We start from the raw sequence: 41,659 nt of genomic DNA, 5'->3' as shown, positions 1-41,659 counted from the left end.
GGGCCGCCGGGATGGACAGCGTGGGCGCGATCATGCTCTCTTAGGCGCCCCGGTGCATGCGGGCGGTAGCCCCGGACGGACCTCTCCGGTCCGGGGCTCCGGCGTATCCCGGTCCCACCGGGGCACGGCTGTCGGTGGTGCGTGCAAGGATGCTCGCGCGCACAGGGGCGAGGCGAAGGGGGCCAAGGCATGGAGACCAGCCGGTTCACGGGCGAGGACCCGCACGGGCACCAGCACGCGGTGAAGGTCGTCTCGGGGCGGAACAACACCCGGCGCGTGGTCTGCGAGAGCTGCGGCTACCGCAGGTCGGCGACGTTCGGCACGCAGGCGAAGGCCTCCCAGCACCTGTCGCAGACGCACGACGCCGGGTACGTCCGGCAGGAGTTCGCGCCGGGCCCGTGGATCGCCGCGGCCGTCGGGCTGGTCGCCCTCATCGTCTTCCTCTGCCTGTACGGGATATAGCGCCGCACACGACACCGCCCCGCCCGGCGGGGTGCCGGACGGGGCGGGGCGGTTCGCCGAACGAAGGGGTCAGGCGGCCGGCTTGGCGGCGACGGGCTTCGCCTTGCCGCTGAACAGGCCGAAGAACACGGCGAGGGTCGGCACCAGGTAGAGCAGCCAGACCACGAGCTGCAGCACCGTCGGGTCCGGCTGGAAGTTGAACACGCCCTTGAGCAGGGTGCCGTACCAGCTGTCCTTGGGGATGGTGCTGCTGATGTCGAAGGCCACGCTGTGCAGGCCGGGCAGCCAGCCGGCCTCCTGGAGGTCGTGCACGCCGTAGGCGAGCACGCCGGCCGCGACGACCACCAGCATCGCGCCGGTCCAGGTGAAGAACTTGGCCAGGTTGATCTTCAGCGCGCCGCGGTAGAACAGCCAGCCGAGCACCACCGAGGTGAGCAGGCCGAGCGCGGCGCCGATCAGCGGGTTGTAGCCGTCGTTGGTGGCCTGCACCGCCGACCAGATGAACAGCGCGGTCTCCAGGCCCTCGCGGCCGACCGCCAGGAAGCAGGTGACCACCAGGGCCGTGGTGCCCATGGCGATGGCCGCGTCCAGCTTGCCGTGCAGTTCGGTCTTCAGGTGCCGGGCGGTGCGGCGCATCCAGAACACCATCCAGGTGACCAGCCCGACCGAGATGATCGACAGCGAGCCGCCCAGCGCCTCCTGGGCCTCGAAGGTGAGCTGCGACGAGCCGAACTGCAGCACGGCGCCGAAGACCATGCTGAGCACCACGGCGGAGGCGACGCCGATCCACACCGGCGGCAGCTTGTCCCTGCGGCCGGTCTTGACCAGGTAGGCGATCAGGATGCAGACGACCAGGCTGGCTTCGAGGCCTTCGCGCAGGCCGATCAGGTAGTTGCCGAACACGGCACTCTCCTCGGGGGGTTGAACGGGGCGGGGGATCAGCCGAAGAGCGCTTGGCCCCACCACTCCCCGGGCTTGCGGACGCCCGCCGGGCAGGCGAAGTGGGCGGAGCCGACGTGCTGGATGTACTCGTTGAGCTTGTCGCCGGCCGCGAGCCGCTGCTGGAGCGGCACGAAGGCCTTGCGGGTGTCGCGCTGGTAGGCGAGGAAGAACAGGCCGGCGTCCAGGCGGCCGAGGCCGTCGGTGCCGTCGGTGAAGGAGAAGCCGCGGCGCAGGATCATCAGGCCGTTGTTGGCGTCCGGGTGGGCCAGCGCGACGTGCGAGCCGGCGGGCATCGCCTTGAGGTCCGGCGCGTCGTGCTCCTTGACCTTGCCGTAGGGGGCGCCCTCGCCCTTGGTGCGGCCGAAGGTGTCCTCCTGGTCCTTGAGCGAGGCGCGGTCCCAGGTCTCGATGTGCATCCGGATCCGCCGGGCGACCAGGTAGGAGCCGCCGGTCATCCACTCGGGGCCGTCGCCGGGGGCGGCCCAGACGTGCTCGGCCAGCCCGGCGCCGTCGGTGCCCGCGATGTTGTGGGTGCCGTCCTTGAAGCCGAGCAGGTTGCGCGGGGTCTGGGCGTCCGGGGTGGTGGAGGAGGTCTTGCCGAAGCCGAGCTGGGACCAGCGGATGTTGACGGTGCCCATGCCGATCCGGGCCAGGTTGCGGATCGCGTGCACGGCGACCTGCGGGTCGTCGGCGCAGGCCTGGACGCAGAGGTCGCCGCCGCTGCGCAGCGGGTCGAGCTTGTCGCCCTTGAAGTTCGGCAGGTCGATCAGGGCCTCGGGGCGCTTGGCGCGGAGGCCGAAGCGGTCGACGCCGTCCTGGTCGAACAGGGTGGGGCCGAAGCCGATGGTGAGGGTGAGCCGGGAGGCGGGCAGGCCGAGGGCCTCGCCGGTGTCGTCCGGCGGTGCCTCGGGCAGGCCGCCGGCGGCGCCGGTGCCGACCTCGCGGCCGCCGGTCATCGCGGCGGCGGCCTTGGTCCACTCCTTGAGCATCTTGACCAGCGACTCGCGGGTCGCCTTCTCGGAGACGTCGAAGGCGGCGAAGTGCAGGCGGTCCTGGACCGGGGTGGCGATGCCGGACTGGTTCTCGCCGTAGAAGGGCACCTCGGCGCCGGTCTGGGCGGCCGGGGCCGGGGCCTGGTCGTCCTGCCGGGTGGCGGCGGCGACCGAGCCGACGGCGGCGGCGCCGAGCGCGACGCCCGCGCCGGCCCAGCCGATCACGGCCCGTCGGCTGACGGCGCCCCCGGCGGCAGCGGCCGGGGCGTTCGCGGTGCCCTCGGGGTTCTCGGGGTTCTTGGTGCCCTTGGCGTTCTCGGCGTCCATCGGCGGGCGGATCCTTCTCTGTGCTGACTCGCCGATGCCGTGGCGGCCGCGTCGGGCCGCCACGGCGTCGGTGGGGTGGGGACGGTGCTCGGGTGGGACCGCGGTCGTTACTTGACGACCACGGCGGCGGCCAGCTTCGACAGCGGCTCGCCCAGCGAGTTGACCGCGTCGGAGAAGGTCTTGCGCTCGGCCTCGGTGACCTTGTCGTAGGAGGTGAAGGTGCCGTCGGCCTGCTTGTACTTGGCGAGCAGGGCCTGGATCGCGGTGAACTCGGAGTCCAGGGTCTTGGACAGCTCCGGGTCCTTCTCGGCGGCGACCGGCTTCAGCAGCTCGTAGGCCTTCTGCGCGCCCTCGACGTTGGCCTGGAAGTCGGCCAGGTCGGTGTGGCTGTAGCGGTCCTCCTCGCCGGTGATCTTGTTGGTGGCGACCTCGTCCAGCAGCTCCTTGGCGCCGTTGGCCATGCTGGTCGCGGTGATCTCGGCCTCGGGGATCTTCTTCTGCCAGTCCTTGAGGTCGTTGACCAGCTGGTCGGCGAGCTTCTTCTCGTCGTCGCCGATCTTGGCGTCGGCCCAGAGCGACTTCTCCAGCTTGTGCCAGCCGGTCCACTCCTGGCCGGCCTCCAGCTTGTCCTCGCGGGTGTCGGTCTTGGGGTCGACGTCGCCGAAGCTCTCGGCGACCGGCTCGGTGCGCTCCCAGCCGGTGCGCGACGGCGCGTACAGCGACTTGGCCTTCTCCACGTCGCCGGCCTTGATCGCGGCGGCGAAGGCCTCGACGGCCGGGATCGTGGCGTCGGCCTGCTGCTGGGCGTACGTGCGGTACGCGTCGACGGCGGCGGTCAGGCGCGGGTCGGCGGCGGCGGTGCTGGCGCCCTCGCCGGTCACGGTGATCTTCTGGCGGATGCCGTCGCCGACCATGCCGGGCTTGCAGGCGATCTCGTAGGAGCCGGCCTTGATCTCGGCGTTGATGGTGGCCTTGGTGCCGGGGCCGATGTTCTCGCGCTCGGTGATGATCTTGTCGCCGGCGCCGTAGACGTAGACCTCGGTGGTCTTGGCGCCCTTGTTGCTGATGTCCAGGACGACGTGGCCGGCCGGGAAGCTGGTCTTGGAGACCTCGCAGGCGGTGTCGGTCGCGTTGATCTTGACCGCGTCCGCGCCGCCCGCCTTGTCGTCCTTCTTCGTCGCACAGCCCGCCAGGGTGGCGGTCGCCACGGCGAGGGTGAGCAGCGCGGCTGCGGTGGAACGGCGACGGGCGGACATGCGGGCTCCAACGGAAAAGGGCATGGGTGTGCCAGGGCGGGGCAGGGTTGAGCACCGGTGGGGCGCCGGACCAGCGACAACCCCGCCTTAGCTAAGGCATACCTTACGTAAAAACTTTTTTACGTCTACACCCGCCCCCGTCGGAAGCGGGCCGACCGCCCCCGCCCCGACCGGGCCCGCCCCGCCCCGGACCCGTCAGCGCCCCGGCGTACGGCGCGCGGCCGCCCGGGCCGTCCACCGGCCCTCGTGCCGGCTGATCCGGATCGGGTGGCCGAAGGTCACGCTGATCAGCTCGGTGGTCATCACCTCGTCCACCGGCCCGGCCGCCACGCACTCCCCGTCCCGCAGCAGCAGGGCGTGGGTGGTGCTCTCCGGCAGCTCCTCCAGGTGGTGGGTGACCAGCACGCTGGCCAGCTCCGGGTGCTGGTGGCGCAGCAGGTCCAGGCTGTCCAGCAGCAGCTCGCGGGCGGTCAGGTCCAGCCCGGTGGCGGGCTCGTCGAGCAGCAGCAGGCGGGGGCTCGGCATCAGCGCGCGGGCGATCAGGGCCCGGCCGCGCTCGCCCTGGGACAGGGTGGTCCACGCCGACTCGGCGATCGCGCCCATGCCGAGCGTCTCGATCAGCTGCTCGGCCCGCTCCAGCACCTCGGGGCCGGGCTTGCGGTGCCACTCCGGCTCGATGGTGTTGGTGTGCCCGGTGAGCACCACCTCGCGCACGCTCAGCGGCGAGCGCAGCGGGTGCCGGGGGTTGACGTGCCCGAGGTGGGCGCGCAGCTCGCGGATGTCCACCCGGCCGAGCCGGCGGCCGAGCACGTCCACCTCGCCCCGGGTGGGGTGGGAGACCGCGCCGAGCAGGGCGAGCAGGGTCGACTTCCCGGCGCCGTTGGGGCCGAGCAGCGCCCAGTGCTCGCCCGGCTCGATGGCGAGGGTGATCCCGCGCAGCAGGTGGCGGCCGTCGCGTACGACGTCCACGTCCTGGGTGCGCAGCAGCGGGCCGTCGAAGGACGGGACGGACGAGCTCATGGGGGCGGACCTCCGAGGTGCGGCGCCGGACAGGGTGCGGGCGGGGCGCCGTACCGGACGGGCCGGCGCCGACCGTCTGCGTGCAGAGTACAACCGTCGCCGCGTGCGGAGCCGGGCCGTCCGAGGAGTGGACGCTCCAGAACCCTGTCGCGCAGCGGGAGTTGGGAGGATGATCGGGGGATTCGGAGGGGATGAGGGGAGCGCCGATGCCGACCGACGGGGAAGCGGCCGAGGACCGGGCGGCCGACACGCTGCACGGACTGGTCGAACTGCGGGCCGGGCAGGCACCGCAGGCGGTGGCCGTCCGCTGCGGCGATGCCGAGCTGACGTACGGGGAACTGGACGAGCGGGCCGACGCCCTGGCCCGCCACCTGGCGGCGCGCGGCCTGGCCCCGGGCGGCCGGGCGGCGGTGGCGCTGGGCCGCGGCACGCAGGTGTACGTCGCGCTGCTCGCGGTGCTGAAGGCGGGCGCCGCGTACGTGCCACTGGAGCCGAGCGCGCCGGACGCGCTGCTGCGGCACGTCCTGGCCGACGCCGCCCCGGACCTGGTGGTGACCGAGGAGAGCCACCGGGTGCGGCTCGCCGACGCGGGCCCGGCGCAGATCGTCTGCCTGGACACGGCCGACCTCACCGAAGAGCCGTCCGACCCACCGGGGGCGCCCACCGGCCCGACGGACCTCGCCTGCGTCCTCTACACCTCGGGCTCCACCGGCCTGCCCACCGGGGCCCTGGTCGAGCACCGCAACCTGCTGTCCGCGTACCGGGGTTGGCGCGAGGTGTACGGCCTGTCCCCGGCGGACCGGATCCTGCAGACGTCGAGCCTGGAGTTCGACGTCTTCACCGCCGACTGGGTCCGCGCGCTGGGCACCGGAGCCACCCTGGTGGTCGCCCCGCGCAACCTCACCCTGGACCGCACCGCCGACCTCGCCGGCCTGCCCGCCCTGGTGGCCGCCGAAGGGATCACCGTCCTGGAGCTGAACGCCCGCCTCGCGCGCCGACTGGCCGCCCACCTCGCCCGGAGCGACGCGTCACAGACAGGCGAACCCCTGACCGGTACGCCGCTGCCCGGCGTGCGGCTGCTCACCGTCGGCGCCGAGAAGTGGTACCTGGACGAGCAGTTGGGCCTCCAACGGCTGCTCGGCGACGGGACCAGAGTGCTCAACGTGTACGGCCTCGCCGAGGCCGGCGTGGACAGCACCTACTTCGACGCGCAGGGCACGGCGGCCACCGAGGATGGCGAGCGGGTCTCCCTGATCGGCCGGCCGTTCCCCGGAACCCGGGTGTACGTGGTCGGCCCGGACGGCACCCCGGTGCCGCCGGGGCAGGCCGGCGAGATCGCGATCGCGGGCGGCGGCCTCGGCCGGGGCTACCTCAACCGGGCCGACGACACCCGCCACCGGTTCGTCCGGGCGGACTTCGACCCGGACGGCCGGCTACTGCTGACCGGGGACATCGGCCGGCTCCGGGACGACGGCGTCCTGGAGTTCCTCGGCCGGGCCGCGCACGTGGTCGGGCCGGTCCCCTTCGCCCGCAAGGCCGCGGTGGTCTCCCGGGTCGCGGCGGCGGCCCGGGCCGAGGGCCGGCTGCGCGCCCACCCGGCGGTCCGGGAGGCGGCCGTGGTGGAGCTGGAGCTGCGGCCGGGCCGGCGCAGCCTGGTCGGGTACGCGGTGACCGCGCCGGACGTGGACGGGGCGGACGGGGCGGACGGCTGGTCGCTCTCCCAGTACCTGGCGGCCCAACTGCCCGTCGGCGACGCGCCCGAGGCCGTCGTCCCGGTGCCGGAGCTGCCGCGCACCCGGGCCGGCAAGCTGGACCGCGCCGCACTGCCGCTGCCGGCCCCGCCGAAGCACGCCGCCGCCGGATCGGCGAAGGCGGGGTCGCGCGCGGGGAAGGGCGGCGGCGGCAAGGCCGGGGGCGGGCGCAGCGGCACGTCGGACCTGCCGGGCTGCCTGGTGCTCGGCTGCGTGGTGTTCTTCTCGCTCATGGCCTGGGTCAGCACCAACGTCTTCTTCCCCGGCGCGACGCAGCTCGGGGCGGTGCCCGACGCGTACCACTTCTGGTTCGAGCTGCTCTACCTGTGCGAGAACCTCGCCTTCGGCGCCGGGGTGGCCTTCCTCTTCTTCGGCTTCCCGGCGGTGCTGCGGCAGGGGCGGTCGTACAGGCTGTCCCTGCTCACCTACCTGTCGGTGGTGTGGCTGCTGGCCTCCTGGTGGCCACAGGACAACCTGTACCGGCTCACCGACGCCACCGACTGGCCGCGCGAGACGGCGATGGTGTTCACCTTCAACGTGCCGCTGATGGCGGCCGCGCTGGTGGTGCTGATCTTCCTGATCCGGCGGCCGGCCGCCCGGCGGTGACGGCTGCCCGGTCATGACGGCCTGCGCTGACGGCCTGCGCTGATGATCGGTCAGCGCAGCGCCTCGAACATCCCGGCCAGCCCGTGGTGCGCGGCCGCGAGCAGCGCCTGCGCGGCGTCCAGCGCCTCGGCGCTCGGCCCGGCGAGGGCGAGGCCGACGGCGGGCTCCGGGTCGTGGCCCGCCGTCGGGATCAACGGCAGGAGGGTGACGTCGAGCCGGGCGCAGCGCGGCCGCAGCCGGTCGAGGTGGTCGTACAGCGCGCCCGGGGCGAGCCGGGCGCCGAGCGGCATCGCGTCCAGGGTGCGGACGAGGTGGCCCGGGCCCCGCACCTGGTCGAGGCGGGCCCGCAGCATGAAGGCCACGGCCGGGCCGGTGAGCCGCAGGTTGATCTCGGTGGGGGCGAGCCGGCGCTGCCGGTCGGTGACGAAGTCCACGTCGTACCAGCCGCGGTAGCCCTCGGCGGCCAGCCGCTCCCCCACCGCGAGGGCGAACCGGCGGGCCGTCCCGGCGGCGCCCCGGGGCACCGCGTCGGGGCCGACGGTGACGCCCTGGTAGCGGGTGCCGGCGACGTGCATGTCACCGGCGCCCACCGGGTGGACGGCTCCGTCGGGGCCGACCAGCGCGTCGTAGGTGAGGTCGCGCAGCCGGGCGGCCGGGCCCGGGTCGACGTGCTCCTCCAGCAGCAAGCCGCCCTGGGCGGGCAGGAGTTCGGAGCGGACCAGGCGCCGCAGCAGGGCCCGGCCGCCGCCGGCGGCGAAGAGGTCGGCCGGATCCACCACGACGGTGCCGTAGCCGCCGACGCCGTGCGGGCTCTTCAGCACGGTGGTCAGCCCCCGGGCGGCGCGGGCGGTCAGCCGGCGGGCCGCGCGGCCCCGGCCGGCCGGGCGTTCCTGCCGGGGGACGACGATGCCCGGGTGGTCGGGGGCGAGTTCGGCGAACAGGTCGTGGGCCGCCGCCTTGGACTCGTAGCGGTGCACCGCGGCCAGTTCGGGGCCCTCGCCTTGGGCGGCGGTGCGGCCCCAGGCGACCACCGGCCGGCCGAGGGCGGCGATCCGCGCGGCCAGGGCCGGCCGTTCGGCGAGCGCCCGGGCGACCGTCCGCCCGGGCGCGACGCCGCCGTGCACCTCGACCGGGCCCCACTCCAGCTCCCGGGCCAGCCAGTCGGTCCACTCCGGGCCGACCTCGGCGGGCAGTACCAGCAGCGCGGGTTCGGGGCTGTAGCAGGTGGCCAGGCAGGCGTAGTGGTGCGCCTGCCGCAGCCGTCGGGCGCGCTGGGCGGCGTCCATGTCCGGGGCGAAGAACTGCTCGTTGAAGTCCGCGACGTTGCCCACGTGGACCGCCGCCCGCCCGCCGGTCCAGGCCCCCACCCATCCGTCCATGGGGCGAGCCTAGGGCCTCGTCAGGTCATGCGTCATGCGTCGGAACACGATCGGCCATATGCGGCACGGGTGTTGATTTCTGCTCACTTTTGATTTGAACAGGACACAACTTGGCAAAGATATGACCATTCCTCTAGCTCTACCTGACTGATCGCCGTCAATGTCGGTCGCAGCTCTTTTCCCTGCAGCTACCCCGACTGGAGTCAGAGTGAGCCCCACCTCCTCCTCCCGCCGCCGCCCCCTCGCGGCCGGAGCCATCGCGGTCGTCGCCGCCCTCGTCGCCGTCGCCGTCCCCACCGGCACGGCCTCCGCCGCCACCGGCACGAGGGACGCCGCGATATCCCAGGCCCGCGCCAACGTCACCCACAACGCGGGGGTGTTCGGCTTCGGCGCCGGCCAGGACCTCGTCGTCAAGGACGTCGTCCTCGACGCCGACGGCACCCAGCACGTCCGCTTCGACCGCACCTACCAGGGCCTGCCGGTGGTCGGCGGTGACCTGGTCGTCCACCAGGACGCCCGCGGCCGGCTCAAGGACTCCTCCCGCGCGGCCGCCCACGACGCCGCCGTCAGGTCCACTGTCCCGAAGGTGCCCGCGCAGGCCGGCGCCGCCAACGCGCTCGCGGCCGCACCCGGCGTCCAGGACGCCACCAGCACGCCCGAACTGGTCGTCTGGGCCGCCGACGGCACGCCCCGGCTCGCCTGGCGCACCACCGTCGAGGGCACCGGCGAGCACGGCCAGCCGGCCGGCAAGGTGGTCGTCACCGACGCCACCACCGGCGAGCAGATCGAGACCTACGACGCCGAGCACCAGGCCTCCGGCACCGGCCACTCCGAGTACACCGGCGACATCACGATCGACACCACCGCCCAGAGCGGCGGCGGCTACACCCTCAAGGACGCGGTCCGCGGCCACGTCACCAAGGACGCCAACAACGTCGCGGCGAGCGCGCTCAAGGCCGGCTCCGGCACCGCGTTCACCAGCACCACCAACGTCTGGGGCGACGGGAAGAAGTTCTCCACCGACCGCTCCACCGCCGCCGTCGACGCCCACGCCAACACCGCCTGGACGTACGACTACTACAAGAACACCTTCGGCCGGAACGGCATCAAGAACGACGGCAAGGGCGCCACCGTCTTCGTCCACGTCGGCACCAACTGGGACAACGCCCAGTGGTCCGACAGCTGCTTCTGCATGATGACCGGCGACGGCGACGGCAGCACCGACCCCGAGCAGGTCGACCTCGACACCATGGGCCACGAGATGACCCACGGCGTCACCAGCGCCACCGCCAACCTGCGCTACAGCGGCGAGTCCGGCGGCCTCAACGAGTCCACCAGCGACATCTTCGGCACCATGGTGGAGTGGTACGCCAACAACAAGGTCGACACCCCCGACTACCTGTTCAGCGACCAGTCCACCCCGCCGTGGCTGCGCCGCTTCGACAAGCCCTCGCTCGACGGCCGCTCGGCGGACTGCTGGAGCAGCTCGGTCGGCAAGCTCGACGTGCACAACTCCTCGGGCGTCGGCAACCACTGGTTCTACCTGGCCAGCGAGGGCAGCGGCAGCAAGACCATCAACGGCTACACCTACAACAGCCCCACCTGCAACAACTCCACGGTGGCCGGCATCGGCAACCAGAAGATCGCCAAGATCTGGTACCGCGCGCTGACCGTCTACATGACCTCCACCACCACCTACAAGGGTGCCCGCACCGCCTCCCTGAGCGCGGCCAAGGACCTGTACGGCCTCAACAGCACCGAGTACAAGGCCGTCGCGGCGGCCTGGAGCGGCGTCAACGTCAACTGACGTAACCGTCCCCGGGCGGTGGAGGTCAGGCCGTCAGACGGTCAGGCGGTCAGACGGTCAGACGGTCAGGCGGTCAGGCGGTCAGGCCGTCAGGCGGTCAGGCGGTCAGGCGGTCAGGCGGAGAACCCCACGTGGACGTGGTCGTGGTGGGTGTCGTCGGTGAAGAACTGGTTGCCCACGCCCGGGATCGCCACCGGACCGCCCACGTTGTACGAGCCGGCGGCGGCCGCGTCCCGCATGAAGGACTCGATCAGCTGCCGGGGCGTCGACGGGTCCACCACCGCCTGACCGTCGATCCGCCAGACGTCGAAGGCCCGGCCCAGCGGATGGTCGCTGGGCCGGGTCGTACCGAAGACGTCCAACGGGTGGCCGGTCCGCACCACGCTCACCGACAGCGTGTACGGGCCGGCCAGCCGGAGCATCGCCGCCAGCACGCTGTCGTGCACGGTGCCGCTGCGCAGGTCGGCGGCCGCCTCGGGCGGCAGCTCGATCCTCGACCCGGCCAGCACCTGCGCCACCGCCGGGGCGGGCGAGGCGGCGGCCGGGCCCGGCTCCCCCGGGTTCAGGCCGGTGACGGTCCAGCGCGGCGCGGCCCGGCTCAGCCGGACGTCCACCGTGGTGCCGCCCTCGGCGACCGAGCCGTCGGCCCGGCGGGTCCACTGCCGGCAGACCACCAGCACGCTCGCCGAGTCCGCGAGGAGCCCGCCGTACTGGGCGTCGACCACCTCCAGGCTCGCCTCGGCGGCCGCCGGGGCCAGCGGCCCGGCCCGGTCCGCCAGTTCGGGCGGCAGGCCGAGCGCCGCCACCCGGGCCCGGGCCGCCTCCACGCCCTGCCCGCCCGGCGGCCAGGCGCCGAGCGCGGCGACCAGCTCGACGGCGCGGCGCTTGACGTCGGGCTGCACCTCGGACGGGCCGGGCTGCCAGAGCGCGGGGTTCGGCAGGGCGGAGACCGTCGGTGTCCCCGTCGGCGTCGGGGCCACCGTCCACGTCGACGTCTCCGTCGGCGTACCGGCCGGACCCGTCGTCACCGCGGGCCGCCCGGCCCCGCTCCCGCACCCCGCCGCGCCCAGCAGCAGCGCCGCCGCACCCGCCCTCAGCACACCGCGCCGGCCCGCACCCCGGGCACCGTCTCCGCTCGTCACGCGGCCAGTATGCGGCCGGGCGGCGCCCGGCGGGCGGACGCCGCCACGAGGGCCGGCCCGGGCCCGGCCCATGGGTCAGCCCAGGCGGCGGATCGGCTCGCCGGCCAGGTAGGCCGCGATGTCCTCGACCGCCTCGCCGTAGTAGCGGCGGTAGTTGTCGCGCGACACGTACCCCAGGTGCGGGGTTGCCAGCAGCCGGGGCGCGGTGCGCAGCGGGTGGTCGGCGGGCAGCGGCTCGACGTCGAAGACGTCCACGGCGGCGCCCGCGATCCGGCCCCCGGTGAGCGCGGCCAGCAGCGCGTCCTGGTCGACGATCGCCGCCCGGGAGGTGTTCACCAGGTACGCCTCGGGCTTCATCAGGGCGAGTTCGGCCTCGCCCAGCAGTCCCCGGGTGCGCTCGCCCAGGGCGAGGTGGATCGAGACGAAGTCGGCGCCGCTCAACAGCTCCTCCTTGCCGGCGGCCCTGCGCACGCCGACCTCGGCGGCCCGCTCGTCCGTGAGGTTCTGGCTCCAGGCCAGCACGTCCATGCCGAAGGCCAGTCCGACCCGGGCGACCAGGCCGCCGATCTTCCCCAGGCCCAGCAGCCCGAGCACCCGCCCGTGCAGGTCGGCGCCGACGGTACTCTGCCAGGGACCGCCCTCGCGCAGCGCCGTGCTCTCCGGCACGATGCCGCGGGCCAGGCCGAGCAGCAGCGCCCAGGTCAGCTCGACCGGCGGGGTGGAGGAGCTGGCCGTCCCGCAGACCGTCACGCCGTGCGCCTCGGCGGCCGCGTAGTCGATCACCGAGTTCCGCATGCCCGAGGCGACCAGCAGCCTGAGCCTCGGCAGCCGGGCGAACAGCGAGGCCGGGAACGGCACCCGCTCGCGCAGGGTCACGACGAAGTCGAAGTCGGCCAGGGCGGCGGCGAGTTCGTCCTCCGATCCGAAGTGCTCGGAGAAGGCGGTCACCGCCACCCGGTCGGAGACCGGGGACCAGTCGACGATGCTGGTGGCGACGCCTTGGAAGTCGTCGAGGACGGCGCAGCGAAGGGTCCGAAGTGTCATGCCCGCACTCTCCCAGACGCCGGTCGGCGCCCGGCGTGCCAGGCCCCGGTCCGAGCTGCGGGTCTGCGGGTCTGCGGGTCTGCGGGATCGGCCCCCGGGGGTGGACCGGCCCCCGGTCACGCCGCGGCGGGCTGCCCGGTCGGCCTGGTCCTCGTCCCGGTGGCGAGCACCAGACCGAGCAGGCAGCCCGCCACCAGGCCGGCGCCGTGGTTGTTCCGCAGCGCGCACAGGAACAGGCCGGCCGCGGGGATGAGCAGCAGGTACCAGGTGCCCTTGAACGTGAGGCCCAGGGCGCTCCCGCGCAGCAGGCAGGTGACGGCCAGGGCGCCGAGCAGGCCGCAGACGGCCACGGAGTCGCCGCCGCCGCGCGGCGACCAGCCGGCCAGGCTCACCACGTGGGCGAGGACGCCGCTGGCGAGGAAGACGGCCAGGGTCCGCCACCATCCGAGGACCGACTCGGCGACGGCGCCGACCACGAGCAGGGCCGGCAGGTTCATCGCGATCTGCGCGATCCCGGAGGACTGCACCAGCAGGGCCGTCCCGGCCCGCCACCACTGCCCGTCGGACAACGCACCCGGCTGCCGCATCAGATCGTCGACCAGGGTGGGCACGGCGTACTGGAGCACGGCCATCACCGCCATCAGCGCGAACAGTGTGAGGGTGACCCGGGGCCGCCGCGCCAGGGCGGCCCGGACCACGGCGAGCACCTCGCCCGGCCCGGCGCCCGCCGGAGCGCCCGCCGGAGCGCCGGCTCCCGGGCCGGCGGCGGAGCCGGCCAGCGCCAGCGCCTGAAGTCCCACGCTGACCACCACGGCAGCGCTCGCGTACAACCCGATCTCGTGCGGCGACATCGCCGACCCCCCGTTCACCCGACCCCCGGCGCTCCCGCCCGTCGACGAGCCCCATCATCCCGGCCGGGCGGGGCCCCGGACCAGGGCGGGTGATCATGGAAACGGCATGACGGTTGTCACAGTCCCGACAGGTCCGCCGTCACGGCGCCCTCCCCCGTGGACAGCAGCCCGCCGTCACCTACGCCCCCGTGGATTCCGCGGGGATTCGTACATTCCCGAATCGCTGGCGGTCAGGGCAGGGCAGTGGCGATCATGACGGCATGACTTCTGGCACCACCCCCGCCCCCGCCGCCGTCACCGCCGCCGCCGCCGCCTCCGGCAGTTGGACGCTCGGCGACCGCACCGTCCACCGGATCGGCTTCGGCACCATGCGCCTGCCGCAGACCGGCCGGGCGCTCGTCCCCGACGCCGTACCGCGCGACCGCGAGCAGGCCGTCCGGGTGCTGCGGCGCGCCGTCGAACTGGGCGTCAACCACCTCGACACCGCCGCCTTCTACTTCTCCCCGCTGCGCTCCGCCAACGAGCTGATCAACCGGGCGCTCGCGCCGTACGCCGACGACCTGGTGATCGCCACCAAGGTCGGCCCGGGCCGCGGACTCGACGGCGAGTGGGTGGAGCACGCCCGCACCCCGGAGCGGCTGCGCGGCCAGGTCGAGCAGAACCTGCGCCAACTCGGCCGCGACCACCTCGACCTGGTGAACCTGCGGATCGTCGGCACCGACTCGATCGCCGAACGCTTCGGCGCCCTCGCCGAGTTGCGCCAGGCCGGGCTGATCCGCCACCTCGGCCTCTCCAACATCCACCCGCACCAGCTCGCCGAGGCGCAGGCCGTCGCGCCCGTCGTGTGCGTGCAGAACCCGTACGGCATCGGCGCCTCGCCCGAACAGGACGCCGTGCTGCGGCTCTGCGGCGAGCAGGGCATCGCCTTCGTCCCGTTCTACGCGATCGCCGGAGCCGGGCGGGAGTCCGGCACGGGCGGCGCCGAACCGGCCCAGGTCCGGGCGGTGGCGCAGGCGCGCGGGGTCGGCCCGGCCCAGGTCCGCCTCGCCTGGACGCTCCACCAGGGCCCGCACGTCCTGGCCATCCCCGGCACCGGCGACCTGGCGCACCTGGAGGACAACATCGCCGCCGGGGCCCTGCGCCTCTCCCCGGAAGAGTTGGCGCTGCTTCAGGAGGCGCACACGGGCTGACCCGGAACCGGGCAGGGCCGCGACGGCACCGCTCCGGGACGAGCTCAGGATCACCGGCGAGCACGAGAGCACGCACGCCGACACGAACGAGGGAGTCCCGGAGCGCTGCTCCACAACGACCTGCTTCCCGCCCGCGGCCCAGCGCTGAGGCCCGTCGACAGGAATATGCAGACCGGTCTATTGTTTTCCGCATGGGAGTCAAAGGTGAGGAGACCCGGGCCCGGCTGATCGCCGGTACCCGGACGCTGATCGAGGCACAGGGCTACTTCGGGACCGGCCTCAACCAGATCGTGGCCGCGACGGGCGCACCGCGCGGCTCGCTCTACTTCCACTTCCCCGAGGGCAAGGACCAACTGGTCGCCGCCTCCCTCGCCCAGGCCGGGCAGGAGGTCGAGGACCTGCTCGCCGCGCTGGCCGCCGAGGGCGCCGACAGCGGAGCGCTCACCGAGCGGCTCACCGAGGTCTTCGCCGAGCGACTGGCACGCTCCGACTACACCAAGGGCTGCCCGATCGCGATCGTCGCCCTGGAGGTCGCCGGCACCAACGAGCCGCTGCGCGCCGTCTGCGCGGAGGTGTACGAGAGCTGGCAGCGCGTGCTGGCCGGCCGGCTGGAGGCCGAGGGCTTCCAGCCGGCCGAGGCCGCGACGGCGGCCGGGCAGGCACTCGCGCTGATGGAGGGCGCGGTCCTGCTGGCGTCGGTCCGGCGCAGCCGCGAGCCGCTGGACCACGCGCTGCACGCCGTCCGCCACCTGCTCGGCGCCAAGCCGGCCGCCCGCACCCCGTAGGGCTTCGCGGAAGCGGAGCCGCCGCCGACCGGTGCGCGGCTCCGCCCCTCCTTCCGATTCCTTGTGCCCGAATTCTCCTGTGCCCGAGTTTTCTCGTGTCCGGGTTTTCTCGTGTCCGAAAAATATGCAGACCGGTCTACAGATTCCAGCTCCAGGAGTTGCCACATGCCGCCCCTCCCGCCACCGCCCCGCACCCTCGTCCTCGGCGCCACCGGCTTCCTCGGCCGCTGGCTCGTCCTCGAACTCCTCACCCGCGGCGAGCCCGTGGCCGCCGCCGTGCGCGGCGCCGGCCGTGACACCGAGCTGCGCCACTGGCTGCGCACCCACGGCGCCGACGACACCGCGCTGACCACCGTCGCCGCCGACCTCACCCGCCCCGGCCTCGGCCTCTCCCCCGAGGACGACGCCCGGCTCACCGAGGTCCGCGACGTCCACAACCTCGCCGCCCGCTACCAGTTCGGCCTCACCCGCGCCCAGGCCGAACCCGCCAACGTCCACGGCGCCCTGCACGCCCTCCACTGGTCCGCCACCCGGCCCCGGCTGCGCCGCCTGGTCCACCTCTCCGGCTACCGCGTCGGCCGCGACCCGCAGCCGCAGTACCCGCCCAGCCCCCGCGCCACCACCGCCGCCTACACACGCCTCGGCGCGTACGAGGCCTCCAAGCTGCTCGGCGACGCCGCCGTCCGGGTCACCGCGCCCCGACTCGGCGTCCCGCTCACCACCGTCAACCCCAGCAGCGTCATCGGCCACTCGCGGACCGGCGAGGCCGGCCAGTACCTGGGCCTGGCCCAGCTCGTCCGTCAGCTCCACCGCAGCCGCCTGCCGCTGCTGCCCGGCACCCGCCGCACCTTCCTGCCCGTGGTCACCGTCGACCACCTGGCCCGCTTCCTCGCCGCCGTCCCCGCCCACGACAGCGCCGCCACCCCCACGCCCGACGGCTCCGCCACCCCCGACGCCACTCCCACCCCCGACGGCTCCGCCGTGGTGGCCCACACCGTCCTCGACCCCGCCACCCCCGTCCTCCCGGACCTGATCGCCCTGCTCGCCGCCCACCTCGGCGTCCGCCCGCCCCGCGGCCTGGCGCCCGTCGCCATCGTCCGCCGCCTCCCCCGCGCCCTCACCGGCGCCGACCCGGAGACCCTCGGCTTCCTCTCCGAGGACCGCTACGACACCACCTCCGCCGACCACCTCGCCACCGCCGCCGGCCTGGTCCACCCGCCCCTCGCCCCGGCCCTCCGGCACTGGGTCGACCGGCTGGTCGCCGAGGACTTCGGCGCCCCGCCCCGGTGCCCCCCCGGTGAGCCCGGCACAGGACGCCGGGGCGGTTCAGCCGGCGGCGGCGAACGGTTCCCTCCACGCGGTTCCTCCACGGCAGGGATTGGCAACCCGGGTGTCATGATGGCGGGGTGACCGATACCGATGCCCCGCTCCCGCCCGACGTCCTCGCCCACCGGCTCATGGACGTGTTCGACCTGGTCGGCCCGCTGTACCGACGGGTGCTCCGCACTGTGGAACTCGCGGCTCCCATCGAGGGGCTGTCCGTCGGCGTGCGCGCCGTACTGCTCCTGCTCGCGGAACACGGGCCCATGACCGTCCCTCAGATGGGCCGCGCACAGGCACTGAGCAGGCAGTTCGTGCAACGCATGGTCAACGACGCGGCAGCCCTGGACCTGGTCGAGATCACCCCGAACCCCGCCCACCAGCGGTCCTCGCTGATCCGGCTGACCGGCCACGGCAGGGCCGCCGTCTCCGCGGCGAGCGCCCGCGAGCACGCCCTGCTCCGCCAGGTCGGCGGCGAGCTGACCGACGCCGACCTGACCGCCTGCGTGCACGTCCTCACGCAGATGCTCGAACTCTTCGACAACGTCGACGTGAACTGACCCCCGCACCGCGCGAGCGCGGCCCGGACGCCAGGAGGGCGACCTACCCGAAGACCAGGCTCGTCCAGCGGACGCCGGACCGGCCGTGCAGGTCGCCGCGTTCGGTGCGGTGGAGCAGCCGCAGGCCCCGGGCGGCGGCGAGCGCGACGGTCTCCTCGGGCGGGACGTCGAACATCCGGCGGCCCGGCGGGACGGGGCCGTGGCGCAGGGTCAGGGCGAGGCGCCCGCCCGGGGCGAGCAGCCGGCCGAGGGCGGCCATCGCCAACGCCCGCTCGGCGGGGGCGAGATGCATCCAGACGGCGGTCAGCAGGACGAGGTCGAAGCGTTCGGTGCCGGCGCTCAGCTGCGGCAGCTCGGGCAGCTCGTCGGCGACCCAGCGCACGCCGGAGCCCGCGTGCAACCGCTCGGCGACGGAACGGAGTTCGGCGGTCGGCTCGACGGCCACCACCGGATGGCCGAGGGCGGCGAGGGCGGCCGCGTCCCGCCCGGTGCCGGCGCCCACGTCGAGGACGGCGGCGGGCGGGGGCGGGTAGCTGTGCAGCAGGTCCGCGTGGACCTCGGCGAAGGTCACGCTCTCGTACTGGACGGCGAGCTCCTCCGCCGCCTCGGCGTAACCGGCAGTGCTCGAAAGCCCGTTCAGGCCTTCCGCCTCGTCCACCCCGTCCATCCCGTTCAACTCGTCCACCCCGTTCACGTCCTCCACCCCGTCCAACTCGTCCACCCCGTTCGTGTCCGCCGCCCCGGTCACCCCGATCATGCCTTCCGGTCCCGGACGACCACCGCGTCACCGGCCGCCGCCGCGTCGGCGAAGAAGTCCCGCAGCTCCCGCAGGTCGGCGACCACCCGGGTCGCCCACGTCTCGGACCACGGCGTCGGGTACCCGAGGCGCGCGACCGTCCGGGCCAGCACGGTGTCCTGCTGGCGCACGAGTTCGCCGAGCGCCGAGTCGCGCAGGAAGGTGAAGGCGGCCGCGACCTGCGCGGGGCTCAGCACCAGCGGATCGGTCTGCGCGGCGTCGGGTTCGCGGCGCTCGCCGCCGTACACGGGCAGGCGCGCGGCCGGGTCGGGGTGCAGGCCGTTCTCGGTGAGGGCCAGTTCCATCAGCCGGGCGGTGCTCCGCACGCCGAGGAGAAGTCCGGCGGAGGCCAGCTGGCCGTAGCGGACGTCCTGCCGGTCGGGGACGAGCTCGCCGAGTTCCGTCGGCGAGCAGGTGTCGACCTCCTGGCCGGGCAGGCGGCGCCAGAAATGATCCACGCTCACCCGGACAGCGTAACGAAAGCGCGGCTCACGCCTCGCCGGGGTGCCAGAGGGGCCACTCCCAGGGGCGATCCGCCCAGTGGACGCGGACCGGATCTCGCGGGTCGAGGTCCGGAAAGAGCTGGTGGATCCGGGGTTCGAACTCCTCGGGGGCGAGCGGCTCCCAGCCGTGGCCCTCGAAGTGGACCAGGCGGTAGCGGCTGTCGGTCCGGAAGTCGGCCACCTCGACCAGGTGCTTGGACGTGCTGTTGGTCTCCATGCCCCCCAGCATGTGGCGCGGCGGCAATCGGCGCCCCTCCAGACCCCTCTTCCGGGTCATGTCCCGGCGTCGGCGCGCTCGTTGAGCACGGGGAAGGCATGGCGGGGGATTCGACGGGGGGTTCGGCGCTGGAAGGACGACAAGATGACTGGGCAGTCCACCGGAGGACAGTGGCAGTGGCCGCAGGACGCTTGGCAGCCACCCCCGGTACCCACCGCGTTCGCGCCGGCCCCCGTTCGGCCGCCCGCACCGACGTCGCGGCGGTCGCGGAAGGTGTGGGCCGCCGCGACCGTCGGGACGGTCGCCGTCCTCGCCGCCGTCCTGGCGATGTGCGGGCCGGGGACGGGAGACGACCTGGACGTGGTGGCCCTGCCGCACACCTCCCCCTCCGCGTCCGACCCGGCGGCGCCGGACCCGCCCGCGTTCTCGCCGCTCCCCACCACACCCGCGCCGTCCCCGCTCCCGCCGCCCACGCCGGAGCGCGCCGGACCGGCCCCGGCCCTGGTCCCGGCCACGGCGGCGGCCGCGCCGAACGAGGACGAGCCGGCCGACGCCCAGCACGCGACGACCGCGCACCCGAAGCCCGGCCGCACCGCGCGCCCCTCGCCGTCGACCCACGGCGCCCCCGCCCCGGCCGCCGCCACCCCGGCGGCTCCGGCTACCGGCGCGGCGCTGCCCACCCTCGGCCCGGGCGGCATCTGCGACCAGGCCGAACGCGTCGGCCGCTGGCCCGCGGGCTCGGAGCAGGCCCGCCTCTGCCACAGCATCTACGGCTGAGAAAACGCCTGCGTGGCCACACCCGCACCCGCACGACGAGGGCGCCCCGCCGGATCGATCCGGCGGGGCGCCCCAGGTGGCGGAGCCGCGCTACCCGGCCGCCTCCAGGATTCCCTTGTCCAGGCGCGGCGCCAGGACGCGGGCCAGGGTGTCGGTGATGTGGCCGGTGTCGCGGTACAGCACCACGCCCTCCAGCACCGCCGGGCAGTCCGGTCCGCTGCCGGGGCACAGCAGCGGGCCCAGGTCGAGGGTGCGGACGCCGTAGCGGGCGGCGAGCCCGCCGTCGAGCATCGGGTCCGGCTCGAAGGCGGTGTCGCGCGGGAAGAAGCAGGCGTCCGAGCGGCCGTCGGAGGCGGCGAGGCAGGTCGGGATGTCCTTGCCGGGCATCGGGGTGTCGCCGAGGTAGGCGAGCGGGGCGCCGACGGCGGCGAGGCGGTCCAGGGTGCGGGTCCAGCCCTGGGTGCGTTCCTCCTGGCTGCCGTACCTGTTGAGGCCGGCCATCAGGACGAGGCGCGGCCTGGGCCCGGAGGTGAGCCGGGTGAGGGTGTTCTCGCGCCAGCGGTCGCACTCCTCGAAGGTGCGGCCGAGGACGTTGTTGCGCACGGTGAGGGTGGCGAGCGGGCAGCCGGGCTTGACCAGGACCTCCAGGGCCCAGTGCCGCTGCTCGGCCATCGCGAGTGCGGACGATATCCACTGGCCGGCGTGCGAGTCGCCGAGCAGCACGATCCGGTCGGGGCTGTCCTCGGCGCCGAACAGGCAGCGCGGGCTGCTGTCGGCGTTCAGCGGGATCTCGCAGCCCTTGCCGGGCGGGAAGTCCTCCCGGGCGCGGGCCAGCGAGGGGGTCAGGCCGAGCACCCGCGCACCGGGGGCGAGCAGGGTGGGGCCGGTCGGGGCCCCGGCCGGGGCGGCGGCGGGGGTGTCGGCGGTGCCGCCGAGGGCGCGGACCGTGCCGCCGCCGAGGGTGAGTGCGGCGATCAGCGGGATGACGAGGGCGCTGGCGCCGACCGCGAGGCCCCGGCGCGGCGCCGGGCTGCTGCCGTACCGCAGCGGCTGCTCGACGAGCCGCATGGTGAGCCAGGCGGGCAGCGCGCTGGCTGCGGCGAGGGCGGCCAGGGTGGTCCAGGGCAGGGCGCCGTAGCGGGCCTGGGCGATGGTCAGCACCGGCCAGTGCCAGAGGTACCAGGCGTACGACAGGCGACCGGCGGCGCGCAGCGGCCGGTTGTCGAGGAGGCGTCCGGCGTCGGTGGCGCCGAGCGCGCGGTGGGCGGGGCCGGCGAGCAGGACGGCGGCGGCGCCGAGGACGGGCACCAGCGCGGCGGTGCCGGGGAAGGGGGTGTTCCGGTCGTAGAGCAGGATCGATGCGAGGACGGCGGCGGCGCCGGCCCAGCCGAGCAGTCGCAGCGACCAGGCCGTCCCGCGCCGCTGCACACGGCCGGCCAGGGCGCCGCCGAGCAGCGCAGCGCACGCGCCGGCCGCGAACTCCCAGAGCCGGCTGCCGGTGGAGAAGTAGGCGAGCGGCGCCGAGGTCGCCGTCCACCGGACGCACAGCAGCAGCGAGACCGCGCCGATGGCCGTGGTGGCCAGGGTGATCGCGACGGTGCGGCGGCGGCCGTGCAGGAAGCGGGCGAGGCCGAGCAGCAGAACGCCCCACAGCAGGTAGAACTGGTTCTCCACGCCGAGCGACCAGAAGTGCTGGAGCGGGCTCGGGGCGTGTTCGGCGGCCAGGTAGTCAGTCTGCTGGCCGACGAAGCGCCAGTTGACGACCTGTCCGGCGGAGGCGATCAGGTCGCGGGCGAGGTCGGTGCCGCGCAGCGGGTCGAGCAGCGCGCCGCCGGCGACGGCGGTGGCGACCAGGACGGTGGCGGCGGCGGGCAGGATGCGGCGGGCGCGGCGGGCGGCGAAGTCCCACAGGCCGATCGGGCGGCCGAGCAGCAGTCCGGTGATGAGGAAGCCGGATATGACGAAGAAGACGTCGACGCCGACGTAGCCGCCGGCGAAGCCGGGAACGGCGGCGTGGTAGGCGAGGACGGAGAGGACGGCGACTCCGCGCAGGCCCTCGATGTCGGGGCGGAAGCCGGTACGCCGCTGGGCCTGCGGCGGTGCGACGGCTTCTGCGGAGGGGCGCCGCTCGGGCGCGGCCTGCCGGTCCATTCGGACGACGCCGGGCAGCAGTTCGGCCGAGGCGGTGGCGGCAGGGGAGGAAGGGGACGACGACGGTGGTGGTACGGCCGTTGACACGGCGGTGCTCCTCGCAGGGGCAGGCAGCGGGTGGTCGGGACCGCCGGGCCGATGGGGCGGCCGGGCGGCGCATCCGCGCCGGTGGGGCGACGCGCTGGGAAACGCGGTGGATCCGAACGAAGTTGATGGGTCGTCAGACATCGACTTTGACGTCAGGAATTGATGGAGCTCATGAAGTTGACGGAGCGGAGTTGACGGAGCGTCAGAAGATCAGCGGATCGGCCCAGCCGGAGGCCAGCAGTCCGCAGAGCAGCAGCACGGCGGTGACGGCGACGGCCTCCGCGTGGCCGAAGCCCAGGTCGGACCGGCGCCGCACGGGCGCGGCGACCTCTCCGACGGCGGCCCCGTTGCCACCGCGCAGGAGCGGCCACAGGGACCGGATCAGCGGGATCATGGTGTACGCGGTGAGCGCGAGCAGCGCGGTGAGCGCCCAGAAGGGCTGCCAGCCGTACAGCATGGCCGCGCGCACGAGTCCGGCGATGCCCGCGAGGACGACGAACCCCAGCCAGCCGACGCCGATCCGGGCGACCGCCTTGGCCAGTGAACTGCCGCCCGACACGGCGCCGGTGGGCACCCAGTCGGCACTGCGGCGGCGCAGCGCGTGCGCGATGGCGACCACGTGGCAGAGCCCGCCGAGGAGTTGGACCCGGGTGACCTCGAAGCGCCAGCGGGTGCGGGACATCGCGGGCAGCAGGACGAGCGAGACCCAGATCGGCGGCAGGAACGGCAGCACCTGCCACGGCTGGATCTCACCGGGGGCGAAGAACAGCATGATCAGGGCGGGCAGCGGGACGGCGAAGACGTTCACCGCGCTGGTGACGTAGCCGAGGATGCCGTTCCAGAAGCAGAGCCGGGCGGAGCGAGGGAGCGGTCCGCGGCGGAAGTCCGGGTCGCGGACGAGCGCCAGGGAGCCGAGGCACCAGCGGTACTGCTGGCTGATGAAGGCGGGCAGGCCGGTGGGCGACATGCCCTTGGCGACCAGGGCGGGCACGTACCGGGTGGTCCACCCGGCGCGGGCGAGCGAGAGGCCGGTGTAGAGGTCCTCGCTGTGGTCGATCTCGGCGAAGCCTCCGACGCGCATGAGTGCGGCGCGGCGGTAGAGGGCGTTGGTGCCGCAGCAGACGGTGCCGTCCTGCGCGTCCCGGGAGGGCTGGATCCAGCGGTAGAAGATCTCCTGGGTGGCTCCCGCGGCGCGTTCGAGCCAGGACATGTCGGCGTCCGTGTCGAAGCACTGCGGGCTCTGCACGATGCCGACCTCGGGGTTGTCGAGGTAGGGCACCAGGTGGTGCAGGAAGTCGGGGCGGGGGCAGAAGTCGGCGTCCAGGACGGCGACGATCTCGCCGTTGCCCTCGGCCAGGCCGTGGTTGAGGTTGCCGGCCTTCTTGAACCGGCCGCGGTCGGGGCGGGCCCGGTACTGGAAGCCGTAGGACTCGGCGAGTTCGCGCACCTCGGGGCGGGCGGCGTCGTCGAGGACGATGACGGTCAGCGCGCCGGCCCACTGGACGGCGACGGTGTGGCGGTAGGCGTTCTCCAGGACGGCCAGCGGCTCGCCGGCGGTCGGCAGCAGCAGGTCGACGCTCGGGTGGCGGGCGGGCTGCCAGGCGCGCATCAGCAGGTCGTGCGAGTCGCGGGTGTAGCGGCGGGCGCGCTGGCCGTCGGTGAGCGAGAGCAGCCAGGTGGCCGCGTTGAGCACGGTGAGCACCAGGAAGGGCCAGAGCAGCGGCCGGCTGAGGGCGAACAGGCCGAGGGTGGCGGTGGCTCCCGCGTAGGAGAGGGTGGCGCAGAGCAGCACCCAGCGGCGCTGCGGGCCGAAGTACCAGTAGAGCTCCTCGTCGTCGGGCGGGCTGGGCAGGCGGAGGTCGGGGTCCGCGGGGATCCGGCGCGGGCCGGGGACGGGCGCGGGCATGGCGGTGCCATGGAGTACGGGCATGCGGAAGTGGCCCCCCTGGGCATGGGACGGAACGTGGCCGTTCGCCCTCAGCCTCTCACATTGGCCTAGACCAATCATGAACGAGGTATGACATCTCCGCATCGCCCCTGGTCAGTGACTTGACATGTCATCACGTACCGACGAACCGTCAAGCGATCATGGATTCGACCCCGAGCACCGCCGGCCCGCACCCCTGCGGTCAGGCCTCCCCCAGCGACTCCTTCAGCGCCTTCGTCAGCTTCTCGAAGCGCAGATCGGGGCGCAGCGGGACGCCGAAACGCTCGTCGCCGTACGGGAACGGGGTGAAGACCCCGGTCCGGCGGAAGCCCCGCCGCTCGTACCAGGCGATCAGGTCGGCGCGCTGCTCGATCACGGTCATCTCCAGCTCGCCCACGCCCCACTCCTGGCCGGCCAGCCGCTCGGCCTCGGCGAGCACGGCCCGGCCGAGGCCTCCGCCCTGGAGCCCGGGGCGCACCGAGAACATGCCGAAGTACGCGCGGTCCCCGCGGTGCTCCAGCTGGCAGCAGGCGACCAGCCGGCCGTCCCGCTCGGCGACCAGCAGCACCCCGTCGGAGCGACCGATGACCGCGGCGACGCCCTCGGCGTCGGTGCGCTGGCCCTCCAGCAGGTCCGCCTCGGTGGTCCAGCCGGCCCGGCTGGCGTCGCCGCGGTAGGCGGACTCGACCAGCTCGACCAGCGCCGGTACGTCGGCGAGCGTGGCGGGGCGGAAGGCGGGCTGCCCGGTGGGCCGGGCGTGGCTGGGGATGGTCTCGGACATGGCGGGTCCTCATTCTGCGTGCGGTGGAACCGCCCGCCGCTCGTGCCTGCGGCGTGGCGCGGGCCGTCCCTGGTGACCGGCCTGCGGGCATCGTGCCACAGCCCGCGAACCGGCCCCGAGCCGCAGGACCTGCGGCGACGGCCCCCGCGGGCCCGCCCGGCGGGAGCGCGGGCCCGGCCGCCGTCCACCCCGAGCCCGGCTCCGCCGTCGCGGCCTACGCGCCGCGCCCCGGTGTCAGCGGATGACGGGCAGGACCGCCGTGGTGTCGCGACCGGCTGCCGCCTCGATGAAGGCCACCGGGTCGGCGACCTCGGCGAGCAGGGTGCGGGTGAAGTGCAGGGCGCCGTCGGACGGCGGCGGGCCGCCGATCGTCGCGATCAGGTCGAGCAGGTGGACGGTCGCCTCCATCAGCGCCACCTCGCCGAGCGCGCCGACCGTCACCGAGCCGAGCAGCGGGTGGGCCACCGCGGCGGCGGGCGGCAGGTCGGCGATGCCGGCCAGGGCCGCCGGGCCCTCGGCCCCGAAGCGGGCGACCAGCTCGGCCGGTTCGGCTGCCGCGGCGGTCTGCTTCGCCGCCTCGGCGACCTGCTCGGCGGCGGTGTGCGCGATCCCGCCCGGCCGGTTGTAGGCCCGCAGGATGCCGACCCCGGTGGTCACCTCGGCCGGGCCGTCCACCAGGGCCCCGCGCAGCCCGGCGAACATCTCCGGCACCGGCGCCACGTGCGCGTACAGATCCCGGACGGTCCAGCCGGGCAGCCGGGTGGCGAGCCCCCACGACGCGTCGTCCAGGGCCGCGCCGCGTTCCGCCCAGGAGACCCAGGCTTCGGCCAACAGGGCGGGTACATCACCGATCTGACGTGTCATCGGTCCTCCTCGGAGCACATGGCAACTGAGTTGTCACCTTACCGGTCGCCGGGCGGACCGGCGGATCAGACCCGGGCGCCGAGCATCCGCAGCACCAACTCGCCGTAGCGGCGGCCGAGTTCATCCGGCGTCTCGGTGGATCGGTCGGTGAACCAGCGGGAGACGTCGATGCCCAGCGAGGTGACCGCACGGGCCGCCGTCCGGACTTCGGACACCTGGAAGGCGCCGGCCGCCACGCCCGCCTCGATCAGCGCGCTGACCTCGCGCTCGATGTCCAGCCGCAGCGCCGCGACCACCGCGTAGGCGTCCTCGGGCAGCGCGTGCAGCTCGTAGTTGACCACCCGGCCGACCGTGCGGGCCCGGGCGTGCCAGGTGGTGAACTCCTCGACCAGCCGGCGCATCCGGTCCACCGGGCCGCCCTCACCGGCCGCCGCCGCCCGGACCAGTTCCAGCGTGGCCGCGTGCCCGGCCTGGCTGATCTCGGCCAGCAGCGCGGCCTTGGACTGGTAGTGGATGTACAGCGCCGCCGGGCTCATCCCGGCGGCGGTGGCGATGTCCCGGGTGGTGGTGGCGTGGAAACCGCGCTCCGCGAAGGATTCGACGGCCGCCTGGAGCAGCCGGTACGCCGCCTCGGGGCGGGAGTCGGCGCCGCCGGGCAGGGTGCGCCAGAGGTCGGCGATGGGCGTGCTGGTCATGGCGCCATCCTCCCAGAGAACTCGTACACACATTCCCGCCGCCCGGTCGACGGACTGTTGACAGGCTCCCGCACCGACACCATGCTGAGCAAGCGCTTAGTCAGCCGGTGGACCGGCACACCCGCCGACCGGGCATCCCCGCCGAACCGGCGCCTGCGCCCACCCGGCACCCCCGTCGAACGTTCCGCGCGAAAGGCAGGACCCTCCGTGGCGTACTCCTTCAAGGGCCGGGTGGCCGTCGTCACCGGATCGAGCCGGGGCATCGGCCTCGGCATCGCACGCGAGCTGGTCGCCCGCGGCGCCAAGGTCTGCCTGACCGCCCGCAACCCCGAGCCGCTCGCCGAGGCCGTCCACGACCTGGGCGGGCCGGAGAACGCCATCGCCGTCGCCGGCAGGACCGACGACCCGGTCCACCAGGAGGAGGCCGTCACCAGCACCCTGGAGGCCTTCGGCCGGCTCGACCACCTGGTCAACAACACCGGCATCAACCCCCTCTACGGCCCGGTCCTCGACGCCGACGAGGCCGCCGCCGCCAAGATCCTCGCCGTCAACGTGCTGGCCCCGCTGGCCTGGACCCGCCGCGCGCACGCCGCCTGGATGGGCGAGCACGGCGGTTCGGTGGTCAACGTGGCCTCCGTCGCGGGCATCCGCTCCTCGCTCGGGATCGGCATGTACGGGGTCAGCAAGGCCGCGCTGATCCGGCTCACCACCGAACTCGCCGCCGAACTGGGCGGCCAGGGCATCCGGGTCAACGCCGTCGCCCCCGCCGTGGTCAAGACCAGGTTCGCCGAGGCCCTGTACGAGGGCCGGGAGGAGCAGGTCGCCGCCGCCTACCCGCTCGGCCGGCTCGGCGTGCCCGAGGACGTCGCGGGCGCGGTCGCCTTCCTGCTCTCCGCGGACGCCGCCTGGATCACCGGCCAGACCCTGGTCGTGGACGGCGGCGTCACCCTCGGCGGCGGCCTGTGAGCGGCACGGCGGACGCGGACGCAGCGGACGCGGACGCAGCGGACGCGGACGCACCGGCGACGGACTTCGCCGGCCAGGGCGTGGTGGTGACCGGCGGCGGGCGCGGTATCGGCGCCGCCCTGGCCCGGGCCTTCGCCGCGGCCGGCGCCCGGGTGGTGGTCAACGACCTGGACGCCGAGGCCGCCCGCGCCGTCGCCAGGGACTGCGGCGGCACCGCCGCCCCCGGGGACGCCGCCTCCCCCGAGGGGCTGGCCGCCCTGGTCGGGCAGGCCCGGGCCGCGCTCGGCGAGATCGACGTGTGGTGCGCCAACGCGGGCGTCGCCCCGGTCGGCGGGGCCGACGCGCCCGCCGCGGCCTGGGCGAGCGCCTGGGAGGTCAACGTCCTCGCCCACGTCCGGGCCGCCGAACTGCTGCTCCCCCGCTGGCTGGAGCGCGGCGGGGGCCGCTTCCTCGCCACGGTCTCCGCCGCCGGGCTGCTCACCATGTTGGGATCGGCCCCGTACGCGGTCACCAAGCACGGCGCGCTCGCCTTCGCCGAGTGGCTCTCCGCGACGTACCGCCACCGCGGCGTCCGGGTGCACGCGCTCTGCCCGCAGGGCGTGCGCACCGACATGCTCGCCTCGACCGGCGCGGTCGGCGAGGCGCTGCTCGCACCCACCGCGCTGGACCCGGAGGACGTCGCCGAGGCGGCGCTGGCCGGGCTGCGCGAGGGCCGCTTCCTGATCCTGCCGCACCCCGAGGTCGCCGAGTACTACCGGGTCCGGGCCACCGAACCGGACCGCTGGATCAACGGGATGAACCGGCTCCAGCAGGGGCTGGAGAGGAGCGAGGCGCTGTGAGGGCCTGGCAGGTGGAACAGTTCGGCGAGCCGGGCGAGGTGATGCGGCTGGCCGACGACGTGGCGCGGCCGGTGGCCGGGCCGGGGCAGCTGCTGGTCCGGGTGCGGGCCGCGGCGGTCAACTTCCCGGACGCGCTGATGGTGCGCGGCCAGTACCAGGTCCGCCCGCCGCTGCCGTTCACGCCCGGCGTGGAGCTGTGCGGCGAGGTGGCGGACGGCGCGCGGCGGGGCGAGCGGCTGATCGGCAACCCGGTGCTGCCGCACGGCGCCTTCGCCGAGTACGCCCTGCTGGACGCGGCGGCCGCCTTCCCCGCGCCCGGGGCGCTGGACGACGCCGAGGCGGCCGCGCTGCACATCGGCTACCAGACCGCGTGGTTCGCCCTGCACCGCCGGGCCCGGCTGGCGGCCGGCGAGACGCTGCTGGTGCACGCGGCGGCGGGCGGCGTGGGCAGCGCGGCGGTCCAGTTGGGCCGGGTCGCCGGGGCCCGGGTGGTCGCCGTGGTCGGCGGCCCCGCCAAGGCGCAGGCGGCCCGGGCGCTCGGCGCCGACCTGGTGGTGGACCGGACGGCCGGGGACTTCGTCGCCGCCGTCAAGGAGTTCACCGGCGGGCGCGGCGCGGACGTGGTCTTCGACCCGGTCGGCGGGGACGCCTACACCGGCTCCACCAAGTGCGTCGCCTTCGAGGGCCGGATCGTGGTGGTCGGCTTCGCCGCCGGCCGGATCCCTGCGCCGGCGCTCAACCACGCGCTGGTGAAGAACTACGCCATCCTCGGCCTGCACTGGGGCCTCTACAACACCCACGACCCGCAGGCCGTCCGCGCCGCCCATGACGAGCTGACCCGGCTCGCCGACCGGGGCGCGGTCCGCCCGCTGGTGAGCGCCCGGGTGCCGCTCGCCGGGGCCGCCGACGCCGTCGAGCTCGTCGCCGCCGGGCGCAGCACCGGCCGGATCGCCGTCCTGGGGGACTGACGACCGGCGGCGGTTCAGGTGTTGCGGCGGGCGGGCTCGTGTTCCTGGGCCGGGCGGAGCCAAGGCCGGCAGGGCCTCCGGCACTGCGCGGAACGCGCAGGCCGCCGTAGGGCCCTGCGCGTTCCCGCCCTCCGTCCGTACTCGTCAGGAGGGCGGCGCTCCCCCGCCGGTCAGCGGGGGACTCCGGTCAGCGGGTGACGATCTGGAGGGCGGTGTCGCGGGTGGCGTTGCGCCAGCCGAACGCGTAGACGGTGCTGCTGTCGGCGCTCACCGCCGTGTCGCTGACGCTGTCCAGGGTGAAGGGGACCGTCTCGGTCGGCACCGGAGCGTAGGTGGCGGTGTCGAAGGCCACCAGCGCGACCGCCCGCGGATCGCGGTCATACCGAACGGTGCGCAGACGGGTCCCGTCCGGACTGACGGAGACACCGGTGAGTCCGGCGGAGGCGACCGGCGCGAGCGTGACGGGTGCCTGCGCGGCGTCGGTGGCGGGGTCGACGGGGAAGACCTGGTTGGCGGCGCTGTCGGCGACGGCGAACAGGTGGGTGCCGTCGGGGGTGAACGCCGCCTGACGGATCGCCTGCCGGAGGTTCGACACCGAGCCGACCACGGTCGGCGCGGCCCCGGGGGCGCCCGAGGTGTCAAGGTGCACCAGCCCGGACCCGGCGGCGACGTAGGCGTCGCGACCGCCGGGCCGCAGGGCGATCGACTGCGCGTAACTGCCGGGCAGCGCGACCTCGCCGGTGAACGCGTTCTGCGCGGTCGAGAAGGTCAGCACCCGTCCGGGAGTCTCGGCGGGCACCCCGGGCGGGGGGATCGGCGGCACGTTGTAGCCCGTCGCGCCGGCCTGGGTGACGTAGACCGTCGCGCCGTCGGCGCTGAGCGCGATGTCGTGCGTACGGCCGGTGGACCAGGCGGCGGGCTTGTTCTGCGGCGGCAGCGGTGCGGCGGCGAGGAGGGTGCCGGTCGTGGTGTCGACCACGTTCATGACGAGACCGCTCACGACGTACACGCGCCTGCCGTCAGGGCTGATCACGGTCTGGTGGTAGTCGCTCTCGGCGTTGGCCAGCGGGATCTGCGCGGTGACGGTGTCCGTCCCGGTGTCGACGGTCTTGAGCGCGCCGTCGGCCGTGACGTAGACCTTGTCCCCGGCCGGGCTGACCGCCATCCCGGAGACCAGGGTCCCGACCGGGACGGTGACCACCCCCGCCACTGCCACTGCCCCCGCCACTGCCGACGCCCTGTCGGCGGCGACGGCGGTCCCGCTGCCAGAGGCCAGGAGCAGCACGCAGGCGGCCAGCGATGCTCCACAACGTCCGTACACGGCAAGTGAGTTCATGGCGTTCCTCTCCAACTCGGGCTGGTGCCGGACAGGTTATTGCGGCAGCTTGAGGGAGGGTGCGAGTTTCCCGACTGTTCGTCTTCGCTCCCCGGCGGTCAGTACGCCTAACGCTCGTACACCATCTCCGGGAAGCGCGCCGAGGGCCCGTCCAGCAGGTGGTCGTCGTGTCCGCGCAGCCAGCGGTCGAGGAAGGACGCGACGTAGGAGCGGGTGGCGAGCACCGCCCGGTCGGGGCGGATGTCGCCGACGTCGGCGCTCAGCCGCTCCGGGGTGATCGCGCCCTGCCGGGCGAGCTGGGGCAGCAGGGACTGCGCGTCGGTGTAGGAGCCGTGCCGGGAGCCGTTCAGCGTGACGTCGGCGTGCCAGCCGGTGCTGTGCTGCCAGAGGGCGTCCCAGCCGGGCTGCCGGTGGTAGTCCCCGGAGTCCTCGTTGCGGGTGCCCATCAGCAGGAACGGGCGGTCCAGGCCGTCCTGGGCGACGCTGGGCAGGTCCACCCCGGTGTGGCCGTCCGGCCCGGGGAAGTGCAGTTGGCCGTCCAGGTTGACGCCGGCCGCGATGCGCGGGTCGTCGTGCATGGCCTGGAGGGCGGTGAAGCCGCCCGCCGAGTGGCCGACCATGCCGATCCGGTCGAGGTCCAGCGAGGCGGCGAGGCCGGCCGGCAGCCGTGGGTCCAGGCGCAGGCCGCCGAGTTCGTCCAGTACGAAGCGGGTGTCGTCCACCCTGGTCTGCATCGACTTGCGCAGCACCGCGCCGATGTCCAGGCCGGGCTGTCCGACCAGCGCGGGGAACACGGAGGTGGCCAGGTTCCCGTCGGGGAAGGCGACTTCGGAGGCCTCGTAGGTGTGGTCCAGCGTCACCACGACGTAGCCGCGCGAGGCCAGGTCCTCGACCAGGCCCGTGCCCCAGGTGCGCGGGTCGCCGAGGCCGGCCGAGTACAGCACCACCGGGCGCGGGCCGCCGGGCAGGGCGGGGGCGTCCGGCCGGGCGTGGGTGCGGATGCCGGCCCAGTCGGTGCGGCCGGGTGTGGCGCCGTGGTTCGCCTGGCCGATGCTGCCCTCGGTGCCGAAGTGTTCGCCGGCGGCGGGGTCCATGTAGCGGGCGCGGTCGGCGCCGGTGGCCGGGCGGGCGGTCGGGTACCAGAGGCTGATCATCAGCTCGCGGCGCTGCCCGGGCTTCCAGGGGTCCTCCCGCCCGGTGTCGGTCAGGTGCAGCGTGGTGGTGCCGATCGGGTACGGCCCGGTGGGCTCCGGCAGCCAGGCCCGGGCCTGGCGCTCGCCACCGCCGTCCGCCCCCGGCGCCGGTGCTGCCGCCACCGCCCCGGGGGCGCCGGCCACTCCGAGCACCGCCGTCGCCGCCAGAAGTACCGCCGCCACGGCCCGTCCCCGCCCGCCCATGATGTCTCTCCTCGTCCCCGTTGATCTGCCAGCCCGCCAGGCTGCTGATCTGCTGATCTGCTGGCCTGCTGATCAGGACAGTACGGGCGGGGGCGGACCGCAGCCGTCATACCCAGGAGCCAACCTGCCCCTGAGTACTCCGGTATGACACCCCTACGGGTGCCGCCGCAGCTCGCGCCGGGCCAGCGAGCGCTTGTGCACCTCGTCCGGTCCGTCGGCCAGCCGCAGGGTGCGGTTGCCGGCCCAGAGCTGCGCGAGCGGGGTGTCCTGGCTGACACCCGCGGCGCCGTGCGCCTGGACGGCCTTGTCGAGGATCCATTCGACGGTGCGCGGGGTGGCGATCTTGATCGCCTGGATCTCGGTGTGCGCGCCCCGGTTGCCGACGGTGTCCATCAGCCAGGCGGTCTTGAGCACCAGCAGCCGCAACTGCTCGATCCTGACCCGGGATTCGGCGATCCAGTCCTGCACCACGCCCTGCTCGGCGAGCGGCCGGCCGAAGGCGACCCGCCCGTTCACCCGGCGGCACATCAGCTCCAGGGCGCGCTCGGCGATGCCGATCGCGCGCATGCAGTGGTGGATCCGGCCGGGGCCGAGCCGGGCCTGCGCGATGGCGAAGCCCGCGCCCTCCTCCCCGATCAGGTTCCCGACCGGGACGCGGACGTCCTCGAACAGCACCTCGGCGTGGCCGCCGTGGTCCGCGTCGTCGTAGCCGAAGACCGTCATGCCGCGCCTGACGGTGACGCCGGGGGTGTCGCGCGGGACGAGCACCATGCTCTGCTGGCGGTGCGGTTCGGCGGCCGGGTCGGTCTTGCCCATCACGATGAGGATCCGGCACTGCGGGTTCATCGCCCCGGTGATGTACCACTTGCGGCCGTTGACGACGTACTCGTCGCCGTCGCGCTCGATCCGGGTGGCGATGTTGGTGGCGTCCGAGGAGGCGACCTCGGGCTCGGTCATCGCGAAGGCGGAGCGGATCTCGGCGTCCAGCAGCGGGCGCAGCCAGCGCTCGTGCTGCTCGGCGGTGCCGAACTGGGAGAGCAGTTCCATGTTGCCGGTGTCGGGGGCCGCGCAGTTGAGCGCTGGCGGGGCCAAGTGCGGGCTGCGGCCGGTGATTTCGGCGAGCGGGGCGTACTGGAGGTTGGTCAGGCCGGCGCCGCGCTCCCCGGGGAGGAAGAGGTTCCACAGGCCCTGTTTGCGTGCCTCGGCCTGGAGTTCGGCGACCACGGGCGGGATGCTCCAGGCCTCGCGGGCCGGGTCGGCGAGCTGCTGCGCGAGGGCCGCCTCCGCCGGGTGCACGTACTGGTCCATGAAGGCCAGCAGCTGCTCGCGGAGTTCGTTGGTGCGGGCGTCGTAGGCGAAGTCCATCGGTCAGTGCTCCTTGAGGGTGCTCAGGCCGTACCGGGCGAGGATCGGGGCCATCTCGCCGGCCCGCTCGAAGCCCGCGCCGAGGGTGCCGCCCTGCTGGTAGCGGTAGTGGATGCCCTCGGCGACGACGGCGAGTTTGAAGGAGGCGAAGGCGACGTACCAGTCCAGGTCGGCGGCCTGTCGGCCGGTCAACTCGGCGTAGTACGCGACGAGTTCGTCCGGCTTCGGGAAGCCGGGGGCGGTCGCGGCGGAGGGGATGATGCCGCCGCCGACGCCGGCGACCTCGGTGTACATCACCAGCAGGCCGACATCGGTGAGCGGGTCGCCGAGGGTGGACATCTCCCAGTCCAGCACGGCGGTGATCGCGTCGCCGTCGCCGACCAGCACGTTGTCCAGCCGATAGTCGCCGTGCACCAGGGCGGGCGCCGGGGAGATCGGCCGCCGCTCGGCGAGCAGGGCGTGCAGCCGCTCCACCTCGGGCAGTTCGCGGCTGCGGGAGTTCGCCAACTGGGTGGACCAGCGGCGCAGTTGGCGCTCCAGGTAGCCGTCGGGGCGGCCGAAGTCCGCGAGACCGACGTCGGCCGGGTCGATCCGGTGCAGGGCGGCGAGGGTGTCGACCAGCCGCCGCCCGAGCGCGTGGACGCGCTGCTCGCCGAGGGCGGCGATCGGGGCGAGGGCCCGGTGCGCGACGCCGGGGACGAACTCCATCAGGTACCAGGGGGCGCCGAGCACGTCCGTGCCGGGATCGAGCAGCAGGGTGCGCGGGACGGGCACGTCGGTGTCGCGCAGGGCGGTCATGACGCGGTACTCGCGGCCCATGTCGTGCGCGGTGGCCAGGACGTGCCCGAGCGGCGGGCGGCGCAGCACCCAGCGGTCGGTGCCGCCGGTGAGGACGTACGTGAGGTTGGAGCGACCCCCCTCGACGAGGTCGGCCCGCAGCGGGCCCTGGACGAGGCCGGGCAGCTCCCGGTCCAGGTGGGCGCGGAGGCGGGCCAGGTCCAGCCCGGGCGGCTCGGCGGGGGTCTCGGGCATCGGGCGGCTCCTCGGGGTCCTCGGGGGTGTGGCCTCGTTGACTAAGCGCTTGCTTAGCATTCAGCCGGACGCCGCCCGCTGTCAATGCCACCCGCAGGCAACGAGCCCTGGAAAGCGCCCTGTCGGAGTTCACCTACCTCCCGGTTGGCCGGTTTCCCGCCTGGCAGGGCGGCGGGAGGTCGGGTGTGCTGGTAGGTGGACCACGACCGGGACGACAGGGCGAGGAGAAACCATGCCTCACGGCAGCGCAGCGAGCTCCGAGGAAGCGACCCGCAGCTACTACGGCACCGCAGACGTCGACGCGTTCTACGACGCGGTGTGGGGCGGCGAGAACATCCACACCGGGATCTACGCCCGGGCGGACGCATCCGTCGCGGACGCCTCTCGTCACACCGTCGAACAGACCGCGGACAAGGTCGGCGACCTGGTCCGCGCGGGCAGCTCGGTACTGGACCTCGGTTCCGGCTACGGCGGCCCGACCCGCTACCTCGCCGAACGCTTCGGATGCCGAGTCATCGCCCTCAACCTCAGCGACACCCAGAACCAGCGCCACCGCGCCACGAACGCCGAGCGCGGCCTCGACCACCTCATCGAGGTCGTCACCGGGTCCTTCCACGACATCCCCTACCCCGACCGCAGCTTCGACGTCGTCTGGTCCCAGGAAGCCTTCTGCCACAGCGGCGACCGCCCCCGCCTGCTCAGCGAAGCCGTCCGCGTCCTCAAGCCGGAGGGGGCCCTGGTCTTCACCGACGTGATGGCCGCCGAAGACACCCCCGCCGCCGCCCTGCGCGCCGCCGTCTCCCGACTGGGCGTGGACGCCCTGGCCACGCCGCACTTCTACCGCCGCGCACTCGCCGGCCTGGGGCTCTCCCACACCGACTTCGACGACCGCAGCGACCAACTGCTCAGCCACTACGAGCACATCACCGAGGAGACGCGCCGGCGCGAACAGGAACTGCGCCGCATCATCAGCCCCGCCTACGTCGACAGCCTGCTGGCCAATCTGCCCCTGTGGGTGGCTGCCGCCCGCCGCGAGGAACTACGTTGGGGCGTCTTCCACTGCCGCGCCTGACGAGGGACGAACCCTGACGTCCGCGTAGGCGGTGACGCACTCGGCCATGCAACGAGCCCCCGACCCCAAGGCGGTTTCTAGGGCTCATCAGGCTTCCGGGTCCATTTCTGACGATGCGTCACATCGCTGATCGCGCGCACACCAGGTGCGGGTGGTGATGGCGGATCGGGCAGCCGGGGCGTGGCGGCCCGTCACCGTCCACACACGTTCGCGTGCGGGTCACTACCGGGGGAGGCTGTTCGTACCATCGGCTCACTCGGCCCTCGGCTCGGGCCGGACACCTGTTGTGCTCCAGCGGCCCGTGCGGTCGCGGACCGAGAGGGGCTGCGGTGAGCAGCCCGCGACGCCGGGCGGCGTCCGGTCCCGCGGCGAGCGTGGAGGCCATCCGGCCGATCGTCCGGATGTGGGGAACCGCCTGCCCGTGCGTCCGTCAACATCACCCGCAGCCGCCTCGGACGCCTCACCCGCCAAGGCTTCCTCGCTCAACCCGGACGAGGCCGCTACCGGAAACGGACTTAACGTCCACTCACACCATCAGCGTCCACCGGTTCTGTATCTCTGTATTGTTCTCGCCCCTTGCGCCACCCGGGTGAACCCACTGGGCGCTGCGACCCGTGTGCCCCAAGTGACAGCTGGTGCCACTGATGGCACTCGCGCCTTCTTGGGGAGGGAAGTTGATGAAACGTCATGGTCGGCGCCTGGTCGCCCTGGCCGCATCGATGGCGGCCGCGGTCTCGCTCGTCGTCGCTTCGGGTGGCATGTCGGCGGCTCAGTCGGGCACCGGGGCAGCGGGTCTGCCGGGGATCGGGGGGCCGGGAACGGCGGTGAGCGCCGCGGACCGGCAGGACCTGTCGGTGAAGGCCGAGCCGGGTGGGGTTCAGTGCACGGAGGTGGCCGTGGGGTCGGCGCCTGGGAAGGCGGGTGCGGCGGCCGAGTGCGTGCAGGTCACCGACGGCCCGGCGGGTCGTAGGAGTGTTTCCGAGGCCGTCAGCAGCACGCAGGACGGTGCCGGGGCGTGCTCGATCGGCAGCGCGGGGTACTGGTCGTACGAGCGGTTCGGGTCGTGCCTGAAGGACATGACCACGACCTACACGCTGCGCGACGACAAGGGCACCGCCATCGGTTCGGCCCAGCTCAAGATCAACCTGAGCATGTCGCTGAGCGCCACGAGCTCGATGTGGACCGAACTGGTGACGGTCACCATGGTGTCCTCGACCAGCAACGTGCCGAGCCTCAACATCGCGTTCGACGCCAGCTGTACGGCGCCCTGCCAGATGGGCGCGGCCAAGCCCTGGGCGGGCGCCCGTACGCTGACGCCCGGGACGTCGGCGCAGGGTACGGTCCTGTACTCGGACTCGCCCGCCGTCGGGGCTGTCGACTCCCTGGCGAACGAGTACCACATGTACGTCACGCAGGACAGCACCATCCCCCTGCAGCCGAACGTCAACTGGACCAATCCGCGCAAGGTCCGCTGCGACAACGCCGTCCACGAGCCGGGCAAGGGCTCGCCCGGATGCGTCTACGCCGACGTCCGGCCCGACCTGTCCTACTCCCTGACGGACTACGGTGCGGCGGCCGCGACCTACGCCTTCGCACTGAACTACCTGCCCAACATGCCCAAGCAGTTCACGCGACTGAAGGGCGACAGCGAGCCGAACCGCAAGCGCACCTGCGGCGCGCAGAGCACGGTGCCGTTCGCCCAGCTGGACCCGGTCGCGTTCCCGGAGGACAGCTGCGACGAGTTCCCCTTCGCCGGGACGTACCAGGGCGGCACGAACGGCGGGCTGTGCGCCGAGATCGTCCCCCAACTCACCAACGGCAACTGGACGTTCCGTGAGACGACCGGACACCCGGTCACGTACAAGGAGTCGTGCGTGCGGGGCCACGTCCCGCTCCCGGTCAACAAGGCGGCCGGCGGGAAGTACGGCAGCTTCGTCCAGACGCAGCGCCTGATCGACACCGAGGCGTTCACCGTCTCCTGGACGACCTGACGTCCACGGGTCCCGGCCCGAACGACACCGTGGCCGCGCCCGGGGGGACAGGCCCCCGGGCGCGGCCGCGGAGCCCCGACAACGAACGGCCCAGCAGAAAGAGGATCGCGACGATGACCACGCAGGACCCCTGGTGGGCGCACGACATCATCGTGTGCCTGACCTTCGCCCGCCACCGCGGCCCCGCACACGTCCTCGACGCCTACGGGGCAGCCGCCGAACCGGTCCGGGAGCTGACGCTGCAGCAGGCCCGCACCACCCTCCCGATCGCGGAGGGAGGCGTCGTCCTGCGCACCGGTGTCCTCGGGGACGGGGAGTGGGCGTTCTGCCACGAGAGCGGCGAGCCCGAGGGCTTCAAGGAGGCCGTGCTCTCACGCCTGTCGGCAGGCACCGAGGCCGTCCAGCTGTACAGCGTCAACGGCATGACCACCCTCGAACGCTACCGGGACGGCGTACGGATCGAGTCCTTCGAGGCGGGCTTCCCGTCGACGCTGCGCAGCGGCCCGGACCACCCGCTGTGGGACGCGGTCCAGGTGCTCCCGGACCGCTCCACGGCCACGCAGGCGGCCGAGGGCGTCCAGGCGTACCTGGGCGTCCGCATCGACGGCGACGTCCTGGAAGGCCCCCTGCCCACCGCGTACCTGCCTCCGGAGCGACGGGCGCCACTCTCCTCCCGCGCCCCCGCAGCCCCGGAGGACGCGTCCTCACAGGGGCTCGGCCGCCTCCTCCCAGGGCTTCCCCCGCACCCCTAACCCGCCGGCGCAGGACGCCACCGCTCGGGACGCCACCGGCCTCGACCTCCACCCCGCCAGAATGGGGTCTGTACAGCCAAAGGCTCTGTCCCGTAATCGGTGGTGACGAAGGGTGACGTCGGTCGTCGGCATGATGTGCGTGATGTCAACGAGCTTGTGAGCGTGGTGTTTTCGGGGCTGTCGGCCCTCGTCATCGAGGGGGTGGCGGACGAGGGCGAGGTCATCCGGGTGTCGGCGCGGACGCGGGATGATCCGGTGCCGTGCCCGGTGTGTGGGCGGCCGACGGGGCGGGTGCACGGGTTCCACGGCCGGGTGGTCGCAGATGTCCCGGTGGATGGGCGGCGGGTCGTCGTCTCGGTGCGGGTCCGACGTCTGGTCTGCCCGGTGCTCGGCTGCCCACGGCAGACGTTCCGCGAGCCTGTTCGCGCAGTTGCGCGATGGTCTCGCGCACCAGCCGCTGCCGGGTGCTGATCTTCTCCAGCATGTCCCTCATGGGGTCCTCCCGTCACAGTCGTCGGCCCGCGCGGCGGGCGGGTCGCGCCAGCTCGCAGTGGCGGTGCGGGTCAGCCGGTGGAGCATGACGTCGGTCATCGACCAGTGGACCACCGCCACCGAACTGGCGGGCAGTGCCTCGTAGTCCCGCGCCAGGCGGCGGTGCAGCATCAAGGTGCCCCACGTCTGCTCGACCACCCACCGCTTCGGCTCGGGCGTGAACCCTCGTGCGCCGGGCTCGCGCTGGACGACCTCGACATCGATGCCCAGGCGGGCGCCGTGCGCGACGACGGCGTTCTTGAATCCGGCGTCGACCCATGCCTTGGTCACGGTGGGCGCGCTCGCGGCGACCTTGTCCAGCAGCGTGATTCCGATGGCGTTGTCGTGCACGCTGGCGGCGACCACCACGACGGCGATGATCAGGCCCAGGACGTCGGTGGCGATGCCCCGCTTGCGGCCTGGGCTTCTCTTGCCCGGGTCCAGTCCGGTGGTGTCCTTGGGTGCGTTCGTCGAGGCCCGCACGGTCTGCGAGTCCAGGACGACAGCGGTGGGGTCCTCGTGACGTCTGCGCATTTCGCGGACCTGCCATCGCATCAGGTCGTGGACGGTCTCGGCGGTGCCGTCGTCGCGCCACAGTGCGAAGTAGTAGTACACCGCGCTCTTCGGCGGCAGGTCGTGCGGCAGGTACCGCCACTGGCAGCCAGTGCGAGCCTGGTAAAAGATCGCGTTCACGATCTCCCGCATGTCGTAGCCGCCCTGGTGGCCGCTGACCGAGGTGTGCCGGCCCTTCCAGGCGACGATGACCGGCCCGATCAGCTCCCAGGCCTCATCCGACAGGTCACTCGGGTACGGAGCGCGTCCACCCACGCCCACCAGCGCACCGCATTTCCGGCCGATCGGGAAGCCCTAAAACCGGACAACCCGCCTTCAAGCACGACGAGACCCACCGACACTCGCAGAACGCCCTCTCACATCGGCCGCCGCCAACGCCTCCGCGTAGGCCCTGGTCTGGAACAACCCAGGAACAACACCCAACTCGAACTGCCGCAGCTCAACCGCCCTTGCCTCGTGCGCCGCATACTCCGGGAAACCTTCCAGCAGGGATCCCCCACCCCTGAGGCTCCAATAGGTCAGCTCCAGCGTCCCTCCAGTGTTCAGAACCCGATCGACCTCAATCACCCAGTCGAGTGTGGGACTGCGTGCCCCTCTTTCGAGGTTCGAAATCTGACTGTCACTCAGCGATGTAAGCCTGCCGAGCTCGGCCTGGGTCATACCAGCCGCCTGGCGGGCCTTGCGAAGTTGGGCGCCGAACGCCGCAAGGGAGGATGCCGACGGATCGAGTTTGCCGAGGTGGTCCCGCAGCACGCGCCGGACGGTGTCCCGTTGCGGGGAGGTCGACGCCCCGGAACGTCCGGTACCGGCCGACTGCTGACAGCCGGCCGGTACCGAATGGGGGTGAATGGGAGGTGAGGGGATCAGGGGGTGGTGAGGGCGAACCAGAAGTCGAAGCTCTCCAGCAGCCCCGCGAGAGTGTTCAGCGGGTCGATGGTGCCGGAGTCGACCGTCAGGTCCTTGCTGTCCGCGAGCGCGGCCACTTCCTTCTGCGCGTCCTTGGCGAGGGCGAGTTGGTTGAGACCGGTACGGGTGAGGGTGTACGAGGCATCGGCGCCGGTGCCGGTGTCGGCGGTGTAGACGAGGACGCCGTTTCGCAGCTGGACGGTGCACTGCGTGGGGTCTCCGGCGTTCCCGCCGGCGATGGTGAGGGCGATGGTGAGCGGGTTGTTCGCGGCGTCGGGGCCGTTGAGGCGGATGCCGAGGTAGTCGAAGACCATGTCCTGGGGCATGGCGGCGATCACGTCGTCCGTGATGATCTCGGGTGCGGGCAGCGCGCCGGTGCTGCCGGTGCCGGCGCCGGGGTTGCGCAGTTCCGCGGCCCCGGCGAGGTAGAAGTTGCGCCAGGGGCCGCTTTCGGCGAGGTAGCCGAGCTGCTCCAGCGCATCGGCCTCCAGCTTCCGGGCATCGGTGTTGGCCGGGTCCGCGAAGACCACGTGGCTGAGCAGTTCGGCGACCCACCGGTAGTCGTCGGCGGTCGTCGCGTTCCCGTAGGCGGTCTGCGCCGCCTTCACAATGGTGTCGGCGCCGAACGTGTCCGTGTAGCGCTTGCCGACCTCCTCGGGGGGCAGGCCGTGCAGGTGGGCCGCGTTGCCGTCGAACCAGCCGAGGTAGCGCTGGTAGACGGCCTTGATGTCGTGGTTGGTGGTGCCGTAGTAGCCGCGGTTGAACCACTGGCCGGCCAGGCTCTGGGGCAGCTGCTGGTCGAGGTCCTCGGCGATCTCGTGCATGGTCCGGCCGTGGTTGGCCAGGCGCAGGGTCTGGTCGTGCAGGAAGCGGTAGAGGTCGGCCTGGCTGGTGAGGAAGTCGACGATCTCGTTGCCGCCCTCGCTCTTCCAGCGGGGCCAGAAGTGGCTGGCGAACAGGGAGGTGGCGTCGCCCCCGTAGAGGGTGGCGGACTCGGTGAGGTAGTTCGACCACTCCTTGGCGTCGCGGACCTGGGCGCCGCGCAGGCTGTAGAGGTTGTGCAGGGTGGGCGTGGCGTTCTCCGCCATGCACAGCGACTTGACGTCGGGGAGGTAGAAGTTCATCTCCGCCGGCGCCTCGGTGCCGGGCGTGAGCTGGAACTCGAACTGGATCCCGGCCAGGGTGCAGGGGACGCCCGCGGGGATCTGGGTGTCCTCGTCGGTGACACTGGCGACGACGGTGTGGGAAGGGGCGAGCAGGCCGGTGGTCCCCGACGACATCGTCTTGCCGAGTCCCGCGTCGATCTGCTGGTCCGCGCCCTTGTGGAGCAGTGATCCGTACATGAAGGTGGCGCGACGGCTCATCGCGTTGCCCGCGTACACGTTCTCGCTGACGGCGTGCTCCAGGAAGCCGTCCGGCGCGACGATCTTGACGTCGGCATCGGGGGTGCCGCCCGCGAACAGACCCCGGACGCCGCCGTAGTGGTCGGTGTGGGAGTGGCTGAAGATGACGGCCTTGATGGTGCGCGCACCGCGCTCGCCGAGGTAGAGGTCGAGGGCGGCCTTCGCACACTCCTCGCTGATCAGGGGGTCCAGCACGACGATGTCGCTGCTCTGCTGGGTCGGGTCCTCCATGAAGGTGATGTTGGATATGTCCATGCCGCGGACCTGGTAGACGGCGTCCTTCACCACCTCGTACA

General features: G+C 73.6%; 38 protein-coding genes and 1 pseudogene (1 of these 39 running past the window's edge). 15 read left to right on the top strand and 24 right to left on the bottom strand.

Going from position 1 to position 41,659, the window contains the following annotated elements:
* Nucleotides 1–189: 189 nt before the first annotated feature.
* Nucleotides 190–462, top strand: a complete 273-nt coding sequence (locus ACFWPT_RS18695; RefSeq protein WP_380482845.1) for a hypothetical protein — start codon at nucleotides 190–192, stop codon at nucleotides 460–462.
* Nucleotides 463–531: 69 nt separating this feature from the next.
* On the opposite strand, the gene efeU is transcribed toward ACFWPT_RS18695, so the two are convergent.
* The 4 genes from efeU to ACFWPT_RS18675 form a co-directional block, all read right to left on the bottom strand.
* Nucleotides 532–1,365 (bottom strand): iron uptake transporter permease EfeU, encoded by an 834-nt coding sequence (gene efeU, locus ACFWPT_RS18690; protein WP_063346113.1) that lies wholly within the window; start codon nucleotides 1,363–1,365, stop codon nucleotides 532–534.
* A 35-nt stretch (nucleotides 1,366–1,400) separates the two neighbouring features.
* Nucleotides 1,401–2,723 (bottom strand): iron uptake transporter deferrochelatase/peroxidase subunit, encoded by a 1,323-nt coding sequence (gene efeB, locus ACFWPT_RS18685; RefSeq protein ID WP_380371430.1) that lies wholly within the window; start codon nucleotides 2,721–2,723, stop codon nucleotides 1,401–1,403.
* A 107-nt stretch (nucleotides 2,724–2,830) separates the two neighbouring features.
* The gene (gene efeO / locus ACFWPT_RS18680; RefSeq protein WP_380482843.1) at nucleotides 2,831–3,979 is read right to left on the bottom strand and encodes an iron uptake system protein EfeO; all 1,149 of its coding nucleotides are present in this window, start codon (nucleotides 3,977–3,979) and stop codon (nucleotides 2,831–2,833) included.
* 195 nt (nucleotides 3,980–4,174) lie between these two features.
* The gene (locus ACFWPT_RS18675; RefSeq protein WP_063346115.1) at nucleotides 4,175–4,999 is read right to left on the bottom strand and encodes an ABC transporter ATP-binding protein; all 825 of its coding nucleotides are present in this window, start codon (nucleotides 4,997–4,999) and stop codon (nucleotides 4,175–4,177) included.
* A 206-nt stretch (nucleotides 5,000–5,205) separates the two neighbouring features.
* Between ACFWPT_RS18675 and ACFWPT_RS18670 the strand changes: the two genes are divergently transcribed.
* Nucleotides 5,206–7,356, top strand: coding sequence for an amino acid adenylation domain-containing protein (locus ACFWPT_RS18670; RefSeq protein ID WP_380482841.1), 2,151 nt, complete (start codon nucleotides 5,206–5,208; stop codon nucleotides 7,354–7,356).
* Nucleotides 7,357–7,406: 50 nt separating this feature from the next.
* Here ACFWPT_RS18670 and ACFWPT_RS18665 read toward each other — a convergent pair whose 3' ends face one another.
* Entirely contained in the window at nucleotides 7,407–8,735 is a 1,329-nt protein-coding gene (locus tag ACFWPT_RS18665) for a hypothetical protein (protein WP_380482839.1), read from the bottom strand.
* Nucleotides 8,736–8,943: 208 nt separating this feature from the next.
* Here ACFWPT_RS18665 and ACFWPT_RS18660 point away from each other — a divergent pair, with 208 nt between their 5' ends.
* Complete coding sequence (locus tag ACFWPT_RS18660) at nucleotides 8,944–10,542, top strand: M4 family metallopeptidase (RefSeq protein WP_380482837.1); 1,599 nt, start codon at nucleotides 8,944–8,946, stop codon at nucleotides 10,540–10,542.
* A 113-nt stretch (nucleotides 10,543–10,655) separates the two neighbouring features.
* On the opposite strand, the gene ACFWPT_RS18655 is transcribed toward ACFWPT_RS18660, so the two are convergent.
* The 3 genes from ACFWPT_RS18655 to ACFWPT_RS18645 form a co-directional block, all read right to left on the bottom strand.
* A complete protein-coding gene (locus ACFWPT_RS18655; RefSeq protein ID WP_380482835.1) occupies nucleotides 10,656–11,684 on the bottom strand; it encodes a hypothetical protein in 1,029 nt (342 codons plus the stop codon).
* A gap of 75 nt (nucleotides 11,685–11,759) precedes the next feature.
* Nucleotides 11,760–12,728, bottom strand: coding sequence for a D-2-hydroxyacid dehydrogenase family protein (locus tag ACFWPT_RS18650; RefSeq protein ID WP_363373224.1), 969 nt, complete (start codon nucleotides 12,726–12,728; stop codon nucleotides 11,760–11,762).
* Between the two features lie 116 nt (nucleotides 12,729–12,844).
* Nucleotides 12,845–13,579, bottom strand: coding sequence for a rhomboid family intramembrane serine protease (locus ACFWPT_RS18645; protein WP_380371448.1), 735 nt, complete (start codon nucleotides 13,577–13,579; stop codon nucleotides 12,845–12,847).
* 260 nt (nucleotides 13,580–13,839) lie between these two features.
* Here ACFWPT_RS18645 and ACFWPT_RS18640 point away from each other — a divergent pair, with 260 nt between their 5' ends.
* From ACFWPT_RS18640 to ACFWPT_RS18625, 4 genes are all read left to right on the top strand, one after another.
* A complete protein-coding gene (locus ACFWPT_RS18640; RefSeq protein ID WP_380482833.1) occupies nucleotides 13,840–14,769 on the top strand; it encodes an aldo/keto reductase in 930 nt (309 codons plus the stop codon).
* 191 nt (nucleotides 14,770–14,960) lie between these two features.
* Nucleotides 14,961–15,554 (top strand): TetR/AcrR family transcriptional regulator, encoded by a 594-nt coding sequence (locus tag ACFWPT_RS18635; RefSeq protein ID WP_380371452.1) that lies wholly within the window; start codon nucleotides 14,961–14,963, stop codon nucleotides 15,552–15,554.
* A gap of 165 nt (nucleotides 15,555–15,719) precedes the next feature.
* Nucleotides 15,720–16,964, top strand: a complete 1,245-nt coding sequence (locus tag ACFWPT_RS18630; RefSeq protein ID WP_380482831.1) for an SDR family oxidoreductase — start codon at nucleotides 15,720–15,722, stop codon at nucleotides 16,962–16,964.
* Nucleotides 16,961–17,434 carry a MarR family winged helix-turn-helix transcriptional regulator gene (locus ACFWPT_RS18625; protein ID WP_380371456.1) on the top strand — a complete coding sequence of 158 codons (474 nt, stop codon included), beginning with the start codon at nucleotides 16,961–16,963 and terminating at the stop codon, nucleotides 17,432–17,434. The genes ACFWPT_RS18630 and ACFWPT_RS18625 overlap by 4 nt, the downstream gene beginning before the upstream one ends.
* Nucleotides 17,435–17,477: 43 nt before the next feature.
* Here the strand turns inward: ACFWPT_RS18625 and ACFWPT_RS18620 are convergent, their stop codons facing one another.
* Genes ACFWPT_RS18620 through ACFWPT_RS18610 form a run of 3 tightly spaced genes read right to left on the bottom strand, consistent with a single transcriptional unit; the run spans nucleotide 17,478 to nucleotide 18,950 of the window.
* Nucleotides 17,478–18,191: a class I SAM-dependent methyltransferase gene (locus ACFWPT_RS18620; RefSeq protein ID WP_380482829.1), complete on the bottom strand. Its 714-nt coding sequence runs from the start codon at nucleotides 18,189–18,191 to the stop codon at nucleotides 17,478–17,480.
* Nucleotides 18,188–18,694 (bottom strand): hypothetical protein, encoded by a 507-nt coding sequence (locus ACFWPT_RS18615; protein ID WP_159398314.1) that lies wholly within the window; start codon nucleotides 18,692–18,694, stop codon nucleotides 18,188–18,190. The genes ACFWPT_RS18620 and ACFWPT_RS18615 overlap by 4 nt, the downstream gene beginning before the upstream one ends.
* A 25-nt stretch (nucleotides 18,695–18,719) precedes the next feature.
* On the bottom strand, nucleotides 18,720–18,950 hold the full coding sequence (locus tag ACFWPT_RS18610) for a hypothetical protein (protein ID WP_063350865.1): 231 nt from the start codon (nucleotides 18,948–18,950) through the stop codon (nucleotides 18,720–18,722).
* Between the two features lie 273 nt (nucleotides 18,951–19,223).
* Between ACFWPT_RS18610 and ACFWPT_RS18605 the strand changes: the two genes are divergently transcribed.
* Nucleotides 19,224–19,727 carry a hypothetical protein gene (locus tag ACFWPT_RS18605; protein WP_380482826.1) on the top strand — a complete coding sequence of 168 codons (504 nt, stop codon included), beginning with the start codon at nucleotides 19,224–19,226 and terminating at the stop codon, nucleotides 19,725–19,727.
* A gap of 90 nt (nucleotides 19,728–19,817) precedes the next feature.
* On the opposite strand, the gene ACFWPT_RS18600 is transcribed toward ACFWPT_RS18605, so the two are convergent.
* The 5 genes from ACFWPT_RS18600 to ACFWPT_RS18580 form a co-directional block, all read right to left on the bottom strand.
* On the bottom strand, nucleotides 19,818–21,965 hold the full coding sequence (locus tag ACFWPT_RS18600) for an acyltransferase family protein (protein WP_159398315.1): 2,148 nt from the start codon (nucleotides 21,963–21,965) through the stop codon (nucleotides 19,818–19,820).
* A 202-nt stretch (nucleotides 21,966–22,167) separates the two neighbouring features.
* The gene (locus ACFWPT_RS18595) at nucleotides 22,168–23,895 is read right to left on the bottom strand and encodes a glycosyltransferase family 2 protein (protein WP_380371468.1); all 1,728 of its coding nucleotides are present in this window, start codon (nucleotides 23,893–23,895) and stop codon (nucleotides 22,168–22,170) included.
* Between the two features lie 199 nt (nucleotides 23,896–24,094).
* Nucleotides 24,095–24,673, bottom strand: a complete 579-nt coding sequence (locus tag ACFWPT_RS18590; RefSeq protein ID WP_380371471.1) for a GNAT family N-acetyltransferase — start codon at nucleotides 24,671–24,673, stop codon at nucleotides 24,095–24,097.
* Between the two features lie 234 nt (nucleotides 24,674–24,907).
* A complete protein-coding gene (locus ACFWPT_RS18585; protein WP_380482824.1) occupies nucleotides 24,908–25,537 on the bottom strand; it encodes a maleylpyruvate isomerase N-terminal domain-containing protein in 630 nt (209 codons plus the stop codon).
* A gap of 65 nt (nucleotides 25,538–25,602) precedes the next feature.
* The gene (locus ACFWPT_RS18580; RefSeq protein ID WP_380371475.1) at nucleotides 25,603–26,232 is read right to left on the bottom strand and encodes a TetR/AcrR family transcriptional regulator; all 630 of its coding nucleotides are present in this window, start codon (nucleotides 26,230–26,232) and stop codon (nucleotides 25,603–25,605) included.
* Nucleotides 26,233–26,439: 207 nt separating this feature from the next.
* Between ACFWPT_RS18580 and ACFWPT_RS18575 the strand changes: the two genes are divergently transcribed.
* The 3 genes from ACFWPT_RS18575 (at nucleotide 26,440) to ACFWPT_RS18565 (ending at nucleotide 29,005) form a co-directional block, all read left to right on the top strand.
* Complete coding sequence (locus ACFWPT_RS18575) at nucleotides 26,440–27,198, top strand: SDR family oxidoreductase (protein WP_380371478.1); 759 nt, start codon at nucleotides 26,440–26,442, stop codon at nucleotides 27,196–27,198.
* Between the two features lie 80 nt (nucleotides 27,199–27,278).
* Nucleotides 27,279–28,037 (top strand): SDR family oxidoreductase, encoded by a 759-nt coding sequence (locus ACFWPT_RS18570; protein WP_380371597.1) that lies wholly within the window; start codon nucleotides 27,279–27,281, stop codon nucleotides 28,035–28,037.
* Nucleotides 28,034–29,005, top strand: coding sequence for an NADPH:quinone oxidoreductase family protein (locus ACFWPT_RS18565; protein WP_380482822.1), 972 nt, complete (start codon nucleotides 28,034–28,036; stop codon nucleotides 29,003–29,005). Before ACFWPT_RS18570 ends, ACFWPT_RS18565 begins: the two co-directional genes overlap by 4 nt.
* A gap of 187 nt (nucleotides 29,006–29,192) precedes the next feature.
* On the opposite strand, the gene ACFWPT_RS18560 is transcribed toward ACFWPT_RS18565, so the two are convergent.
* The 4 genes from ACFWPT_RS18560 to ACFWPT_RS18545 form a co-directional block, all read right to left on the bottom strand.
* Nucleotides 29,193–30,341 (bottom strand): hypothetical protein, encoded by a 1,149-nt coding sequence (locus ACFWPT_RS18560; protein WP_380482820.1) that lies wholly within the window; start codon nucleotides 30,339–30,341, stop codon nucleotides 29,193–29,195.
* A 107-nt stretch (nucleotides 30,342–30,448) separates the two neighbouring features.
* Nucleotides 30,449–31,738, bottom strand: coding sequence for an alpha/beta hydrolase family protein (locus ACFWPT_RS18555; protein WP_380371486.1), 1,290 nt, complete (start codon nucleotides 31,736–31,738; stop codon nucleotides 30,449–30,451).
* Between the two features lie 153 nt (nucleotides 31,739–31,891).
* On the bottom strand, nucleotides 31,892–33,103 hold the full coding sequence (locus ACFWPT_RS18550) for an acyl-CoA dehydrogenase family protein (protein WP_380482818.1): 1,212 nt from the start codon (nucleotides 33,101–33,103) through the stop codon (nucleotides 31,892–31,894).
* A gap of 3 nt (nucleotides 33,104–33,106) precedes the next feature.
* Entirely contained in the window at nucleotides 33,107–34,135 is a 1,029-nt protein-coding gene (locus ACFWPT_RS18545) for a phosphotransferase family protein (RefSeq protein WP_380482816.1), read from the bottom strand.
* Nucleotides 34,136–34,367: 232 nt separating this feature from the next.
* On the opposite strand from ACFWPT_RS18545, the gene ACFWPT_RS18540 reads away from it, so the two are divergent.
* Nucleotides 34,368–35,207: an SAM-dependent methyltransferase gene (locus tag ACFWPT_RS18540; protein ID WP_380482814.1), complete on the top strand. Its 840-nt coding sequence runs from the start codon at nucleotides 34,368–34,370 to the stop codon at nucleotides 35,205–35,207.
* A gap of 877 nt (nucleotides 35,208–36,084) precedes the next feature.
* Here ACFWPT_RS18540 and ACFWPT_RS18535 read toward each other — a convergent pair.
* On the bottom strand, nucleotides 36,085–36,285 hold the full coding sequence (locus ACFWPT_RS18535) for a hypothetical protein (RefSeq protein WP_063352310.1): 201 nt from the start codon (nucleotides 36,283–36,285) through the stop codon (nucleotides 36,085–36,087).
* Between ACFWPT_RS18535 and ACFWPT_RS18530 the strand changes: the two genes are divergently transcribed.
* The 3 genes and pseudogenes from ACFWPT_RS18530 to ACFWPT_RS18520 all read left to right on the top strand — a co-directional run.
* A complete protein-coding gene (locus ACFWPT_RS18530; RefSeq protein WP_380482812.1) occupies nucleotides 36,284–37,198 on the top strand; it encodes a hypothetical protein in 915 nt (304 codons plus the stop codon). The genes ACFWPT_RS18535 and ACFWPT_RS18530 overlap by 2 nt on opposite strands.
* Before the next feature lie 113 nt (nucleotides 37,199–37,311).
* On the top strand, nucleotides 37,312–37,950 hold the full coding sequence (locus tag ACFWPT_RS18525; protein ID WP_380482810.1) for a DUF6461 domain-containing protein: 639 nt from the start codon (nucleotides 37,312–37,314) through the stop codon (nucleotides 37,948–37,950).
* 165 nt (nucleotides 37,951–38,115) lie between these two features.
* Nucleotides 38,116–38,373: pseudogene (locus tag ACFWPT_RS18520) on the top strand (transposase family protein); the annotation flags it as partial.
* A 66-nt stretch (nucleotides 38,374–38,439) separates the two neighbouring features.
* On the opposite strand, the gene ACFWPT_RS18515 reads toward ACFWPT_RS18520, so the two are convergent.
* The 3 genes from ACFWPT_RS18515 to ACFWPT_RS18505 form a co-directional block, all read right to left on the bottom strand.
* The gene (locus ACFWPT_RS18515; protein WP_380482808.1) at nucleotides 38,440–39,309 is read right to left on the bottom strand and encodes an IS5 family transposase; all 870 of its coding nucleotides are present in this window, start codon (nucleotides 39,307–39,309) and stop codon (nucleotides 38,440–38,442) included.
* Nucleotides 39,310–39,369: 60 nt separating this feature from the next.
* The gene (locus tag ACFWPT_RS18510) at nucleotides 39,370–39,807 is read right to left on the bottom strand and encodes a Scr1 family TA system antitoxin-like transcriptional regulator (protein ID WP_380482806.1); all 438 of its coding nucleotides are present in this window, start codon (nucleotides 39,805–39,807) and stop codon (nucleotides 39,370–39,372) included.
* 110 nt (nucleotides 39,808–39,917) lie between these two features.
* Nucleotides 39,918–41,659, bottom strand: the 3' portion of a protein-coding gene (locus tag ACFWPT_RS18505; protein WP_380482804.1) for an alkyl/aryl-sulfatase. Its footprint extends 304 nt past the window's final position; the window shows 1,742 of its 2,046 coding nt (coding positions 305–2,046); the start codon falls outside the window, past its right edge; the stop codon is at nucleotides 39,918–39,920.

Origin of the sequence: Kitasatospora sp. NPDC058478, from assembly GCF_042720345.1 — a bacterium.
Taxonomy (GTDB): domain Bacteria; phylum Actinomycetota; class Actinomycetes; order Streptomycetales; family Streptomycetaceae; genus Kitasatospora.
Note: the sequence above shows the minus strand (reverse complement) of the source record. Positions and strands in the feature narration are given on the sequence as shown.

What these genes read in the sequence shown, in the direction of transcription:
- ACFWPT_RS18585 (WP_380482824.1), bottom strand. Translation starts at nt 25,537, where the DNA reads ATGACACGTCAGATCGGTGATGTACCCGCCCTGTTGGCCGAAGCCTGG.
- efeB (WP_380371430.1), bottom strand. Translation starts at nt 2,723, where the DNA reads ATGGACGCCGAGAACGCCAAGGGCACCAAGAACCCCGAGAACCCCGAG.
- ACFWPT_RS18555 (WP_380371486.1), bottom strand. Translation starts at nt 31,738, where the DNA reads ATGGGCGGGCGGGGACGGGCCGTGGCGGCGGTACTTCTGGCGGCGACG.
- ACFWPT_RS18535 (WP_063352310.1), bottom strand. Translation starts at nt 36,285, where the DNA reads ATGTCCTTCAGGCACGACCCGAACCGCTCGTACGACCAGTACCCCGCG.
- ACFWPT_RS18525 (WP_380482810.1), top strand. Translation starts at nt 37,312, where the DNA reads ATGACCACGCAGGACCCCTGGTGGGCGCACGACATCATCGTGTGCCTG.
- ACFWPT_RS18610 (WP_063350865.1), bottom strand. Translation starts at nt 18,950, where the DNA reads ATGGAGACCAACAGCACGTCCAAGCACCTGGTCGAGGTGGCCGACTTC.
- ACFWPT_RS18530 (WP_380482812.1), top strand. Translation starts at nt 36,284, where the DNA reads ATGACCACGACCTACACGCTGCGCGACGACAAGGGCACCGCCATCGGT.
- ACFWPT_RS18650 (WP_363373224.1), bottom strand. Translation starts at nt 12,728, where the DNA reads ATGACACTTCGGACCCTTCGCTGCGCCGTCCTCGACGACTTCCAAGGC.
- ACFWPT_RS18595 (WP_380371468.1), bottom strand. Translation starts at nt 23,895, where the DNA reads ATGCCCGTACTCCATGGCACCGCCATGCCCGCGCCCGTCCCCGGCCCG.
- efeO (WP_380482843.1), bottom strand. Translation starts at nt 3,979, where the DNA reads ATGTCCGCCCGTCGCCGTTCCACCGCAGCCGCGCTGCTCACCCTCGCC.
- ACFWPT_RS18540 (WP_380482814.1), top strand. Translation starts at nt 34,368, where the DNA reads ATGCCTCACGGCAGCGCAGCGAGCTCCGAGGAAGCGACCCGCAGCTAC.
- ACFWPT_RS18550 (WP_380482818.1), bottom strand. Translation starts at nt 33,103, where the DNA reads ATGGACTTCGCCTACGACGCCCGCACCAACGAACTCCGCGAGCAGCTG.
- ACFWPT_RS18665 (WP_380482839.1), bottom strand. Translation starts at nt 8,735, where the DNA reads ATGGACGGATGGGTGGGGGCCTGGACCGGCGGGCGGGCGGCGGTCCAC.
- ACFWPT_RS18560 (WP_380482820.1), bottom strand. Translation starts at nt 30,341, where the DNA reads ATGAACTCACTTGCCGTGTACGGACGTTGTGGAGCATCGCTGGCCGCC.
- ACFWPT_RS18645 (WP_380371448.1), bottom strand. Translation starts at nt 13,579, where the DNA reads ATGTCGCCGCACGAGATCGGGTTGTACGCGAGCGCTGCCGTGGTGGTC.
- ACFWPT_RS18630 (WP_380482831.1), top strand. Translation starts at nt 15,720, where the DNA reads ATGCCGCCCCTCCCGCCACCGCCCCGCACCCTCGTCCTCGGCGCCACC.
- ACFWPT_RS18545 (WP_380482816.1), bottom strand. Translation starts at nt 34,135, where the DNA reads ATGCCCGAGACCCCCGCCGAGCCGCCCGGGCTGGACCTGGCCCGCCTC.
- ACFWPT_RS18695 (WP_380482845.1), top strand. Translation starts at nt 190, where the DNA reads ATGGAGACCAGCCGGTTCACGGGCGAGGACCCGCACGGGCACCAGCAC.
- ACFWPT_RS18590 (WP_380371471.1), bottom strand. Translation starts at nt 24,673, where the DNA reads ATGTCCGAGACCATCCCCAGCCACGCCCGGCCCACCGGGCAGCCCGCC.
- ACFWPT_RS18620 (WP_380482829.1), bottom strand. Translation starts at nt 18,191, where the DNA reads ATGATCGGGGTGACCGGGGCGGCGGACACGAACGGGGTGGACGAGTTG.
- ACFWPT_RS18640 (WP_380482833.1), top strand. Translation starts at nt 13,840, where the DNA reads ATGACTTCTGGCACCACCCCCGCCCCCGCCGCCGTCACCGCCGCCGCC.
- ACFWPT_RS18580 (WP_380371475.1), bottom strand. Translation starts at nt 26,232, where the DNA reads ATGACCAGCACGCCCATCGCCGACCTCTGGCGCACCCTGCCCGGCGGC.
- ACFWPT_RS18675 (WP_063346115.1), bottom strand. Translation starts at nt 4,999, where the DNA reads ATGAGCTCGTCCGTCCCGTCCTTCGACGGCCCGCTGCTGCGCACCCAG.
- ACFWPT_RS18635 (WP_380371452.1), top strand. Translation starts at nt 14,961, where the DNA reads ATGGGAGTCAAAGGTGAGGAGACCCGGGCCCGGCTGATCGCCGGTACC.
- ACFWPT_RS18670 (WP_380482841.1), top strand. Translation starts at nt 5,206, where the DNA reads ATGCCGACCGACGGGGAAGCGGCCGAGGACCGGGCGGCCGACACGCTG.